At 56.6% G+C, this 57,671-nt stretch carries 49 protein-coding genes (2 of these 49 cut by a window edge); 28 read left to right on the top strand and 21 right to left on the bottom strand.

The window, feature by feature from the left end; all coding sequences use genetic code 11:
* A protein-coding gene (gene clpB, locus C5Y96_RS18245) for an ATP-dependent chaperone ClpB (RefSeq protein WP_105356268.1) crosses the window boundary here: on the top strand, window positions 1–259 show its 3' portion. Its footprint begins 2,414 nt before the window's first position; only the last 259 of its 2,673 coding nucleotides appear in the window; its start codon lies off the left edge, out of view; it ends in the stop codon at window positions 257–259.
* A 142-nt stretch (window positions 260–401) separates the two neighbouring features.
* The gene (locus tag C5Y96_RS18240; protein ID WP_105356266.1) at window positions 402–617 is read left to right on the top strand and encodes a hypothetical protein; all 216 of its coding nucleotides are present in this window, start codon (window positions 402–404) and stop codon (window positions 615–617) included.
* 56 nt (window positions 618–673) lie between these two features.
* Here C5Y96_RS18240 and C5Y96_RS18235 read toward each other — a convergent pair whose 3' ends face one another.
* Entirely contained in the window at window positions 674–1,246 is a 573-nt protein-coding gene (locus C5Y96_RS18235; RefSeq protein ID WP_105356264.1) for a hypothetical protein, read from the bottom strand.
* Between the two features lie 65 nt (window positions 1,247–1,311).
* Window positions 1,312–1,563 (bottom strand): hypothetical protein, encoded by a 252-nt coding sequence (locus tag C5Y96_RS18230; RefSeq protein WP_105356262.1) that lies wholly within the window; start codon window positions 1,561–1,563, stop codon window positions 1,312–1,314.
* 246 nt (window positions 1,564–1,809) lie between these two features.
* Here C5Y96_RS18230 and C5Y96_RS18225 point away from each other — a divergent pair, with 246 nt between their 5' ends.
* Window positions 1,810–2,784: a hypothetical protein gene (locus C5Y96_RS18225; RefSeq protein ID WP_105356261.1), complete on the top strand. Its 975-nt coding sequence runs from the start codon at window positions 1,810–1,812 to the stop codon at window positions 2,782–2,784.
* 292 nt (window positions 2,785–3,076) lie between these two features.
* Here C5Y96_RS18225 and C5Y96_RS18220 read toward each other — a convergent pair whose 3' ends face one another.
* Window positions 3,077–3,985, bottom strand: a complete 909-nt coding sequence (locus C5Y96_RS18220) for a serine/threonine-protein kinase (protein ID WP_158261307.1) — start codon at window positions 3,983–3,985, stop codon at window positions 3,077–3,079.
* A 240-nt stretch (window positions 3,986–4,225) separates the two neighbouring features.
* Between C5Y96_RS18220 and C5Y96_RS28010 the strand changes: the two genes are divergently transcribed.
* Window positions 4,226–4,354, top strand: coding sequence for a hypothetical protein (locus C5Y96_RS28010; protein WP_261341401.1), 129 nt, complete (start codon window positions 4,226–4,228; stop codon window positions 4,352–4,354).
* Between the two features lie 101 nt (window positions 4,355–4,455).
* On the opposite strand, the gene C5Y96_RS18215 is transcribed toward C5Y96_RS28010, so the two are convergent.
* Together C5Y96_RS18215 and C5Y96_RS18210 are read right to left on the bottom strand one after the other, a co-directional pair.
* A complete protein-coding gene (locus C5Y96_RS18215; RefSeq protein WP_199188734.1) occupies window positions 4,456–6,924 on the bottom strand; it encodes an arylsulfatase in 2,469 nt (822 codons plus the stop codon).
* 388 nt (window positions 6,925–7,312) lie between these two features.
* On the bottom strand, window positions 7,313–8,635 hold the full coding sequence (locus C5Y96_RS18210) for a GDSL-type esterase/lipase family protein (RefSeq protein ID WP_105356255.1): 1,323 nt from the start codon (window positions 8,633–8,635) through the stop codon (window positions 7,313–7,315).
* Between the two features lie 394 nt (window positions 8,636–9,029).
* On the opposite strand from C5Y96_RS18210, the gene C5Y96_RS18205 reads away from it, so the two are divergent.
* Together C5Y96_RS18205 and C5Y96_RS18200 are read left to right on the top strand one after the other, a co-directional pair.
* On the top strand, window positions 9,030–10,676 hold the full coding sequence (locus tag C5Y96_RS18205) for an arylsulfatase (RefSeq protein ID WP_105356253.1): 1,647 nt from the start codon (window positions 9,030–9,032) through the stop codon (window positions 10,674–10,676).
* A gap of 120 nt (window positions 10,677–10,796) precedes the next feature.
* Window positions 10,797–11,882 carry a M14 family metallopeptidase gene (locus C5Y96_RS18200; RefSeq protein ID WP_199188733.1) on the top strand — a complete coding sequence of 362 codons (1,086 nt, stop codon included), beginning with the start codon at window positions 10,797–10,799 and terminating at the stop codon, window positions 11,880–11,882.
* Window positions 11,883–11,887: 5 nt separating this feature from the next.
* Here the strand turns inward: C5Y96_RS18200 and C5Y96_RS18195 are convergent, their stop codons facing one another.
* A complete protein-coding gene (locus tag C5Y96_RS18195) occupies window positions 11,888–12,463 on the bottom strand; it encodes a YfbM family protein (protein WP_105356249.1) in 576 nt (191 codons plus the stop codon).
* Between the two features lie 263 nt (window positions 12,464–12,726).
* Here C5Y96_RS18195 and C5Y96_RS18190 point away from each other — a divergent pair, with 263 nt between their 5' ends.
* The 5 genes from C5Y96_RS18190 to C5Y96_RS18170 all read left to right on the top strand — a co-directional run bounded on the left by C5Y96_RS18190 (window position 12,727) and on the right by C5Y96_RS18170 (window position 17,104).
* On the top strand, window positions 12,727–13,920 hold the full coding sequence (locus C5Y96_RS18190) for a substrate-binding domain-containing protein (protein WP_105356248.1): 1,194 nt from the start codon (window positions 12,727–12,729) through the stop codon (window positions 13,918–13,920).
* Window positions 13,921–13,933: 13 nt separating this feature from the next.
* Complete coding sequence (locus C5Y96_RS18185) at window positions 13,934–15,445, top strand: sugar ABC transporter ATP-binding protein (RefSeq protein WP_105356246.1); 1,512 nt, start codon at window positions 13,934–13,936, stop codon at window positions 15,443–15,445.
* Between the two features lie 16 nt (window positions 15,446–15,461).
* A complete protein-coding gene (locus C5Y96_RS18180) occupies window positions 15,462–16,433 on the top strand; it encodes an ABC transporter permease (protein ID WP_105356244.1) in 972 nt (323 codons plus the stop codon).
* Between the two features lie 79 nt (window positions 16,434–16,512).
* Window positions 16,513–16,794, top strand: coding sequence for a hypothetical protein (locus C5Y96_RS18175; protein ID WP_105356242.1), 282 nt, complete (start codon window positions 16,513–16,515; stop codon window positions 16,792–16,794).
* A complete protein-coding gene (locus tag C5Y96_RS18170; protein WP_105356240.1) occupies window positions 16,784–17,104 on the top strand; it encodes a type II toxin-antitoxin system RelE/ParE family toxin in 321 nt (106 codons plus the stop codon). Before C5Y96_RS18175 ends, C5Y96_RS18170 begins: the two co-directional genes overlap by 11 nt.
* A 29-nt stretch (window positions 17,105–17,133) precedes the next feature.
* Here C5Y96_RS18170 and C5Y96_RS18165 read toward each other — a convergent pair whose 3' ends face one another.
* Genes C5Y96_RS18165 through C5Y96_RS18150 form a run of 4 tightly spaced genes read right to left on the bottom strand, consistent with a single transcriptional unit; the run spans window position 17,134 to window position 22,384 of the window.
* The gene (locus tag C5Y96_RS18165; protein ID WP_105356238.1) at window positions 17,134–17,793 is read right to left on the bottom strand and encodes a hypothetical protein; all 660 of its coding nucleotides are present in this window, start codon (window positions 17,791–17,793) and stop codon (window positions 17,134–17,136) included.
* Between the two features lie 26 nt (window positions 17,794–17,819).
* Window positions 17,820–18,599 (bottom strand): phosphoribosylformylglycinamidine synthase I, encoded by a 780-nt coding sequence (purQ, locus tag C5Y96_RS18160; protein ID WP_105356236.1) that lies wholly within the window; start codon window positions 18,597–18,599, stop codon window positions 17,820–17,822.
* Window positions 18,600–18,621: 22 nt separating this feature from the next.
* A complete protein-coding gene (purL, locus tag C5Y96_RS18155; RefSeq protein WP_105356234.1) occupies window positions 18,622–21,546 on the bottom strand; it encodes a phosphoribosylformylglycinamidine synthase subunit PurL in 2,925 nt (974 codons plus the stop codon).
* A complete protein-coding gene (locus C5Y96_RS18150; RefSeq protein WP_158261306.1) occupies window positions 21,527–22,384 on the bottom strand; it encodes a prephenate dehydrogenase in 858 nt (285 codons plus the stop codon). Before C5Y96_RS18150 ends, purL begins: the two co-directional genes overlap by 20 nt.
* A gap of 156 nt (window positions 22,385–22,540) precedes the next feature.
* On the opposite strand from C5Y96_RS18150, the gene C5Y96_RS18145 reads away from it, so the two are divergent.
* A complete protein-coding gene (locus tag C5Y96_RS18145) occupies window positions 22,541–23,602 on the top strand; it encodes a type II secretion system F family protein (protein WP_105356224.1) in 1,062 nt (353 codons plus the stop codon).
* Window positions 23,603–23,667: 65 nt separating this feature from the next.
* Here the strand turns inward: C5Y96_RS18145 and C5Y96_RS18140 are convergent, their stop codons facing one another.
* From C5Y96_RS18140 to C5Y96_RS18120, 4 genes are all read right to left on the bottom strand, one after another.
* The gene (locus C5Y96_RS18140) at window positions 23,668–25,386 is read right to left on the bottom strand and encodes a flotillin family protein (RefSeq protein ID WP_233199012.1); all 1,719 of its coding nucleotides are present in this window, start codon (window positions 25,384–25,386) and stop codon (window positions 23,668–23,670) included.
* A 121-nt stretch (window positions 25,387–25,507) separates the two neighbouring features.
* Window positions 25,508–26,143 carry a hypothetical protein gene (locus tag C5Y96_RS18135; RefSeq protein ID WP_105356221.1) on the bottom strand — a complete coding sequence of 212 codons (636 nt, stop codon included), beginning with the start codon at window positions 26,141–26,143 and terminating at the stop codon, window positions 25,508–25,510.
* A 361-nt stretch (window positions 26,144–26,504) separates the two neighbouring features.
* On the bottom strand, window positions 26,505–27,815 hold the full coding sequence (locus C5Y96_RS18125; RefSeq protein ID WP_105356692.1) for a lactate racemase domain-containing protein: 1,311 nt from the start codon (window positions 27,813–27,815) through the stop codon (window positions 26,505–26,507).
* A 183-nt stretch (window positions 27,816–27,998) separates the two neighbouring features.
* Window positions 27,999–29,459: a leucyl aminopeptidase gene (locus C5Y96_RS18120; RefSeq protein WP_105356217.1), complete on the bottom strand. Its 1,461-nt coding sequence runs from the start codon at window positions 29,457–29,459 to the stop codon at window positions 27,999–28,001.
* A gap of 155 nt (window positions 29,460–29,614) precedes the next feature.
* Between C5Y96_RS18120 and C5Y96_RS18115 the strand changes: the two genes are divergently transcribed.
* The 3 genes from C5Y96_RS18115 to C5Y96_RS18105 all read left to right on the top strand — a co-directional run bounded on the left by C5Y96_RS18115 (window position 29,615) and on the right by C5Y96_RS18105 (window position 31,890).
* Window positions 29,615–30,307: a hypothetical protein gene (locus C5Y96_RS18115; RefSeq protein ID WP_105356215.1), complete on the top strand. Its 693-nt coding sequence runs from the start codon at window positions 29,615–29,617 to the stop codon at window positions 30,305–30,307.
* Between the two features lie 73 nt (window positions 30,308–30,380).
* On the top strand, window positions 30,381–31,187 hold the full coding sequence (locus tag C5Y96_RS18110; RefSeq protein ID WP_105356213.1) for a hypothetical protein: 807 nt from the start codon (window positions 30,381–30,383) through the stop codon (window positions 31,185–31,187).
* Window positions 31,188–31,263: 76 nt separating this feature from the next.
* Entirely contained in the window at window positions 31,264–31,890 is a 627-nt protein-coding gene (locus tag C5Y96_RS18105) for a hypothetical protein (protein ID WP_105356210.1), read from the top strand.
* A 19-nt stretch (window positions 31,891–31,909) separates the two neighbouring features.
* Here the strand turns inward: C5Y96_RS18105 and C5Y96_RS18100 are convergent, their stop codons facing one another.
* Window positions 31,910–32,128, bottom strand: coding sequence for a hypothetical protein (locus C5Y96_RS18100; RefSeq protein WP_105356208.1), 219 nt, complete (start codon window positions 32,126–32,128; stop codon window positions 31,910–31,912).
* Window positions 32,129–32,345: 217 nt separating this feature from the next.
* Between C5Y96_RS18100 and C5Y96_RS18095 the strand changes: the two genes are divergently transcribed.
* Together C5Y96_RS18095 and C5Y96_RS18090 are read left to right on the top strand one after the other, a co-directional pair.
* Window positions 32,346–33,767 carry a c-type cytochrome gene (locus C5Y96_RS18095; RefSeq protein WP_105356206.1) on the top strand — a complete coding sequence of 474 codons (1,422 nt, stop codon included), beginning with the start codon at window positions 32,346–32,348 and terminating at the stop codon, window positions 33,765–33,767.
* Between the two features lies 1 nt (window position 33,768).
* Window positions 33,769–34,863 (top strand): hypothetical protein, encoded by a 1,095-nt coding sequence (locus C5Y96_RS18090; protein WP_105356204.1) that lies wholly within the window; start codon window positions 33,769–33,771, stop codon window positions 34,861–34,863.
* A 10-nt stretch (window positions 34,864–34,873) separates the two neighbouring features.
* On the opposite strand, the gene C5Y96_RS18085 is transcribed toward C5Y96_RS18090, so the two are convergent.
* On the bottom strand, window positions 34,874–35,947 hold the full coding sequence (locus C5Y96_RS18085) for a GNAT family N-acetyltransferase (protein ID WP_105356202.1): 1,074 nt from the start codon (window positions 35,945–35,947) through the stop codon (window positions 34,874–34,876).
* A 138-nt stretch (window positions 35,948–36,085) separates the two neighbouring features.
* Window positions 36,086–36,988, bottom strand: a complete 903-nt coding sequence (locus C5Y96_RS18080) for a DUF1571 domain-containing protein (RefSeq protein ID WP_158261305.1) — start codon at window positions 36,986–36,988, stop codon at window positions 36,086–36,088.
* A gap of 289 nt (window positions 36,989–37,277) precedes the next feature.
* On the opposite strand from C5Y96_RS18080, the gene C5Y96_RS18075 reads away from it, so the two are divergent.
* The gene (locus C5Y96_RS18075) at window positions 37,278–37,943 is read left to right on the top strand and encodes an MBL fold metallo-hydrolase (protein WP_105356198.1); all 666 of its coding nucleotides are present in this window, start codon (window positions 37,278–37,280) and stop codon (window positions 37,941–37,943) included.
* A gap of 11 nt (window positions 37,944–37,954) precedes the next feature.
* On the opposite strand, the gene C5Y96_RS18070 is transcribed toward C5Y96_RS18075, so the two are convergent.
* Window positions 37,955–39,628: an ATP-binding protein gene (locus tag C5Y96_RS18070; RefSeq protein ID WP_158261304.1), complete on the bottom strand. Its 1,674-nt coding sequence runs from the start codon at window positions 39,626–39,628 to the stop codon at window positions 37,955–37,957.
* Between the two features lie 194 nt (window positions 39,629–39,822).
* Here C5Y96_RS18070 and C5Y96_RS18065 point away from each other — a divergent pair, with 194 nt between their 5' ends.
* The 4 genes from C5Y96_RS18065 to C5Y96_RS18050 all read left to right on the top strand — a co-directional run bounded on the left by C5Y96_RS18065 (window position 39,823) and on the right by C5Y96_RS18050 (window position 44,969).
* On the top strand, window positions 39,823–41,844 hold the full coding sequence (locus C5Y96_RS18065; protein WP_105356194.1) for a M28 family peptidase: 2,022 nt from the start codon (window positions 39,823–39,825) through the stop codon (window positions 41,842–41,844).
* A 318-nt stretch (window positions 41,845–42,162) separates the two neighbouring features.
* On the top strand, window positions 42,163–42,819 hold the full coding sequence (locus tag C5Y96_RS18060; protein WP_158261303.1) for an OmpH family outer membrane protein: 657 nt from the start codon (window positions 42,163–42,165) through the stop codon (window positions 42,817–42,819).
* A gap of 109 nt (window positions 42,820–42,928) precedes the next feature.
* Window positions 42,929–43,834: a UDP-3-O-acyl-N-acetylglucosamine deacetylase gene (gene lpxC / locus C5Y96_RS18055; RefSeq protein ID WP_105356190.1), complete on the top strand. Its 906-nt coding sequence runs from the start codon at window positions 42,929–42,931 to the stop codon at window positions 43,832–43,834.
* A 55-nt stretch (window positions 43,835–43,889) separates the two neighbouring features.
* Entirely contained in the window at window positions 43,890–44,969 is a 1,080-nt protein-coding gene (locus C5Y96_RS18050; RefSeq protein ID WP_105356187.1) for a Gfo/Idh/MocA family oxidoreductase, read from the top strand.
* A 78-nt stretch (window positions 44,970–45,047) separates the two neighbouring features.
* Here the strand turns inward: C5Y96_RS18050 and C5Y96_RS18045 are convergent, their stop codons facing one another.
* The gene (locus tag C5Y96_RS18045) at window positions 45,048–46,619 is read right to left on the bottom strand and encodes an ABC transporter permease (RefSeq protein ID WP_105356185.1); all 1,572 of its coding nucleotides are present in this window, start codon (window positions 46,617–46,619) and stop codon (window positions 45,048–45,050) included.
* Between the two features lie 61 nt (window positions 46,620–46,680).
* Window positions 46,681–46,962 (bottom strand): acylphosphatase, encoded by a 282-nt coding sequence (locus C5Y96_RS18040; protein WP_199188732.1) that lies wholly within the window; start codon window positions 46,960–46,962, stop codon window positions 46,681–46,683.
* Between the two features lie 260 nt (window positions 46,963–47,222).
* On the opposite strand from C5Y96_RS18040, the gene C5Y96_RS18035 reads away from it, so the two are divergent.
* A complete protein-coding gene (locus C5Y96_RS18035; RefSeq protein ID WP_105356183.1) occupies window positions 47,223–48,371 on the top strand; it encodes a hypothetical protein in 1,149 nt (382 codons plus the stop codon).
* On the opposite strand, the gene C5Y96_RS18030 is transcribed toward C5Y96_RS18035, so the two are convergent.
* Entirely contained in the window at window positions 48,322–48,786 is a 465-nt protein-coding gene (locus C5Y96_RS18030; RefSeq protein ID WP_105356181.1) for an NUDIX hydrolase, read from the bottom strand. The genes C5Y96_RS18035 and C5Y96_RS18030 overlap by 50 nt on opposite strands.
* A 179-nt stretch (window positions 48,787–48,965) precedes the next feature.
* Between C5Y96_RS18030 and ftsH the strand changes: the two genes are divergently transcribed.
* From ftsH to C5Y96_RS18005, 5 genes are all read left to right on the top strand, one after another.
* Window positions 48,966–51,029: an ATP-dependent zinc metalloprotease FtsH gene (gene ftsH / locus C5Y96_RS18025; RefSeq protein WP_105356179.1), complete on the top strand. Its 2,064-nt coding sequence runs from the start codon at window positions 48,966–48,968 to the stop codon at window positions 51,027–51,029.
* Window positions 51,030–51,070: 41 nt separating this feature from the next.
* Entirely contained in the window at window positions 51,071–52,213 is a 1,143-nt protein-coding gene (rsgA, locus tag C5Y96_RS18020) for a ribosome small subunit-dependent GTPase A (protein WP_105356176.1), read from the top strand.
* A 242-nt stretch (window positions 52,214–52,455) separates the two neighbouring features.
* Window positions 52,456–55,173 carry a serine/threonine-protein kinase gene (locus C5Y96_RS18015; protein ID WP_105356172.1) on the top strand — a complete coding sequence of 906 codons (2,718 nt, stop codon included), beginning with the start codon at window positions 52,456–52,458 and terminating at the stop codon, window positions 55,171–55,173.
* Between the two features lie 97 nt (window positions 55,174–55,270).
* Entirely contained in the window at window positions 55,271–56,857 is a 1,587-nt protein-coding gene (locus C5Y96_RS18010) for an ABC transporter substrate-binding protein (RefSeq protein WP_105356170.1), read from the top strand.
* Window positions 56,858–56,868: 11 nt separating this feature from the next.
* Window positions 56,869–57,671, top strand: partial view of an ABC transporter permease gene (locus C5Y96_RS18005; RefSeq protein WP_233199020.1) — the 5' portion only. Its footprint extends 193 nt past the window's final position; only the first 803 of its 996 coding nucleotides appear in the window; the start codon lies at window positions 56,869–56,871; its stop codon lies off the right edge, out of view.

Below are 57,671 nucleotides of genomic sequence, written 5' to 3'. Positions count from 1 at the left end.
GGCCGAGCAGGGAATGGAGTTGGTGGTCAGCGACGCGGCCAAGGACGCGCTGGCAGAAGAAGGTTTCGACCCGCTGTATGGGGCCCGTCCTCTGAAGCGAGTCATCCAGAACCGTCTGCAAAACCAACTGGCCACGCTGCTGTTGAAGGGAGACTTCAAGGATGGCGACCGAATCACGGTCGGCTACAACGGCACCGAGTACACGTTTACTCGGAGCGTTGCCGGAGTCAGCACCGTCGAATCGGCCACGGTAAGCTAAGCCTTGCCGTTTGACGTAACCTTTGACTGGGAACGCGATATGGAGTATTTTCCGGTCGCGTCCCCAATTTGTTTCTTGATCCAGCGAATACCCCAGCGAGTCGAGACATGCCCGCGATAAACCCATAACGGAAACCGCTGCAATGTTCACCCTCATCTTCGTGCTCTTCGGCATCATCGCTGTGCTGGCCTTCGTTGCCTTTCTGATCGAGTATTTCCCCGGCCGAACCCGCCGCAGAAATCGCGGTTCCGGCACCTTTTGGGAAGCACCCTACCTCATCGACAACGATCCCCCTGATTTCAGCCACGACGACAACGACGGAGGCTGGTTCGATGGTGGGGATGTGGATGTGGATTGAGCTAAAACATGATCTTCGTAGGCCAGGTCGAGTCCCCGCCTGCGCTGGTACCGTCGTTACGATGGATGGATAGACCGGCTTTCCAGATAAGCTCTACAGATCGCGTAAACAATCAGACCGTACCCGGCCAGAACGAAGTTGAGCAGGCACCCTTGGATGAGCGTCGTGACGAGCGTGGATGTGAAGTGCAGCGTCGGCGTATCGACCGAGATGTTCTCGAAGACCAGTCCGGTTGCCGCGACTGCGAAGATGCCGCAGATGATATCAACAAAAAATCCAATGGGAAAAAGAAGCGAAATCGCAATCCTGGTTCCGTAGGTGATTGCCAAAGTCCACTTGACGTCCGGCCGCTGTCGAAGCGGATGCTTGCGCGTTCGCACGTCTAAAAAGGTGTAGCCTATGATGAAGATGAAAACGCCTGTTGCCATTCCCATGTAGACAGCCGTCGTCTCGTCGGCAGCGATCAACCAGCTGGGCGCGGCACTGACGCCGCAAATTAAAAACCAGCGGATTGCTGCCTTGATGGTGGCGACGGGAAGATCGTCTACCTGGGGCTGCGTCTCGACATCCACGGCATACGAACTGGTCGCCGGCGATTGAAACGGGTTGTCTGGCTCTTGCGTCAACATGGCGGCTTCAAACAATACTCACAACGGATTAGGACGCGTCGAGGACGCATTCACGACGCGGCTTGCTACGCTCCCAAGTCTTCCACAAACCGCTGCTCGGGATAAACCCGCTCGTAGTCCACCCCTAATTGCTCGGCAACAATCCGCCGGACCTTGAGTGCCAGTTCACGATCGACCCCTGGCGAGCAGCGACGGATGAATTCGTCGTCCGAGATGGGGGGCCACTTCTCAAGCGTGGGGCTTTTCGGCGAAAAGCAGACGCACGCGACGATCAGGCCGACAGCGACCAACGGAATGGCGATCCAAAGCAGGAACATGGTTAGGTTTCGCACAAAAGGAAGGATGGTCTGACTCGTTACTCATCATACGCGGATAAGAGCACACAAAAACTTTCTTCCAAAAAATCTCCCCCAAACATTTGACATGTATACACATGTTCACATATCTTAGGGGAACCCCTGCGATTCCCCCTCGAATCCAGGACCGGGAAACAGATCCCCCGGGTGCCACGCCCAAGCCTGCTTGGGCGTGCGAACACCATTTCCACTCAACCCACAAGAAAAATGTCCCATCCCGACCCCCAACCTGAACAACACGGAGCCGGCCACCATAGCCAGACTCCGCAGGTTGCCGTGCGCGATGGGAACCGCCTGATCTGCCCCTGCTGTGGCGAAGTCCTGATGGTCATCCCCGATCGACCGATCGAAGAGATGACCATCTTCCAACAGGCCAACCAGGTCCGCGTCTCCCCCAAAGGGGACCCGCGGCGAACGTGCGCGGCCCTGGAAGAAATGATTGCCCGGCAAGAGGCCGAAGAACGGGGCGATCACAAACCACCGCAAGAGGAAGAACCGCCGCCAGAGCCGTTCGTCTACGTGCCAGACCCCAACCGGCTAACGTACCGGGCCGACCCGCTCGTCGAACCGATCGACCCCGAGGTCGCCGCCCATCAGTTCCCCGACATGCGACCTCCCTGGGTAGTTCCCCAGGCCAAGAAACCGCGGAACCCCCCTGCGTACCGAGCACCGCGTGAACGCGACGACAACACGCGCGAACGGGAATGGCAACTGCGGCGCATGAAACGCCCGCCCGAAGAGGCGTGGACGTACGAGCTGGCAAGGCTCTACGCGTGGACCTATTACCGCCTGCAGAAACTCGACCGGCAACTGCAGGGAGAGATCTGCGCGAAGCAGGCCGAATTGGATCGGCTGGAACAAGAGTTGTTCGAGTTGAACCCAGAACTCCAGCCCTTCAAATCGCAACCACGACAACCAGCGCTAACGGCAACACGTTTGCTAAGAGAAGCGAATGTGAGCGCCCCGACATGTAATGCGAGCGAACTGCCAACCGGCGCTCCGCACGCCCAAGCAGACTTGAGGGTGGCACCCGGGGAATCGTCTGGTGTGTCGTTCGAAACGTTGAGCAACGTTTCATCTGGCGAGTTGGTTCACGCGTCATCTGCCAAGCCGATCGACGAGCCGACCGTCGAGTTTAAACACGAAACGCCTCATGCCAACGAACGCGGCCCGCCAAGCTAATGTCAGCTCCAACGGAGCGACCGTTCATAGCCAGGGGCGGCAGCCCCTGGAAAGCGATCTCATTAAAACATCTTAAGCCCTGAAAGGGCGGCCGAACCGGTGCGCGCACACTCGGCCGCCCCCTTGGGGCTTGGGACTCGTTGTTGGTGGCACGGGTACCAGGGGTTTCCACCCCTGGCTATGAACGGTCGCCCCTTTGGGGCTGGCGAGAAGATCGAACCGATCGCGTGAACCTGGGGGATGGTGCGATGCGTGGTCGTACCCCGCAACTCGCGGTGCTTGTGCCTGCGCCCTACGCGGCGAAGTTCATCTTTGGATCAGGCGAGAGCAACTCGATCTCGACGGCCGTTAGCGCTTTGACCAACTCGGCATCCGGCGAAGGGCGGCGGAGGGGGTCTTTGGCCAGCATTTGACTGACCAACTTATCGAGCGAGCCCGGAACGTGCGGAACCAGGGACCGTACGTTAGGGGCTCGCTGCGACAGTTGAGCTTGGACGATCGCTTCGGTCGACGTCTGGTCGTACAACTGACGTCCCGTGATCAGTTCAAACAGAATTACCCCCAGGCTATACGTATCGGCCTGGGGCAACACCGGCACGCTGGTCGTCAGCATCTCTGGTGGAAGATACCGTAGCGTCCCTTGGCGATCGCACTTGCGGCTGGTGCATGGCAGGCTCAAATCAACCCGCTGCGCGAAGCCCAGATCGATCAATGTCGCATGCCCGGTGCTGGAAAGGACCACGTTGTCCGGCTTAACGTCCCCATGGATCCAGCGGGCCTCGTGTACCTGCGTTAATCCCTGGGCCAGTTGCCGCGCTGTCCATACGGCACTACCCAATGGAAATGCTGTGCCTTGGCTGAGGATCTGCGAAAGGGTTTGCCCCCAGACGCGCGGCATGACAACGAACGAACCGGGACGCGTATCAATGACCGGTACGATGTGGGCCGAGGTGATCTCGCTGCCGGCGTCCGCCTCGCGGCACAGGCGATGGATCAGTTGGCGGTCCCCTTTGTATTCCGGGCGAATCGTTTTCAGGGCGAAGTCCCAGCCACTGAAAGCTCCTTCACTGGGGCGAGCGCGGAAGACGCGAAAGTACGTACCTTCCCCCAGTTGCGGTCCCACTTGCCACGAGCCATACAGGCAGCGGGGAGACCGGCGACGCGCCGCAGAAAACGTTGGTGATGTGCCGATGGTCGTCAAAGCGATGACTTTCCAAGCCGATCCTGGCCAAAAGACTCCTGAATAACTTCAATATTCGACCACCGAGAACGAAAACTCCGATAGTCGCCTGAGTTGTCCCGTTATCGGGGCCAGTCGGGTTTTACGGCCTAGGTAGCTTGGGCAACTCATAGCACCCCCTTTGGAAAATTGCCCAGTTTCAAGTAAGATAGTTAAGTATCTAGGTAAATTTTTGGACACTTCACAAAGGTAGAAATTCGAATGAAGAAGCTCGGATCCTTGTTGGTTCTCGTAGCCCTGACTGCTTTCATCGTCGGTTGCGCCCCAAAGGGTAGCCCATCGACCGGTAATCCCAACAGCAACAACACCGCCACGAACACCACGCACTAAGCGTAGTGCCGTCAGGCGTTTACCCCATAAGCACGTCGAAAACGAAAAAGACCGCCAGACAAACGTCGGCGGTCTTTTTTATGCTTTCGTTCCAGCAGCCGTTACTCGCTGGAACTGTTCTCGCGCTGGGCCATTTCTAGTTTCTTGATGTCCTCGGCCGAAAGCTGAGGGCGATCGACTTTGATGGTTAGCTTGTCGAGCTTTGCCGTCAAAGGGAACGGGGGATGATAGTCTTCGTCATTCACCCCGGTGAGCGTATCCGAACCGATATCGAACGATTCGTCCCACTGCAAGATCATGGGAATGGTCTTCTTCATTTCGATTGTCTGGGCCACCTTGCCGTCGACCAGCAGCGTGCCGGTGCCAGGCCGGCCAAGCCCGCTCATGTTGTTGAAAGCCAAAGTGCCAGTCCCCAGGCCGTCGTATTTGAAATCGAACGCGATCGTGTGTTTGCCAGGCGAAAGAGGTTCGCTGGCCTGCCACTTGATCCGTTGCAGGTCGACCAGGTTCCAGAGGAACGTCGGTTTCCCTTCCAGCAGATAGAAGCCGTATCCGCAGAATCGGCCGCCAGAGGTCAGGATCATTCCTTCAGCACCAGCCTCGGGAACGTCGATCTCGGCCGTGATGGTATACGACGAATTCAAGAGCATCGGCGAGTCCCCTTGCGGCAGCCCGGTCATCGCTCTGGTATAGACGAACTCGGTACGCCCCGCGGTAATATTCGGACGTGGGGCCACAATTCGGGCAGCGACCGACGCGTCCAGCGGAAACACCTGGTACTTCTTCGCCTCGTCGATAAACATCTGCTTCATCAGTTTCACCTTGTCAGGTTGCTGATCGGCGATGTTATTCGATTGGCTGAAGTCGGTTGTCAGGTCATATAGTTCCAGGACTTGATTGTTGAGTGGATCGGAATTGGCGACCCCGAATGCTTCCCACGGTGCACGATTGACCTTCGTGCTCAGCAGCCATCCTTCGTGATAGAGGGCCCATTGTCCCATCATCTCGAAGTACTGCGTTTTGTGCTGCGAGGGAGCATTGGCATTGGCTGCATCGAATGTGTACGCCAGGCTCGTTCCTTCGATGGGGGCCTGCGGGATACCATCGACGACATCCGGTGCTGGAATGCCAGAAACTTCGAGAATCGTCGGTACAATATCGATCACATGGCAGAACTGATGCCGCATGCCGCCGTGATCTTTGATAACGGCCGGCCACGAGATGGCCATGTTTTGGCGAATACCGCCGAGCTTCGATGCGTTTTGCTTGAACCAGGTAAACGGCGTATCGAATGCCCAAGACCAACCGGCCGACATGTGGTTGTAGGTCTCTTCGGTACCCCACACGTCGTACCACTTCATTTGAACGTCCACCGGCAGCATGTTCAGGCCATTGAAGAAGGCGACTTCGTTGGGTGTTCCCAGCGGGCCTCCTTCGGCGCTGGTTCCGTTGTCGCCGTTGATGTAGATGATCAGCGTGTTATCGAGCTTGCCGATGTCTTCGACTGCTTGCACAACGCGGCCGATCTCGTAGTCGTTGTAGGCACCGTAGGCGGCGAAGATTTCCACCTGGCGGATGAAGAGCTTCTTCTCTTCCGCGGTGCAGTCATCCCAGTTTTTGATAACATCGGTCGGCCATGGTTCGAGCTTGGTATCCGCGGGAATGACGCCCAGGCGTTTTTGATTTTCAAAGATCCGTTCGCGTAGCTTGTTCCAGCCATCGTCAAACAGGTGCATCTCGTGAATCTTGTCGACCCACTCCTGCGTCGGATGATGCGGAGCATGCGTCGCACCTGGGGCATACTTGATGAAGAACGGCTTGCTTGGGTCGATCTGGTTCATGCGGTGGATGTAGTCGATTGCATCGTCCGACATGGCCGTGATGAGGTTCCAGTTCTCTTGTCCCTTGAAAGGATAGATCTGAGTCGTGTTCCGAAAGAGATTGGGCTCCCATTGGTTCGCGTCGCCGCCGACGAAGCCATAGAAGTATTCAAAGCCCATGCCGGTTGGCCATTGATCGAACGGGCCAACCTGGCTGGCGGCGAACGCTGGCGTGTTATGGTCTTTACCGAACCAGGCTGTCGAGTAGCCGTTGTCCTTCAAGATGCGACCGACGGTGCATTTGTCTTCGGCAATGATGCTGTTGTAACCCGGGAACCCGGTCGACTGTTCGGAGATCACACCGAAACCGACCGAGTGATGATTACGGCCGGTGATCAGCGCGGCCCGCGTCGGAGAGCACAATGCGGTGGAATGGATGTTGTTGTAACGCAAGCCATTCTTAGCGATCCGGTCCATTGTGGGTGTCGGGATCACGCCGCCAAACGTGCTGGGAACGCCAAAGCCGGCATCATCGGTGATGATCAACAGAACATTCGGGGCCTGCTTTGGGGGAACGATTTGTGGTGCCCACCATGGTTTCGATTGCAACGCATCAGGCTGAATCACGCCGCCGAACGGTGGTTCAGGGGCCGGTAGTTGCTCGCCGCTGATGGTCGTCTTGGCCGCTGGCGAACCACTCGCCGGAGCGAAAGTTTCCTGAGCGTGGGCAACGCTCAAAGCCGTAACCATACATAGGCTTGCTACCAGACAGTGAACTGAAAAAACGCGTGAAGAAGTTATACGCATGATGATTCCCCCGATTTCGAACTTCTTTAGACGGTCGTATCTCGCTGCAAGATCGCCGCATTGGTACTAGTAATTGTCCGCTGAATACGGGGGAAATGCTAGTGAATTAATCGTGAACCAAGCCAACGCTTCCTAAACGGCTCATCGGCTGGCCATGGCCCCAGACCTGGGGGGCCGTACGATGGGAGCAGGGTTTCTCACCAGTATTTCCGGAGGTATCAGGGATGAAAATCAAACGACGCGGTTCGGCCACGTGTCGCGCATGGCAAAAGAAAACCGCAGGCATTTCTGCCTGCGGTTTACAATTTGAGCCGCTGTAGTGCGAGGACGATTACTTCGTTTCCTTCACTTGAATATGGCGATACTCCATCTGCCCGCGATCTCCTTCCAGGCCAATTGGTCCGGTCTCTGGCAGCTTGAACGCTTCTTCCAGAACTTCGCCGTTGCAGGTACAACGGGCCGTGTTGCCGGTGACTTCGACGACCAGTTCGTTCCAGTCTTGCGGCTTGTAGTTCTTCAGTTCCTTGTAAGGACCGGCCAGTGGATAGTCGCGGCATTGCAGCTGCGGGGCTCGAATGAAGACACCACTATCGGCGTTAGGGGTCGCGCGGAATTCGAGTTTCAGAACGAAGTCCTTGGGAAACTCGCGCTCGGTCCACATCTGCTGAATGCGGCGACCTTCGGCAGGCGTGGTTACCACAATGCGATCGCCGACCGCCTTATAGCGGCCATCAATGCTTTCGGTCTTGCCATCGAAGGTGATGTCCTCTTCGAAGATCGGCCAGGCAAGAGCGATCTTCTTGCCTTTGCGTTCGGGGTTGGCTTTGAACATCCAGCCGGTCAGATCTTTGCCGTTATACAGGCTCTCGAAGCCAGGCTCCGGTTCCCAGTTGTCGGCTTCGGTTTCAACGTAACCCAGCGTGGCAAAGATAGGCATCAGCGCGGCGGCCCACTTGGCATAACCTTGCTTGTTGGGATGCAGCAGGTCAGGGAACTCTTCGGCCTTGGCATCGCCATTTTCATCAGCGAAAGGAAGCCACGTTTCCAGGACGATCACTTGCGGATCGCCATGGGCGACTTGTTCGTAAAGCTCGTTGATCTTTTTGATCTTCTCGGCCGAACGGCTTTTCTTTTCCGAACTGGGGAAGACCTTGCACAAGATGATCGGCATCTTGGGATCGTGCTGCTTGAGTTCGGCGATGATCAGCTTGACATTGGCCGCGATCGTTTCCGGCTCGGCTTTTTCTTCGAGGTCGTTGGTCCCCATCAGCATGACGACTGCCTGGGGATTAAGCGAAAGGACATCCTCGTCCAGGCGAATCAGCATGCCGCGAGTCGTGTCGCCGCTGATGCCGCGGTTAGCGACCTTCAACTTACCGAAGCTGCCCCCCATGTTGTCGCCCCAACCTTGGGTGATCGAGTCGCCCAGAAAGACAACCGCCCCTTGATCCTTTTCAACTTGCTTCGACCAGTTCGCCCGACGATTCTGCCACAGATTGCGGAACCAATCGTAACGACGAATGGGGCCATCGCCAGCCAGTCCCTGATTGGTTTCTGGAATGGCGAAACCTTTGTCCTGGGCGTCGAGCTGCGGAGTGCTTAACAGGAAGAACGCAAACGTCAGCGTAAGAAGAATTCGTAGGTGATGTGGCATGGAGGCTACTTTCACGATAAGGAGGTTAGATCTCGGTGAGGTGAGTCGCGAAATATTATAGTCAAGGGAAAATCGGGACGCATCGGTGGATTTCTCGCCGGTATTAACCGTTTATTCGTTGTGGATTGGGCTTTTCGGCATTCTTCATTTGCACTGGCGAGTTTAGAGGCATAGATTTCAGATAGCGAATAATCGCAGGGCAGTTTCTTTCAAGGCGGCAATCGGGGGTTCTTTTGGCTGAGCCGCGGCCTGGGAAGTCGGAACGCTTCGCTCGTGAATGGCAGAGTAAATCGCGCTTGCCTTTCGCATCGTGAGCCATCTTTTTTTCTGTTGACGTTGCGCGAGGGCCTATCCCCTCGGCATTGCATGTGAAGGTTATGAGGAAACCGAGAGAATGACACACTTGAGTATCTACCGCTGTTTGTCTTTGGCTTTCGTAGCCATTTTAGGGTTCGCTGTAACGGCGAATGCCCAGACCAAGAAGCCGAACATTTTGTTTATCGTGTCGGACGATACCGGCTATGGAGACCTGGGCCCGTACGGTGGTGGCGTCGGACGCGGCATGCCCACGCCGAACATCGACCGAATGGCCGCCGAAGGGATGACCTTCTTCTCGTTCTATGCCCAGCCAAGCTGCACCCCAGGCCGCGCTGCTATGCAAACCGGACGTATCCCCAATCGCAGCGGGATGACGACCGTGGCGTTTCAAGGCCAAGGGGGCGGTTTGCCTGCGGCTGAGTGGACGTTGGGTTCGGTCTTAAAGAAGGGTGGCTATCAAACCTATTTCACCGGCAAGTGGCACTTGGGGGAAGCGGACTACGCACTGCCTAACGCCCACGGCTACGACGAAATGGAGCACTGCTTCCTGTATCACTGCAACGCCTACACCTACGGCGATCCGACCTGGTTCCCCGATATGGATCCGAAGTTGCGCGAGATGTTTGACAAGGTCACCAAGGGATCGCTTTCCGGCAAAGCAGGCGAGCCAGCCAAAGAAGATTGGAAGGTCAACGGCCAGTACGTTGACACGCCAGAGAAGGGTGTCGTCGGCATTCCTTTCATGGACAAGTACGTCGAACAATCCGGCCTCAAGTTCCTGGAACAGGCCGCGAAGTCGCCTGACACGCCGTTCTTCATCAACATCAACTTCATGAAGGTGCATCAGCCGAATATGCCAGCACCGGAGTTCAAGCATAAGTCGCTGTCGAAGTCGAACTACGCTGACTCGGTGGTCGAACTCGATACCCGCATCGGCAACATCATGGACAAGCTTCGTGAACTGAAGCTCGATGAAAACACCCTCGTCTTCTACACCACCGACAACGGTGCCTGGCAAGACGTCTACCCCGACGCCGGTTACACGCCGTTCCGTGGCACCAAGGGTACCGTCCGCGAAGGTGGTAACCGCGTGCCAGCGATCGCTATTTGGCCTGGTAAAATCAAGCCCGGCGTTCGCAACCACGACATCGTCGGTGGGCTGGACCTGTTGGCGACGTTTGCCAGTGTCGCTGGCGTCGAACTGCCCAAGAACGACAAGGAAGACAAGCCGATCTATTTCGATAGTTTCGACATAACCCCGGTTTTGACCGGCAGTGGAAAGTGCCCGCGTACTGAGTGGTTCTACTTCACCGAAGATGAACTCACCCCCGGTGCTGCTCGAGTGAACAACTACAAGGCGGTGTTCAATCTGCGTGGTGACGATGGTCAAGAAACAGGCGGTTTGGCGGTCGATTCCAATCTTGGTTGGAAAGGTGCCAAAGCGTACGTGGCAACCGTGCCGCAGATCTTTGACCTGTACCAAGATCCACAGGAACGTTACGACATATTCATGAATAACTACACCGAGCGAACCTGGACAATGGTGACGTTCAACGACGCAATCGTGAAGTTGATGAAGACCTACGTCCAATACCCGCCACGGAAGTTGCAAAGCGAATCGTATTCAGGGCCGATCACCCTCTCGGGCTATCAGCGTTTCCAGTACATTCGTGAGGAACTGGAGAAAGATGGTGTTAAAATTGGCTTGCCGACCGGCAACTAACTTTACACCACCGATAGGCAAGTCGATCGCTTGATCGCATGCACAACCTTGCAAATGGAAAACCGCAGGTGGAGATGTCTGCCTGCGGTTTTTTTATTGGTTATGGAGCTCGCCTTGAACGTGTTGGATTCTTTCTCGCAGGATTATCCTGAAGCGCAATCGCGCTTTCGCGAAGCCGCCACGAAGCTCGGCTTTTCGCTTGAGTCGCATTCGATTGGCGAGAACGGTCCCGATGGCAGCGAACTGTCTTTTGACGTGGCCTGTTCGACTGGTGGCGATCCAAGCCGGGTGCTGGTTATCTCCTCAGGCATTCACGGCGTCGAAGGTTTCTTCGGATCGGCCGTGCAGTTGGGGATGCTTGATGAGTGGTCGCAAGGCGAAATGCCTCAGCCAAAGGTCGTGCTGCTGCATGGGCTCAATGCGTATGGCTTTGCCTACAGTCGGCGGTTCAACGAAGACAACGTCGACCCCAACCGCAACTTCCTGCTCGCCGGCCAGCCGTTCGCAGGCTCGCCCCCTGGGTATGCCGAACTCGATTCTTTCCTCAATCCGAAGCGGCCCCCATCCTCGTGGGAACCCTTCTCCGCCAAAGCCGTTTGGTTGATTGCACAACACGGCATGAGCAAGCTCCGCAGTGCGATTGCTTCGGGGCAGTACGACTATCCGCAAGGATTGTTCTTCGGTGGCAAAGGTCCCACTCGTATGCAAACCATCTTGCAGCAGAACATGCCCCGCTGGCTGGCAGGAAGCGAGCAGGTCGTGCATCTCGACTTTCACACCGGACTGGGTGCCTGGGGCACTTGGAAGCTGTTGATCGATTACCCGTTGAGTGAATTGCAACGGAAACAGCTTGCGGGTTGGTTCGGTGCCGATTCGTTCGAGGCCAACACCGAGAGTGATATCGCTTACGATGCCCGCGGTGGGTTCGGGCAGTGGTGCGTCGCGCAGAAGTTCTCACCAGAATACCTCTTCGCATGTGCCGAATTCGGCACCTATCCGGCGGTAAAAGTCCTGGCAGGCCTGCGTGCCGAGAACCAAGCCCATCACTGGGGCAAAGCAGAGGCCGCGTCAACTCGCAAAGCGAAGCAAACGCTGAAAGAACTATTCTGTCCGTCCGCTGCCAGTTGGCGCGAAGAGGTACTGCGGCAAAGCAAGCAACTTGTCCGCCAGGCAGAGCAGGGGATGTGCGGCGAAGGGAAGTCGTAGATGCGTTACGCGAGATAGACGATCATCGCCCGATTGGATGTCGCGATGTCCGAGACGAACTTCTGCAACTCTTTCAAGTAGTCGGTGACATACCCGATGCAGTCTTCTTTCGGCTCGTCTTTCCAAACTTCAGGATAGATACCATGACGCGCGAAGTCAGCCGGATTGGCCTGTTCGTAAAGTTGGTCGACATCGATCACGGACAATGCCGCGGCGATCTCTTTCACTTCCTGCGAAGTAAATCCGCGGGGATAGCCATAGCCGATTTCTTCCTTGATGTCCTCGCCGCCGTGAATCATGAATGCCAGCGGTCCTTCGCCACCCCCTTCGGTTCCGGTCAGCAGAAAGTGAATGCCATGCCAGGCCTTGTCGACGTCGGCATCGACGACTGGCTGCGAGAGTTGCCAAGGATCTTCTTCCGGTTCTGGGCGTAGCTTCGCACCGAACAGCCTGGCCAGCCACGAAGGTTGACGACGCTTCGGGATGGAATCGCTCCAGAGGAGATGAATTCGCCGGGGCACGCTGATGATTGCCTGAAGGTCTTCGTCCTCCAACGCACAGAAACAACCGACCATGCCCATCGCGCGTTTCCTCTTTCAACGAAACCAATGCCGTAACAACTCACGTGCTCGGAAACAATGTAGCGAGATTCGCCGCCAGGGAACACCTTTGTCCCTGCGTCAAAGTCTGCGGGCTGTAACTATCACGATGGCAGGAAGCTGCCCGGCGATGTGCTTTAACGCGGTGGATAGTTGCCTTGAGCTTGTTTGCGGCTTAAGATAGCGTTTTTCTTCTCAAATTCTCGGGTTTTCCCCTCGCACTGACTCCTCGAAGGATCTTCCCCTTGAATCGACTTCCCAGATTGTTGTTGGTTTTGTTGGTCGCTTTGACCTTTGCCAGTTGCCGCGCCAAGACCGAAAACCAGGCAGCCGGTAGCGGCGGTTATGAATTTCCCATTGAAGCAGGCAAGTATCGGATCCTTGGTATTCGTACCGACAACACCGACCATGCCCGGGCAAAGCAGAACGCCGAGTCGGCGATTGCCAACAACCCGAACCTGAAAGCGATGGTCGGGCTGTGGGCTTATAACCCGCCCATGATCCTTAGCGCGGTCGAAGGGGCCGGCAAGGTGGGCGAGATCCAGGTCATTGGTTTCGACGAAGACCCGGTCACGCTCAAAGGGATTGAAGACGGCAAAGTTCACGGCACGGTCGTGCAGCAGCCGTTCGTCTTCGGGTACAAGTCGGTCGAGTTCCTTTCGGCCCTGGCCCGCGGTCAGTCGCTTGACATTCCGGAAAACAATTTGATCTTCGTTCCTTTCAAGGCCATCAATAAAGACAACGTCGTCGAGTTTCAGGCAGAACTTAACCGCATCAAGGCAGGCAACGGAACACCACCTCCGCACAATCAGCCGAACTACGACACCAGCAAGAAGGTGAAGATCGCGTTCCTGACCAACACGGTCGATCCGTTCTGGAACTATGCCGAAGAAGGGGTCCGCGTCGCCGAGCCAATCTTCAACGCCGAGTGCGAAGTCTACCATCCGCCCAATGGTACTCAGGAAGAGCAGAAGCGATTCATCGAACGCAAGATCGGCGACGGCTGCGAGGCATTGGCCATGAGCCCCAGCTCGCCGGAAAGCCAGACCGGCTTGATCAACAAGGCGGTCGAAGCGTTTCATGGCAACGTGATCTGCCACGACTCGGACGCCCCCAATAGCCAGCGTAAGTTCTACATCGGTACGCACAACTACCTGGCCGGCCGCGAAGTGGGTCGCCTGGTGAAGGAAGCGATTCCCGACGGCGGCGACGTGATGATCTTTGTCGGCATGATGGAGCAGCTCAACGCCCAGGAACGCAGTGCCGGCGTGATCGACGAACTGCTGGACAAGCCGATTCCGGCTGAGATCGCCAAGTACATGCCCAAGGAAGAGACGCCTAAGGAAGAGGCTCCGAAAGAGGAAGCTCCCGCGGAAGAGAAGCCTGCTCCCGAGGCGGCTCCGATGAAGGAAGAATCTTCCAACGAAGTGGAGAGCTAATCGCGACTTGCCCATGAGCTCTTCGGCCCCTCCGTTTTTAGAAGTCGAGCGAATCTCGAAACGCTTTCCCGGCGTCAAGGCTTTGTCGGAAGTCTCGCTACGCGTGGGCGCTGGCGAGTCGATTGCCGTCATTGGCGAAAACGGTGCCGGCAAAAGCACGCTGATGAAGATCCTGGCCGGCATCCAGTCGCCCGACTCGGGTACGATCCGCGTGGAAGGGAAACCGGTCGAGATTCGCAGCGTGAACGACGCGCTCGACATGGGTATCGCCTTGATCCACCAGGAATTGAATCTATGCGATAACCTCACGGTCGGCGGCAACATCTACCTCGGCCGCGAACCGAAGCGATTGGGCTGGATCAATCAGGCCGAAGTGAATGCCCAGTCGCGCAAGTACCTCGATCAGGTCGGGCTGAAGGTCGACCCGCGAACTCTGCTGGCTGATTTGTCGATTGGTCAACAGCAACTGGTCGAAATCGCCAAGGCACTCTCGTGCAACGCGAAGCTGTTGATCATGGACGAGCCCACCTCGAGCCTGTCTGCCCGCGAGGTGGAGCGGCTGTTCGAGGTGATTCAGTCGCTGCGCGCTTCGGGCGTGAGTATCGTTTACATCTCGCACCGCTTGAGTGAAGTGCATCGTGTGTGCGATCGCGTGGTCGCTTTGCGGGACGGTCAAAACAGCGGTGAGCTCGCCCGCGAAGAGATCTCGCACGATAACATGGTGCGGCTGATGGTTGGCCGCGATCTCGATCAGTTCTATGCCCACCAGCCAATTCCACCAGGGGATGAAGTGCTACGCGTGAATGCCGTTCGCACGCATGCCCATCCGGCCCATGAGATCAGCTTCCATCTGCGTGCTGGCGAAATCGTGGGCCTGGCTGGTTTGGTCGGAGCAGGGAGGACCGAACTGCTGGAAACGTTGTTCGGGATTCACCCGCCGGAAAGTGGCACGATCGAAGTTGCTGGGAAAGCGGCTGCAATTCGTTCGCCGCAAGATGCGATCGGCCACGAGATCTTCCTGGTGCCTGAAGATCGCAAGCAGCAGGGGCTGGTCTTGCCGATGGATGTCGGACAGAACACCACGCTGCCAGGGCTGCACCGGTTGTCGTACTTTTCATGGGTCGATCCGCGGCAAGAGCAACAGCTGGCCGACGACATGGTCAAACGCATGCGGGTGAAAACGCCCAGCACGCGGCAGATTATTCAGTACCTCAGCGGCGGCAACCAGCAGAAAGTGGTGATCGCCAAGTGGCTGGCCATGAATCCCAAGATTCTACTTTTGGACGAACCTACCCGCGGCATCGACGTGGGAGCGAAGCACGAAATTTACGAGCTGATGGAAGAGCTGGCCCGGAAAGGGGTGGCAATCTTGTTCGTTTCGAGTGAAATGGAAGAGATCCTGGGAATGGCCGACCGCGTGCTAGTGATGCACGAAGGGACCATGTCTGGCGAACTTACACGAGACCAACTCAGTGAAGAGGCGGTCATGCACCTTGCCACCGGTCAACAGTTGACCGCCGTTTGAGTAAGAGAAGCACTGAATGCTTAAGAATATTGTTCTCCTGCTGTTGATCTTCGCCATCTTCGGCGTGACCTCGCTGATCGCACCAACCTTTGCCAGCGGTTACAATCTCGACATCATGGCGCGCTGGACCGGGCTTTACGGCATCATGGCGATCGGGGCCGCGTTTGTGATCATTGCCGGAGGGATCGATCTTTCGATGGGATCGATGGTCGCACTGATCGGCGTGCAGTTCGGCATTCTCATCAACGATCAGCAGATGAACCCCTACGCGGCGATGGTGATCGTACTGGTTGGGGCGATGCTGATTGGCCTGGGTTATGGACTGTTGATCACCAAGCTGAAGTTGCAGCCGTTCGTCGTCACGCTATGCGGACTGCTGGTGCTGCGAAGCGTTGCCCGGTACTTGGCGCACGATGATAAGATTTCGAACTTCGTCACCCCGGACGGCGGGACCGATATCAGCTATTTGACTTCGGCTGACTTTCTTTGGCTGCCCCTTCCGCTGTGGATGCTGCTGATCATCGGTGTCATTTCGGCACTGGTGCTGAACAAGACGACCTTCGGGCGTTATTTGAAAGCCCTGGGCAACAACGAACAGGCTGCCAGGTACAGTGGGATCAATACCGATTGGATTACGATCGCCGCGTACATGGTGTGCTCGCTGATGGCAGGTATCTCGGCCATTTTGTTCGCCATCGACCTGAACAGCGTCGGCCCGAACGAAGCCGGCACGTTCTACGAACTGTACGCGATCGCCGCGGCGGTACTGGGCGGCTGTAGTCTTCGCGGCGGTACCGGTTCGATTGTGGGTGTTATCTTAGGTACGGCCATTCTGCGAGAGCTGTACCAGGCAATCGAAACGCTGCAGGTTTCCGAACTGGAAGGAACCGTCATCGGCATCGTCATCCTGGCCGGCGTCATCGCCGACGAAATCATCCGCCGCGTCGTCGATGCCCGACGACGGAAGCAAGAAGCGACCAGCGGATAGGGCCTGAAATCTTGATGGATCAACTGCGTTTTTGTCGTATAATTCATCTGAGGCAGTTTCAACCTTCGGAAGATACGCGATGAACATTCATATATCCGGCGTTGCGGAAGAAGTAATCCAAAGCATCATCGACGCAGGCGACGCCGCCACTCCTGAAGAAGCCGTTGCTCTGCTTGCCCAGCGCGCGATGAGCGAACGAGAGATGCTGCCAGCCACCAACGACCCGCAAGTCATCGCCGCCATCTCGGTCGGCATCGAAAGTGGTGAGGCCGGGCCGCTTACCAAGGAAGATTGGAATAGTCTTCACACTAAGCTCGACCAGTACCTGGCAGAAAAGCAGGGGCAACGCAGTGCCGGGTAGTCGTGCGGAACTGATTAAGTCACCGCAGTCGATGATCGACCTGTTCGAGATTGCGAAGTATCTCGTTGATCAAGACCCTGAGCTAGGGTATCGGTTTCTTGCCCGTGCTGAAGAAACAATGGAACTACTTGCATCTAGTCCATTGATCGGTGAGCCGTTTGCCATTCCAGGCCAGCCAAATCTCAGAGCAAAGCTGGTTCGCGAATTTAAGAGATACGTGATCTATTATCGAAGTTCCACTCAGCGCGTCGTGATCATTCGCGTGTTGCATGGAAGTCGAGATTCGATAAACGAACTTAAGGTTGAGTAATTTCGTTGAGCGGGTGACCGTTTAATCGCCTAGCTGTCGATTTCGGCGTCATCTGATTCGCGGGAAACCTCGGGCAGAAACTGGTCTATGTCAACGATGGCGACAAACCAAATCATCCAGAGCGGCAAGGTCCAGTAATGGAGTAAGATCAGAACGTTATCGGTCGCCGTTCGGCCCCCATAGGTGATGGCGAAATAGACGCCAGCGAATGACACGATTAACAAGATAAAGCTACTTGCCCGCGTTTCTTTGCCGAGCCGTATTGAAATGAGGTAAGCGAGGGTAATTGCAATGATGGGACCGTAGCGTTGCAGAAAGACGTAGACGATGCCAATTTGGTGTTGAAGCCCCAGGAGAATGCCGACCAGCGAGACGCATAGCAATAGCGTCGCGAGAGGAAAGGTTGGCGAGAAGTAGGCATTCGGGCGAAGACGGCATTCTATCGCCGGAACGCAAATCGCAGTCACGGCGAACGCGACAAGCAAATCGATCGTCAGGGCATCGAGACGGAACTGGTTGCGATAGACGTATCCGCCGATCTCGTAGACCGTCAGCGGAAACCCAACATCGGCAATTCCATCGGTTCGGTAGTTGAACGGATTGGCTGTAACCGCGTTAATGGCGATACAGCCACCGAGAACCAAAAGGATGGCGATAACTCGATCTTTGATGGGGATGGCCGTCTTCATGATCTAGGGCAATCCCCAAGGGTTTCTTACCCGAAGAACGCCACGGCGTTCTGGAATAGCTTCAAGCCTTCACCTGGGTCGGTGCCTTCGCCGCGGGTCCAACGGGGGTGATGCGTGCGGTCGATGTAGCGTTCGGGGTGAGGCATCAGGCCGAAGATGCGGCCGGTTGCGTCGCATACGCCAGCGACGTGACGCTGGGCACCGTTGGGGTTGTCGGGGAAGGAGATGCAGTCTTCCCCTTCGCGGTTGGCAGCATAGGTCAAGCAGAGCTGACCGGCGGCTTCCAGGGCATCGAGGGTTGCTTCATCGCGGGCAACGAAACGCCCTTCGGCATGGGCGACCGGCAGGTACATCTGGTTGATGTCTTGCAGGAAGACGCACTTGTTGCTGGAGGTCTTCAGGTTCACCCAGCGATCCTGGAACATGTGGCAGTCGTTCCAGGCCAATGTGCTGGAAGGCAGACCTTGTTCGTCGTCGGCCAGCAAAAGGCCGGTTTTGATCAGGATCTGAAAACCGTTGCAGATGCCCAGGATCAGCTTGCCGTCTTCGTGGAACTTCTTCACGGCATCCATCAAGTGATGACGGAATAAGCTGCCCACGATACGGCCGGCCGAGATGTCGTCGCCGTAGCTGAAGCCACCGGAGAGGGCGAGGATTTGATAGTCGTGCAAAAGCTCGGGCTTTTCCAGCAAGCGGTTCAAGTGCACGCGATCGGCGGCGGCACCTGATTGCTCGAAGGCATAGGCGGTTTCCTGGTCGCAGTTGGTACCAGGCGAGCGAATCAACAAGGCTTTAGGCTGAGCCATCGTTCGAGATCTTTCCGTGTCACTACCAATTCAGGGGAGCTTGCCAAGCCTGTTTCAACAATTCGATCGGTTCGTCGAGCAGGGTGGTTTCGCCTTGCTTGACGACCAGCTCTTTGTGCTCGGCTACGTGACCAATGTGGGCAAAGGGAGCATCGCCGAGTGCGGCTTCAAACTCGGCGGCGGAACCTTCCGGCACTTCGCAGACGAAACGCGTGTTCGATTCGCTGTACAGCAGTTGGACCGCCGAGGCGTTTTCCAACTGGTGAGGAATGTTGTCGAGCGATATCTCGGCCCCGATTCCACCGGCGAAGGCCATTTCGGCGACTGCCACGGCGAGGCCGCCTTCGGACAAGTCGTGACATGCCCGGATGGTTTTAGCTTGAATGGCCGCGTGAATCCCGCCGAAGACCTGTTTGGCCAGGTCGGTATCGACTTGCGGAACCTGACCACCCAGCTTGTCGTTGACCAGGCTCCAGTGCGAACCACCCAGTTCATCCTTGGTGATACCCACCACGTACAAACGGTTGCCAGCTTGTTTCAGGTCCATGGTGACGCAGGTCGAAACGTCTTCGACCTGTCCCATGGCACTGATAAGCAAGGTCGACGGAATGGCGATCGTCTTCTTGTCGCCATGTTGGTCGAAGAAGCTGAATTCGTTGTTCAGGCTGTCTTTACCGCTGATGAACGGCGTACCCAGGGCAACAGCCAGATCGCGGCAAGCCAATGCTGCCCGGACCAGCGTGCCGAGCGTTTCCGGTCGGTCGGTGTAGCCCCAGCAGAAATTATCGAGGATGGCGATCTTCGAGGGATCGGCACCGACGGCCACGCAGTTTCGCAGGGCTTCATCGATGGCACTGGCGGCCATGTCGTAGGGATCGAAGTCGCCGAAGTGCGGGTTCATGCCACAGGACAGGACAATCCCTTTGCGGCTGCCCAGCACTGGGCGAACGACGGCGGCATCGCTGGGGCCATCGTTCTGCACGCCGACCAGTGGCTTGATCACGCTGCCCCCTTGGACTTCGTGATCGTACTGGCGAATGATCCATTCTTTGCTGGCCACGTTGAGCGAGCTGAGGATCTTACGCAGGTCGTCGCCGAGCGAATTGGCATCGTCGCTGCTAACGGTCAGCGGCTGTGTTGTTGGCGGGGTGAACACGGCATCGCGAACGATCGGCGGGCGACCATCGTGCAGGAACCGCATGTCGATCTCGCCGACCGTATTGCCGTTGTAGGTCAGCGTCAGGTTGCCGGTCGGGACGAACTTGCCGAGCACAACCGCTTCGCTTCCTTCGGAGGCGAACAACGCTTGCAGCTCTGGCCACTTCTCTTCCGGCACAGCCAGGACCATACGTTCCTGGGCTTCGCTGATCCAGATTTCAGTGTAGGTGAGACCTTCGTATTTGAGGGGAGCCTTTTCGAGCCACACTTCCGCCCCGAGTTCTTCCCCCATTTCGCCCACGGCGCTGGAGAAACCACCGGCACCGCAGTCGGTCACGGCGTTGTACAAGTTGAGGTCGCGGGCCTTAAGCAGGACGTCGAGCACCATCTTTTCGGTGATCGCGTTCCCGATTTGCACGGCACCGCCGGAAAGGGATTCGCTTTCGCTGGTGAGTTCGGCCGAACTGAAGGTGGCACCGTGGATACCATCGCGACCGGTACGGCCACCCACGGCGACGATCAGGTCGTTCGGTTGAACTTCCTTGAACGACTTGTCGACCGGAATCAGACCAACGTTGCCGCAGTAAACCAGCGGATTGCCCAGGTAACGTTCGTCGAAGTAAACGGCACCGTTGACCGTGGGAATGCCCATGCGGTTGCCGTAGTCTCGCACGCCGCTGACAACGCCCTTCATGACGCGACGCGGATGAAGCACGCCCTGCGGGAGGCTGCCGGGGTCGGTCTCTGGCGGAGCGAAGCAGAAGACGTCGGTGTTACAGATCGGCTTGGCACCCATGCCGGTGCCCATCGGGTCGCGAATCACGCCGCCGATGCCGGTGTTGGCACCACCGTAAGGTTCCAGGGCACTGGGGTGATTGTGCGTTTCGACCTTGAAACAGACGTTGTATTCGTCGTTGAAGGTGACGATGCCGGCGTTGTCTTTGAAGACGCTCACGCACCAGTCGTCGTCGCCGAGGCTCTTACGAATCTGCTGAGTGGCGGCAAAGATCGTTTCCTTCAACATGTTGTCGAAGTGCAGCTCTTGCTTGTCGTCTTTGTAAGCGATCTTGCCGGCCAGCGTTTTGTGGCTGCAGTGCTCGCTCCACGTCTGGGCGACCGTTTCCAGTTCGATGTCGGTCGGATCGCGCCCCAGTTCCTGGAAGTACTTCTGGATTGTCTGCATTTCGACCAGCGTCAGGTAGAGCTGGCCTTCCTTGGAAAGGAGTTGCAGGTGATCGTCGTCGAGGGAGCGGATGTTGACCGTCTTCAGCTCGAACGGCTGCGACTTGCCGAACGACAGGCGTTCCAGGTCCATCGGGCCGTAGATGACCTGTTCGACCGAGTCATTGGCCAGCAGCTTGGTGACCAGGCGTTCGAGCTGGGCGTTGTCGAGCCCACCGATCCAGTACTTGCGGAACGTGCGAACGGCTTCGGCTGGTTTACCAAAGTCGGCGATGGCGGCCTGGGTGCTTTGGGCCACCGGATCCATCACACCGGGCTTAGGCATGACGTAAATCAGGCGGTCGTACAGGGTCGAAGGGGTTTCGGCCAGGATGGCTTCCCCTGCCTGGGCGACGACAGCCCGTTCCACCACGTTGTCGACCAGCAGTTGGTCGGCGAGCAGTTTGATATGATCCGCGTCGAAATCGGCTTGGACGAGAAATCCGTGCGCCGTGGCAATTTCGAGATGGGTGGCGATTTGCAGGTCTTCGGCGTCGGCAACGATGGATTGGGCCAATCGATCGACGTGTCCCGAAGCGGGATAGATGTCAACTTCCCACAATGTCACGGTGGTGCTTTCCCTGTTTTAGGAGCTTGATCCAGTGCTCTTCTTGACCTGCTTCCAGCGAGGTTCGAAAGGCAGCCAGCAATTTCTCAAAGTTCGCTAGCGTCTGCAAGACGTGGCCCCGATTGGTGGAGAGGATCTGACGCCACAAATCGATGTCTCCGGCGGCAATACGCGTGGTATCGGCCCAACCGGTACTGGTGAACTTGAGCATCGCTTCGGGGGTGGAAGCTGCCACCAAAGCGGCAATAACGTGGGGCATATGGCTCGTAGCGGCGACGATGGCGTCATGCTCGCTGGGGCTCATCTCGTGGACTTCACTGCCCAACGATTCCCAAAATTTGCGGACAGTCGCTTTTGCGGTTCTTTCCGTTTCGGCGACTGGAGTGACGATTGTCACGCGATTTTGAAACAAGTCGGCAGTGGCATAATCGCTGCCACTTTTGTCGCTGCCCGCCATGGGGTGGCTGCCGACGAAATAGACATCCTTGCGGCCGCGAATCGACTCACTCGAATGGAGGGTGTCTACAATTTTCTGCTTGGTACTGCCGGCATCGGTAATGATGGTGCCGGGCTGGCAGAAGGGGACCAACTGTTCGACCAGCGGCACGATCGACTCGACCGGCGAGCAAACGACAATCAGATCGGCTCCGCGGATGCCGGCCTGCCACTGGGTGGTTGCTTCGGTAAGGCACCCTTGTCGCTGGGCCCTGGCCAGCTTTTCTTCGCTGCGACCGATACCTACCACTTTGTCGGCAATCTTTCGCGCAAGCGCTGCTCGTCCGATAGAGCCACCAATGAGCCCCACGCCGAGAATCGCGATTTGTTTGAAGTCAGCCACGGTGTTTGCCTGGTAAATAAGGTAAGCCGCAGATTATAGCAGGAGTTCGAGGAGTTTTCAGTGTTCCGTTTTCAGTTTTCAGTAAGATGAGAGAACCCGTCGAAGCGTGCTTAGCTTCTTACTGAAAACTGAACACTGAAAACTTCCCACTAGCGCATGCTCTTCTCACCACGCATTCGTACCGGACAACTTGTTCAACTGTGTCGCCGAGTCGGCAATCAGCTTCAAGCTGGGGTCGACGTACGTCGTGTCTGGAAGCGCGAAGCGGAGCGGGCCTTTGGGTCGCAGAAGCAGATGATGCTCGAGATCACCGAGAGCATCGACCGCGGGGGATCGATGCACGACGCGATCAACCGGACCGGCGAGTACTTTCCGAAGCTCTTTCGCCAGATGGTGGAATTGGGCGATTCGACCGGGCACCTGGATCGCATCTTTCTGGAACTGGCCGATCAATACGAGCACCAAATCCAACTTCGCCGTTCGTTTATGGCAGGCATCCTCTGGCCGATGATTCAGTTGGTACTGGGAATTCTGATCGTGGGCTTTCTGATTGCGGCGATGGGGTGGGTCGGGGAGATGACCGGGAAGCCGATCGATCCGCTGGGTGTCGGCCTGGTCGGTACCAAGGGGGCCATCGAGTACTTCGCGATTATCGGGACGATCATTTTCCTCTCGTACTGCGTCTACTTCCTGTGGTCACGCGGCCAGTTTGCGTTTCTGCAACTCGATCGGTTGATTATGAACATTCCGGGAATTGGCACGCCCATCCGTACGCTCTGTCTTTCGCGCATGGCCTGGGCCATGTCGCTTACGATTGGGGGCGGGATGGAAATCCGCAAGGCGATGCGTTTGTCGCTGGAAGCAAGCCGTAGTCAGTACTACCAGCAATTTGCCAATCAAGTCGATCGCGAACTCCTGGCCGGCGAAGAAATCCACGATATCTTGCGCAGGACGCGGAGTTTTCCGCCTGACTTTTTAGATGTCGTCGAGACAGGCGAAATCTCGGGAACCCTCTCCGAATCGATGGAGAAGCTTTCAGTCTTGTATCAAGAGAAAGCACGGGCCGCCCTCAATACGCTGGCGATCATCGGTGGCGTAATCATTTGGATGATGATCGCGGCTTTGTTTGTCGTGGTGATCTTCAAACTGTTCTTCACGTTCTATCTCAACCCGCTGAACGAAATCCTGGAAAACCCAATGGGCAATCCGCGGCGGTAGACTTCAAGAAAAAGCAACGGCCACCAGATGGTGGCCGTTGGGATTTCGATAAACCTAAGCCAGCGTTAGTTGGCCGAAGGTTCTTGTTTCCCTTTGCCGTTGGCCAGGGACTCGGGGTCTTCGGTGTAGCGGACCAGGGCTTCAGGCAGTTCGATGCCGCCGATGTCTTTCATGACCTGCATCATCGGGGGCAAGGTCTTGGCCATGCCACTGAGCCAGTCGGCGGTGTTCGAGCGGCCGTTTTGACCGCCACCTTCCCAGACGACCACCTTGTCGAACTTGATGTTCGAGATTGCCTTGGCACTGGTTTCGGCCAGCGTGTCGAGGTGTTCCAGCAGCATCAGTTGGAACGCTTCCTTGCTGCTACCGCACGCTTCGACGATCGCTTTCAAACCTTCACCCTTCTTGGCCAGTTTTTCGTATTCACCGCGGGCTTCGGCTTCGAGCTTGGCGTAGATCGCGTCGGCTTCGGCCTGGGCCAGGATACGACGTCGGGCAGCTTCGGCAGCCGAATCAACTTCGATCTTGGCCTTCTCGGCTTTAGCCGGAGCTTCCAACAACGCACGCTTTTCGGCTTCCACACGCTCGGCTTCGGCGATGGCCGCTTTGGCGAGAGCACGGTTCTCGGCTTCTTTCACCGCACCTTCCGCTTCGCGTTTGCGGATTTCACCGCGTTCGTAGGCATCGGCTCGTTTGACGGCCAGTTCGGCCTTCGAGGCTGCGACCTTGGCTTCCGAAAGGTTTTCCCCTTCGATGGCGGACGCGTCGGCTTCGGCGATTTTGACACGCTTTTCGCGTTCGGCGTCTTTCACGCGGGCTTCCCGCTCGAACTCGGCGTTGCGTTCCCCGATGGTTGCTTCGGCGTCGGCGTTGGCCATGCGAATACGCTTTTCACGTTCGGCATCTTTCACCGCGACTTCGCGTTGGAATTCGGCTTCGCGTTCACCGACCGTTTGTTCTTTTTCGAGTTCGGCGATACGGATGGCTTGTTCACGTTCGGCTTCGCGGGTACCGATCATACGGGCCTTGGTCGCGTTGGCGACTTCGACTTCCCGGTCGCGCTGAGCAGCGGTCACGCGGATTTCACCCATCTTCTCGTTGTCGGCCACGTCGCCACGTGCTTGTTGAATGGCCAGCGAGGCCGCCTTCTGGCCGATGGCGTCGATGTAGCCAGACTCGTCGGTAATGTCGGTGATGTTGACGTTGATCAGCACCAGGCCGATCTTGTTGAGTTCTGGTTCAAGCGAGCGCTGGATGTGTTCGAGGAACGTATCGCGGTCGCGGTTGATTTCTTCGATCCGCATGGAGGCGATCACCTGACGCAGCTGACCGAAAATGAGTTCTTCAGCCTGTTTGCGGATTTCGTTGGTGGTTAAACCCAACAGACGAACGGCTGCGTTGTCCATGACGCCGGGCATGGTGCCGATGGCGACGGTGAAGCAGCTAGGAACGTTCACGCGGATGTTTTCCGAAGAAAGAGCACCACGCAGCGGGATTTCAATTTGGATCGGTTCCAGGCTCAAGTAGGCGTAGTCCTGGACCAGCGGCCAGACGAACTTGGCACCACCGTGAACGGTTTGGGCCGACTTGCCCCCGCCAGTCTTACCGTAGACGACCAGCACGCGGTTACTGGGGCAGCGTTTGTATTGGCTTTTGAGCAAGATCAGCAAGCCGAACACGAGCATGACGAACCCGAGCGCGATCAGCGAGAAAATCCCGGGCCAAGTACCGAGCCAGTCTAGAATGCCACCGGAGCCTTGGGCGATGAGTAGTACGTTGTCCATGAATTGGGTGTCCTCGTTGTTCAAACTTGTTGCCGGCACAATCCGCGCGCAGCGGCATCTATGAGTATGTAGGTCGCGATCTCCCTATCCTGGGGTGATCGGGTGCAAAGAAGTCGTTTTTCTAGTGGGTATGTGCCGTTTGTTCCGGTTCTACGGAATCGGGTTGGGCACGCATGGGTGTCGATAGGGGAACGACCAGAACGATGGTGGGGCTCACAACATCGACGACTTGAATAGGTGTTCCGGTCGCCAGCTTTTCGTCGGCAGTCGTCTGGGCGGCGAACTCGACCAGTTGGTCTTGCACGCGTACCTGGATCTTGCCGACGCCGCTCTTGCTGGCGGGGATGGGGATGTAAACCGTCCCGTTCTCGCCGATCGCGTTGTGAATATGAACCGTTCCGTCATGAGCCAGCTTCATCAGCAACTGCATGATCCAGTGAACAAAGTACATCGCGGCCATACCAGCGATGATGGCAATAGTGAACGAAACGGGCTGGTTCAGGTCGGCAGCTCGACAGGCGAGCCCCGTCAAACCGAAAAAGGTGAACGCGGAAACCAGCGTCTTGAAGGAGAGAACCCCAAACATCGCGGTGGAACCGTGCGAATCGCCGGTGAAGTCATCAGGGACGTCATCGGGGATGTCTCCGGTGATATCGGCCCCTTCCATCCCGACGCCCACGACCGCCAGTAGAAACTGGAGGACGAATACCGATCCAGCCACAATAGCACAGCCGAGAAACACCAAGTCCAGGGACATCAGACGCACCTTTCACAAAGACAAGCAAAACGGAAGTAGCGTTTTCATCCCGGTATTCGGCCATTTTACGGGAATCTTGGCCGGAAAATGCGGAAATCCGAGAGGAAGCTCTTCTGCCCGTATCTTGGGGTATAGGGGGCAGGGCGTCAAATGAAATCCCCTGACCATGGGAGGGAAGGGTGGGGGTTTTGCCACAGAGGTCATAAAGAGCACCGAGGGAATAGGAGAGAAGCAGGAAGCTAACCGCGGATTACGCGGATGGGGAGCCCACAGTAGCTTGACCATTGACGCGCATAAAAAACGCCTGGGATATCGGTCCCAGGCGTTTTGCTTTCTCGGTGCTGTGTGTGGCTAATTCTGCCTACACCTCAGCGAAGCCCGTCTTGCGGTTGTAGAGCTTGTCTTTGGTGCTCCAGAGACCGGCCGATGGGGTGGCGATGAAGAAGATTTCTTCGCCGTCTGGCATGGTGTTGAAGCCTTCCTTCAGTTGGTCGATTGGATAACGCTTGATCGTTTCTTCGTAGTCGGCGTACGCGAAGTTAACCTGTTCGACTTCTGCCTGGTTGAGGTGACCTGGGGCGTAGCGAATCGTGAAGCGGTCTTCCGAGGTGCCGTGCATCAGGTGAGCCGTGCCGTGGGCCAGGTCCTGCATGTCTTCGTTCACCTTGTACAGTTCCAGGATCTTCTCGGTCGGCTGGTAACCATACTTACGAATGAGTGCATCGACGTCCGGTTGTTCGCCGAAACGCTTCAAGCCTGGGGCGATCACCAGCAGTTCGCCGCCGTCAGCAATCGCCATGCGGGTTCGGTAGACGCTTTTATTGGCCACCCAGGTGCTGAAGAACTCGTCCCCTTGCATGACGCAGACGATCTTCTTGATCGGCTCGTCGAAGACGGTGATGTTCTCGGCACGCGACTGCTTGGCGGCGTTCAGGTAGGTATCGAGATCGTCGCCGATGTGGATACCGGTATGAACAAGCTGGCCAGCTTCGTTACGGGCGAGCACAACCTGGACGTAGAAGTCCGGCAGGTGGCCAAGCATTTCTTCTTCGGCCTTGTTGAACACGGCGCGAACCGGCGTGATCAGGTTGCCGAGGTTGTTCTCGATCCCGCAACTGGCGGCCATCATGTGCGAGGTGCAGATCAGGTCCTTACCGGCCAGGCCGATGAAGTAATTCTTGTTGTGGTTGGCGAAGCCAAGCACTTCGTGCGGCACGACGTGACCGATGTTGATGATCAGGTCCCACTGCTGTTCCATCAGCATCTTGTTCAGCCAGATGGGAATGGCCCAGTCGGCGGCACCATCGCTGATCTCTTTGACGAAGTCAGCCGAGATCTCGCCAATCTTCACGCACCCATCGCGCCAGTCGTGCGGGTGGATGATCTCGTTGGGGATGTTGCCGAACATCTGCTTGTTCTGCTCAGGCGTGTGAGGCTCGTGCTGACCAAGCGTCGGGATAACGTGGATCTCGGCTTCGTCTTTGAGCTTCTCCCAGAAGTACTCGGTGATCCAGCCAGCCCCGGAGTGCATGCGGGTAATGTCGGGAGGAAGCAAGAGAACTCGCTTCGGCGTGCCACAGATCCGCTGGCGAGCTTCTTCGATCGCGCGATCGAGGATGGTAAGCAACTCTGGTTTTTTGATTTCTTTTGCGGTTTCGGAAATCCAAGGCATGGCTAGGGTCAATCCAGACTGAGGGTGTAAACGAGAGAAGCCGATGGCGGGCTGCTCCATCTTCATGGGATGTAGCAGCTTGGGAAGTTGGTGCCGGAGTTGCCCCCTCACCCTAGCCCTCTCCCCGGAGGGGCGAGGGGACAAGATGTGTGAGCCGGGCGCGGCACTACAATTTACGTAGTTTTAACGGGTCGCTTGGCGTCGCGCCAATTCCACCAAGGTGCGAACCGCAAAACCGGTCGCTCCGCCACCGCAATAGGGCTTGGGTTTTTCGGCGAACGATGGACCGGCGATATCGATATGGGTCCAAGGGGTATCGTCGACGAATTCTTCGAGGAACTTGGCAGCCGTGATGGCACCACCCCAGCGGCCGTCCCCCACGTTCTTGACGTCGGCGATCTGGCTTTTGACCTGCTCGCCGAACTCGGCGTACATCGGCAGTTGCCACATCTTTTCACCGGTGGTCAGGGCGGCCTGTTCCACTTCGTGGCACCAGTCAGGCTCGTTGGTCATCAGGCCGGCGGTGTCCATGCCCAAAGCCACAACGCAGGCACCGGTCAGCGTGGCCAGGTCGACAATGGCCAGCGGCTTTTCGTCCAGGGCCACGTTCAAGACGTCGGCCAGCACCAGGCGACCTTCGGCGTCGGTATTGAGGACTTCAATCGTTTTGCCGCTACGCGAGTGGAGGATATCCCCCAGTTTGTAGCTATCGCCGGAAACCATGTTCTCGACCAGGCCACATAGCCCAACGACATTGACCGGGATCTTCAAGGCGGAGATCGCTTTGATAGCCCCCAGCACCGTGGCGGCACCAGCCATGTCGGCTTTCATGGTGATCATGCTGTCCGATGGCTTCAGCGAAAGCCCGCCGCTGTCGAAGGTGACCCCTTTGCCGACCAAGGCCAAGGGGGGGGCTCCCTTTTTGCCGCCGTTATAGCGGATGATGACCAGGCGAGGATCTTTGACGCTGCCACGAGCGACGGCGAGCAAGCTGCCGCAGTTTTCTTCGGTCAACCTGGCCTTGTCCCAAACCTCGATGTTCAGGTCGTGGTTTTCGGCGACGACGGCGGCTTCTTCGGCGAAGGTGGCCGGGTAGATATCGTTGGCACAACGATTGACCAGCGAGCGAGTCAGGCTGATTGCGTTGCCCAGGGCGATACCACGTTCCAGAACTTCCGTGGTGGCGGCGTTCCAGAGGATCTCGCCTGGGGGGTTTTGTTTTTTCTCTTTGCGATAGATGTCTTGGCCGTTTACTGCGGACACGGCCCCGGCGATCGCTTGTTCCATCAGTTCGCTGGGCCAGAAGTCGTCCAGGTAGAATGCGGCCTTTTCAACCTTCTTGGCCGACAATGCCACTGCTGCCGTGGCGGCGGCTTCATAGGCACGCTGCTGGTTCAGGTCTTCTTTCTTGCCCAGGCCGATCACGAAGATACGGGTGACGGCAAATCCGCCGGGGGCCAAGATAGTGGTCACTTCGTTGGCCTTGCCCGTGATATCGTTCGATTCGAGCAAACGCGTAATACTTCCGCCGATTAAGTTGTCTAACTGGTTCGCCGGCGGCGAGAGGCCGTCTTCGTAAGTTCCCACGACCAGGACATCTCCGGAGAAGTCGGAGATCTTATGTTCGGTACCAGTAACCTTCATCGATTTCGTCTCAGCTCGGCGGTTTGGGATATCAGCGGGATGCCCGCAGGAAACGTTGCTATTGTATCGCTGAGAGTCGTTTTCATACAGTGTGGAGAGCCCTGAGGGGGCGGTTTGGCCCAAAACGGTGGGTGATTCTCTCGCAGAGGTAAAAGATGGATCGCATACGCTGCCTGGTACTGGTCACTCTTTTTTCGGCCATTTTGCCAGCAATTGCCGCGGCGCAGTCGCCGCGGGTGATGGTCGAGCTGGCATTCGTCACACGGGTTCGCCTATCAACCGAACAGCCGCCGCTCAGCGAAGAGTTCGAGAAACAGCTCGAAGATTCAAAGCTCGCCCAGGAAGGTTTGGTTCCCTTTCTCGACCAGTGGCTGCGAGACAAAGACCGTGATCTGCACGAAGTCGATCTGATGCAGTTAAAGATACCGCTGGGAGAAGAAGTGGAGTTCACAACCCGGCATTCGCTGGCTGCCGAGTTTGCAGACCCGAAGGGGATGTTCGAAGGGGCCAACATCCCGATGATGCCGGGCATGGGACTTCTGGACGAAACGTTAAACGCGACGGTCCGTACAGATAATACGCCAGACGAACAGCTTCTTACACGCTTCCGATTCGAAAAACACATGCCTACGACGACCCTAGAAAACGTCAACGATCCCGGCGCACCTCCCGTACCTGTTTTGCATCGGCAGGCGGTCAGCACCCGAATCAAATCTGAATCGGGGAAGACCACGGTGCTGGGGGGCATGCTGAAAATCAAGAACATTGAGGGAAAGGAATTCAAGCAGGATCTAGCGGTTCTGGTTCGCGTTGGTCTGGCCGATCCGGCACCCTTTCCGGCGAATTAGTTTGCACGGCGTCTTTACCGGGGGATAGAATCGAACTCGCGCGAGTCATTCTGCCTGAATATGGAGCCCCCTCATGCCTCTCCGCAATCTCATCTGGCTGGTTGCCGTCGCTGTTGTTGCCGCCCCGACCGTCCTGTTTTCGCAGGAGCAGGCCGAAAGGAAGACGCCTGCGAGAGAAGCTGCGAAGCCTGTATTGGCTGCTGCAAAAAGCTTCCAGGTGGAAGTCGTGATGCTGCGGCGCACAAACGATGCGTTGCCCAAAACCACGCTTGCCAGTGAGGTGAAGTCGGGAATTGAAGGGGCCGGCCCGTCCCTTTCAGCCCGGCTGCTGCCGTGGCTGGCCAAGCCTGGTAGTAAGGGGATCCATCTGGTCGATTACATCCAGGCTCAATCAATTGATGGTCAGTCGATCATTATGCAGCGTGGTGGTCGCGAACCGTTCGTCTCGGGGACGACCACAATGGGAAGCCGAGGAGGAGCCCGAGCCGTCTCCTATAGCATGCACGAAGTGGGAACGATGGTCCGTGTTGAGCCAGTTGCCAGCAAGGAAGAAGGCAAGCTTGGTCTCAGTGTGGCATTCGAGAAGTCGTACATCGATCAGCCCGCTCCGAAGGTGGAAGATGCGGCCGAACAGCCAAAGGAATCAGGCGAAGAGGAGGAAAAAGCAGTGGAGGCTGGTGCTGGCGGCTTCGGACCAAGAACCACAGTGGCTCAGCCGTATGCCTTCAACTCGCCTCAGTCCCAGCCACCAGCGATCGCCACCATCACCGCCCAAGGCAGCCTGGTGCTGCCGGCCGGCGAAGTGGGCGTGTTGTCTGAAATGGCTAAGCAAAGTGGTGACGTTTTCGAGGAAGTCGTGATTTTGGTTCAGTGGAACTGAATTGCTGAAAACCGCCATGGCATGACATTCGTCCTACTTGATGAACGCTTCTCTCTTGCTCATCGAAAGGATTGTCATGTTTAGCCGATTGGCTGCCATTCTGCTGGCAATTTCATTCACCAGTGCTGCTTGGGCTCAAACGGCTAAGCCGGCCAATCCCACGAAGATTGATTTCGAGTTGATGGTGGTGACCGTCGCCGTCGATGCGCGGCAAGGGGGTATCGATGAAGACCTGGTCCGCGATATTGCCGCGGCGGTGAAGTCGCATGACTCGAAATTGTGGAGCACGCTGCATCACTCGATCAGCCGACTGCTTCCCCGTGAACGAGGCTCGCTGGCCGCTGCCGTCGATGCGTTTACGCTGCACACGTTTCCCGACTTGGAACAACGCGTTAATTTTGCCACGGCGTATGCCGCTGGGCACGATCACCAACGCGGCGGGGCGACCACCGCGTCTGCCCAGACCAAGGTGACCGCCGTGCCGTGGATCTTGGATGAACAACGCTATGGGCTCGGGGTGACGGTACTCAGCGAAGTGCCGGTGATCATTGCCGGAGGGCACGCTCCACGCGAGCGCGAACAAACCGAGATGACCTCGAACACGCTGGTCAACGACAACGAGGCGAGCATTGTCATGTCGCGCAGCCATGCGGATGCGCACGTTCATACGCTGCTGATGGTGATTGCCCGGGTCTCGCGCTAGGCTAGGCTCGGCTCGATTGCTAGAAGTCGCGGTTCAGACACTTCCACTCAAAGAATTTAATGATCTCGCGACGTTGCGTCTCTCCGACGATAAAGGTGAGATCCTCCTTGCCTGCTCGGTTAATCATCTTGATGTAAACCTTCTTGGTGTTGGGATTCTCGTGGACATGATGAACATGATCAAGATTGACCATATAGACTTCACCATCTTCTGTCTTTAGATGAATAAACTCAGCCATACGCGAACTCCAGGGAGTGCTCGTGATTCTTGCGCCTCAGCTATAGCCTATCGGACAAATGACTTTTGCCTAAGTACATTTGAATCAGCGATCTGATATTTCGTCCTGAATCTGATACTGCGACAATATGCCGCACGGGCTTCTACTTTCTTGGCTTGTAAGGTAGAAGAAGGTAATCCCGCTCGATGGACAGCATGAATGAGGAATCTGCGCGACGATGGAAGTCTTTCCCGTCAATCAATACGATCCGCTGATGCCAGGGATTTTGATGGCAATCGTGGCGGTGGTGCATGTGTTTCTCGCCCAGTTTGCGGTAGGCGGGGGGATGCTGTTGTGTTACTTCCAGTGGCTGGCAATGACCGGCCGGTGTGCCAATGCCCGGCTGTTTGTGCATGGCTACTTCAAGTGGCTGGTGCTGATCAGCTTTGTGGCCGGGGCGGTCACCGGCGTGGGGATCTGGTTCACGGCGATTCAGGTTAGTGCCCCAACCATTGGCGAGATGATTCGCAACTTCCACTGGATCTGGGCGACTGAGTATCTCTTTTTTCTGCTGGAAATCTTCGCTGGGTACCTCTTTTACCGGTATCACCGCAACATCAGCGATGCGGCCTGTTTGAAGCTGCTGGGTATGTACGCGTTTGCGGCGTGGATGAGTCTGTTTTTGATCAACGGCATTATCAGCTGGCAGCTTACGCCGGGGGGATGGATCGACGATCACTCGATTGTGGCCGGGTTCTTCAATCCGACCTTCTGGCCGAGCCTGTTCTTTCGCACGATTGTCGCGCTGACACTTTCCGGCCTGGTGGCCTGCATCGTGGTGAACACGATGACGAAGCTCGACCAGGAAGAGAAACGAAAACTGATCAACTACGCGGCCCATTTGTTGGTGCCGATGGTGCTGATGCCGATTCTCGGTGGTTGGTTCATGCTGGCGATGCCGGAAGATAGCCGCAGCTGGGTGACCGGCGGCAGCCCGGCGATGACGTTGTTCATGAATATCTCGGTTGGGGCGTCGGTCGCGATCGGTGGGTACGCGTTCATTGGAATGTTCCTGCAAAAGCTGTATATCAACGGAGCGACGGCCACCCTGCTGCTGATGCTGGCCTTCGGGGCGACAGCCGGCGGCGAGTTCGTTCGTGAAGGCTCGCGGAAGCCTTACTCGATTCGTTATTGGATGTACTCCAACGGGATCTTTCCGGACGAGGTCGCCCAGATGCGCAAGGATGGCTGCCTGGCGAATGATCCCTATCCACTGACTGACGGAACAAAGGTTGCCGGCGAAGTTACAACCCGCGGCGCGAAGGTGTTTCGGCGTCAGTGTGCGGTGTGCCATACGGTGGTCGGCATCAACGGCGTAACTGATTTGACGAAGACCTGGGATGCCGATCAGATGCGGATGAACTTTGCCAAGCTGCAGCACACCAAGCCATTTATGCCCCCGTTTGCGGGCACGCCTGAGGAACTGGAATCGCTGGTGCGTTACCTGAAATGGGTCGAGCACGGCGATGACGAAGCGGCGGAGGCACCTTTGGAGGAAGAAGCGTTGGCCAATATTCAGAAGTGGTTGGATGCCGCCGGGACGGAGCCGGCGTCGGGGCCACGGCATCGATCCGATGTCGCTATGAAGGGAGACCGCTAAGATGCCTTTTCCCTTTGATTTGCCGATGACCTCGCTCACATACATGCTGCTATACCTGGCGACATTCGTCACGCATCACCTGTCGATGCACTTTGTGGTAGCTGGCTGTCTGACGATTGTCGGGGCCAGCATCTGGTACCGCACCGACAAGGAAGCTTTGCTGGCGAACCCGGTGATTCGGGTGCTGCGCGACTGGATGCCGTTTGGCTTGAGTGCGGCGATTACGTTTGGTGTGGCCCCGCTGCTATTCGTGCAGATCCTTGTGCCGCACAACTTCTACACGGCCAACCTCTTGCTGGGGTGGCGCTGGATGGTGGTCATTCCGGCGCTGATCGCGGCGTTTTATTTGCTGTATGTTCTCAAGAGTAAGTGGTTTGAACGGCTGGCCTGGTGGCAGCGGGCCCTGGTGGCTGGCGTGAATGCCGGGCTGTTCGTGTTTATCGGCTTCTGCTGGACCGCGAACCATCTGGTGTCGAGCCAGCCTGAGGCCTGGCCGGAAACTTTCGCCAGTGGTGTGTTGCCGCTGGCCGCCGTACAGGTTGTGTCGCGCTCGATGGTCTGGCTGAGTGTGGCCTTCGTCAGCATGGCCTCGGTCGTGACGGCGCAGCTGGCGTATTTGCGAGAAGGGACCGCAACGGACCAAGACCTGCCGACGGTCGGTTGGTTACGCTGGTTCGCCCTGGCGGGCCTGGGGCTTTTCGCGGTCGCTTCGCTCGCGGCGATTGGGGTTTCGATCCCTGGGTTTGCCGCGGTGAATAACATTTCCGGTTATCTATGGCTGGGGCTGGGGACGCTGTTGTGGGCAGGGCAGATCGCTCTGTGGCATTCAAGTGCCATGGCCACCAGTCGTGGTTGGATTGGGCTGCGTCTGGGGATGTTAGCCGGGATGTTGTTTTGCGGCTCGGTCGTGCGGGAGCTAATCCGATCGGCATCGATCGATTTCGCGGCCCTTATTCCCAAGCATGAAGAAGCGGGCGAAGTACAGGGGTTCAGCTTGTTTCTGATCACGGCAGTGATCGTGATTGGCCTAATGACACTGAGCGTGTGGTGGGTGCGGCAATCGTACCAGGCCGAAGAAATCGATATCGAGTCGTAATCGATCGCGCTTAACGGAATGCCAGCCATTGCCGGAAGCGGCGGGTAGCCAGGATTGGGGCTTCCAGTTGCTTGCGCCAAGGGGAACGCCGGATGGCCTGATTCAGTTTGTTCCAACTGGCCAGGATGGTGGGCATGGCGAAGCGGAAGTCGATGCCCCCTTCAAGCAGCGGCAAGATGTCGGTCGAGAACTCGTATTTGTAGCGTTCTTCTCCTTTGCCGAAGTCGATCCGCTGAATGCCATGTGCAGCCGCGGCGGAAGCTAGTTCTAGCAGAATCACCAGCCCTGGTGAGTAGTGCTGCAGATCTCGATTGTAGGCCGGGAACCAGATCTGCATGGCCGTGCTGCTGGCCAATCCCAGGTGAACGGCCGCCAACTCGTCGCCGGCCCACAGGGCGGATAGCGGGGCCGAGAACTCCAGGCTTTTCTCTGACCGGATCGACTTGAGCAGGTCGTGGACCCAATCGTAGCGGAAGATATCGAGCGTGTTGGTACGAACGTATTGTTCCGACTTCCATTTCACCAACGCGTCCCAGGCCTCGGGGGCATCGGTGTCGAATTCAAAGCGAAGCGGTCCGACTTCGCGGGCCAGTTTGCGTTGTTTCCGCTGGGTCTGCTTGATGGCTGAGGAGCCGCGCTGGCGAAGCTTTTCGGTGTAGTCGTCGTACCCGTCCGAGAGGTCCATGTAGGGGGACTCGGATCGAGCCCAGGCAAATGGTTCGAGTTCGCTGCGCCAGATTGGGGCGTGATCGAATCGCCACGAGCGGATCCCACACGCTTTGACGATCTCGCGAAGGTCGAGCGTACTGTTTTGCGGAACGATCATGCCGTGGAATTCGGATAGCCGCCCCGTGACGGCGGTGGCGCAGTGGTTATCGTCGCGCTGAAAGGGGAAGAAGGCTTTGGCCTGGCCGTTTTCGGAAACGATGGCAACTTCCACGTCGCTACGCACACGAGCCGCGGCCAGGGTGAGTTCGGGGCGGTAGTAGCCACTGTCGAGCGTAGGGTTGCTGGCCAGAATCGATTTCCAGGCAGCGATGTCGTCTGGAGTAAGGTCACTTCCAGCACGGAGTTGAACGTTCATGGGGGCGATCGTCGGGGCATAGAATGGATAACCACCGTCGAGGGTGGTAGTCCTATCCTAATTGGTAATGCCCGCGCATAAAAAATCCCGGCCGCTTTCGACCGGGATTCCCTGGATTGCTGAAGTCGGATAATCGTTTTAAACGTTAAAACCGTACTTTTCGTTGTGCGGATCGAAGTCGGCATCCGTGAAGCCGTTGTTCAGCTTCAGGTTCATGTAGGTGTACTCTTCGAGCATTTCTGGCTCGGCACCTTGTTGCTTGGGCCAGTCCCACGAAGCGAAACGAATCGGCACTTGCAATTCGTCGTCGATGAAGACATGGGCTTTGTGGAAGCGGAAGTTCTTCCGGGGAACCGGGTGAACCACTTCGATCACGGTGCAGACGCGGCCGTTGATCTTGGCTCCGTTGTAGAACTTCACGTCACATTCGCCGAACTGCATATCTTGCTGGGCGACTTCGATCAGGCGAACGATCAGGTTTTTGATACCGATGTCGGTGATCGGGTAACGCTGACCACGCATGGCCAGGGTGCCGTTAGGATCAAGCGAAACGGTGACGTGCTTCAGCAACGCGCCCCCTTCATGAGCCATCAGGTTGCCGTTGTTGTGACCCTTGACGTACAGCACTTCACGTCCCTTCACGCTGGAAGGTTTCAGAAAGTACATGTAAACGCTGAACGGGGTCATCACGCGACCACCCTGGTCGACCTGTTCGTTGCGAATCTTGGTGTACATGAACTCTTGATCACCGAGCTTGCCGTTGATCTGTTCACGCTTCACCAGGGTGCATTCGTAGTCGGCGATGTGAGCGTTGATGTTCTGCAGTCCGCGCTGAGCGAGTTCCAATGCTGGCGTCAGCGGATGCTGGGCAGCGACCTGCTGGACTTGCTGAACCGGGGTGTTGGTTCGGTTGGAAACTCGATAAACAGGCTCACGCAGGCCCTGACGTTGATCCTCACCGTAAGTCGCCCGGGTCAGCCCGCAGGCTAAAGCCGTACTGCCAGCGAGCAGCGTACGACGCGATATGAGGGACTTGGTCATGATCAATCTCCGTAAATGTTCCGGTCTATATATGATTCTCGCGCTTCCGTGCGACGAAAAGTCCTTTACGCCCATTGTTGATGAGGAGGCGTTTGCTAGCAACTTCGGTTTGCCAGCATGAGCGAAAGAATGCCCTATAGCGACTTATCGCGATATTCATGCCGGCAAGATAAATACCTTCCAGACGAGCGTCAAAGTTTTACAGATTACCAAGATCTCGCCAGATGGTTTATCATGCGCAATCACTGTATCTAATTTTGTCCGCAAAGTGGAGTGCGATCTGCCAACAATGGCTGAGATCAATGTTTTACGCATCGTCAGCATGCCGTTCGACGAAAACACGTATGTCCTTTATCGAGAGGGGCTTGCGTCATGCGTGGTCGTCGATCCGGGCTTAGAACCCGAAAAAATTGTGGAAGTGCTTCAAGAGCGGAAACTTGAAGTTGTCGCAATTCTCAACACGCACGGGCACAGCGACCACATTGCCGGTAACGGCACGATCAAGCGGTTGTACCCGGATGCCCCGCTGGTGATTGGGTACAAAGACGCCGAAAAGCTGACTGATCCCGATAAAAATTTGAGCGGCCCTTTTGGTCTTCCGCTGGTCAGTCCGGAAGAAGATGAAACCGTCAAAGGTGGGGACACTTATTCCGCCGCCGAGATCGATTTCGAGGTGCGCGAGACGCCAGGGCACAGTATTGGTCACGTGATCTTCGTCGTGAAGGATGGTTCGCGGACGATCGTTCTCGGGGGAGACGTTCTGTTCAAAGGAAGCATCGGACGCACTGATTTCCCTGACGGAAGTTTCGCCGATTTGAAGCGCGCGATCGAAGAAGAGATCTTCACGCTGCCGAAAGACGCCATCGTACTACCAGGACACGGCCCCGCGACGACGGTCGGTGATGAGATTGCCGGAAACCCTTTCGTGGGGAAGCCGGCTGGTTACAAAGGATAGCAGGCCGATTGTTAGTATCGCGTTTCTTCGGTGGGAACAGCGATCCATGGGAAGTACATCACGAACTTGGTGCCTGATCCTGGTTCGCTTTCGACCAGCACGTCGCCACCGTGTTCTTGCAGAATCTTCTTGGTGACCGGCAAGCCGAGGCCTGTGCCGCGGTTGCCTTTGGTCGATTCAAATGCCGAGAAGATTCGTTCCTGCATGTCGGCCGGAATTCCCTGGCCGTTGTCTTCTACCGTGCATACAAGTTCTCGGGACGCTTCGCGGAATTCGGTCGAGACGATCACGCGTGGGTTTTCTGCTTCACTGACCGCGTCGATGGCGTTGGTCACCACGTTGAGCGCTGCCCGGTGGATCCCTTCTTCGTCGAACAGTCCCATCGGCAGATCGATATCGGGGCGGAACTCGAGCAGGACGCTGTTCTCCTTCGCCCGTGCTCGCATCAGGTTGACGACGTCTTCGACGACGTCGTTGAGCGAGGCATTGCTGCGGTCTGGTTCGCGTTCCTTGCTGAAAGAAAGCATGTCCATCACCAGGTGGGCAATGCGGTCCTGGTTGCGGGAAACGATGCCCCAGCCGTGCTGAACGACATCCATTTTGCCCGACTTGATCCCTTCTTCGATGATATAGCTGCCGCCGTGAATCCCTTGCAGGATGTTCTTCACGTGGTGCGAAATAGCGGCGACCGCTTGCCCCATGGCCGCCAGGCGTTCGCTACGCACCACCGCCGAGTAATAGTGGGTGTCTTCCACGGCCAAGGCTGCCTGATGAGCGATCGCAATCATTAACTTCAAGTGTTCTTCGGTGAAACGCGACTTCGCGACCGACTGCGACGTCATGTCAGGCGGGATGAACGTATCGATATAGATAGCACCAACGATGCCGTAGCGGCCTTGCATGGGAACGCAGATCGCTTCGTTCACACCGCTATTGATAATGCTTCCTTCCGGGGACCAGCGCTGATCGTCCTGGGCGTCGGAGGTCAGCACTCCTTCGCGATTGGTCAGTACGTAATCGAGGATCGTGCGGCTGATGGTGATCGATTCGTCGACCCCGGCGCGTCCTTCGCGTACCCGCTGTGCTTTGGCTTCTGGGTTTTTGGTTTGCGAATCAATCAGCACGATGCACGCGCGGTCTGCTTCGACCCAGTTAAAGATCAGACCCAGCAAGTAGTCGAGCAGTTGTTCGATGTCCAGCGTGCGGCTGACAGCTAAAGCGGTATCGTAGATCAGTTGCAGGTTGTCTTGCAGGTGCTGCGATTCGCCTGGCTCGCGAAGTTCGGAAGGGAGAAAGATCTGGCTCCCTTCTTCGTGGCGAATCGAGTGAATGATTCGCGAGCCTTCGCGGTGGCGTTCCTGCAGGCTCACGCTGATTGGGCGTGTCGCCGGAGCAGTTGCCGTATGCGTGAAAATCATCAGAGTATGGCCCAACTGCAAGCGATCGCCATGGGTCAGTTGGCATTCGGAAACACGCTTCTGATTGACATAGCAGCCGTTCGAGCTTTGCAGGTCGACCAGCATGAAGCCGTCCTTTGTCGTGCGAATCTCGGCATGCCGACGGGAAATCTCCGTGTCGTGCAGAACGATTTCGTTCCCGCGATCTCGACCGATCGAGATCATATCGCGGGACAACTCGAACCGGCGTCCCTGGTCGTCGCCTTGGATGACAAATAGTGAAGCCAAACTGGAATTCTCGGGGAAACGACTCGACGGACAGAACGTGTTGAAACTCAACTCGGATATGATTTTACGACGATTGGCTATCCGCTGGCAATGCGCTATCGCAATGGTTGACGCCGCGTGCCCTACGGAAAAGAATCGAAGGTTGCCCAACTTCCCCTAAATCGGTGAATCTCTCCTTTGCGGAATACGCATCCATGCTCAATATGACCCGGTTCTCGCCAGCGTTCTTCCTTTTGCTACTTCTGTCGACGCCCTGTGGCCTGCTGGCCGAGGATGCGGCGGCTGCCGCTTCTGAATCGACGAAGGTCGGTGCCTTGAAAGAAACGCTAGGCTACCTGGCTTCCGACAAGCTAGAAGGACGCGGAATCGGCAGTGATGGGCTGGAAGAAGCTGCCCAGTTTATCGCCAGGCAGTTTGAAGCCATCGGTTTGAAAACGGACCTGGTTAACGGCACGCCGTTTCAAGAGTTTGAAGTCAATGTGTCGTCCGAAATGGGCTCGCCGCAAAAAAATGTGCTGAAGCTGGTCTCCGGCGAGGAAACCCAAGAGCTAAAGTTGGGTGCAGACTTTACTCCTCTCGCGGTGGGGGGAAGCAGCAAATTCGACGCACCACTCGTTTTCGTGGGGTACGGCATTTCGGCTCCGAAACTGGAATACGACGAATACGCCGACCTCGACGTGAAAGGAAAGTTTGTCGTCATCCTGCGGAAAGAGCCGCAACAGTCCAACCCGCATAGCGTGTTTGACGGCGCGCGGGCATCGCAGCATGCGTTGTTCAGCCGCAAGATCTCGAATGCCTATCAACAAGGGGCGGCTGGCGTAATCTTCATTAACGATGCCCAAGGCCTCGACGAGATTCGTGCTCATGTTCAATCGGCCTTTGACGGAGCCGTTGCCGAACTGGTTAAACGCCAGCAGGAATATGCCGCTCAGGAAAAGCATTCGCCTGAAGAGATCGAAGCTTACTTGGGTGCCGTCACGACGCTAAGCAAGAAGATTGCCGAGTATGGCGAACAACTCGAGCAAGGGCTGGATGAAGTAATTCCGCTGACCGGAGCAGGGGCCGAATCGAGCCGGCCTAACTTTCCCGTTCTATTCGCCAAACGAAGTGTCTTCGAACCGCTGATTGAAAAGCAATTCGGGAAACCGCTTAGCACAATCGAAGTGGGGATCGATCACACGTTGAAGCCCGTTGTGGGGCCGCTGGGAAGTTGGAAAGCGGTCGGCGAAGCTGATATCGTTCGCGAGAAAGCGACCATTCGCAACGTGATTGGCCTGATCGAGGCCCCCAACGCAACCTCGGATGAAGTGATTGTCATCGGTGCCCACTACGATCACCTCGGCATGGGGGGCTCTGGCAGCCTGGCACCGCTAACGCACGAGATACATAACGGTGCCGACGATAACGCCTCCGGCACGACCGCACTGCTGGAGGTGACTCGGCGTTTGATGGCCAAGAAGGATCAGCTTCGTCATCGCATCCTGGTAATTGCTTTCACCGGCGAAGAAGAGGGGCTGCTGGGCAGTGCCCACTATGTGAAAGAGCCAGTCATTCCGCTCGAAAAGACGCTCATGATGTTCAACATGGATATGGTGGGGCGACTGGACGAGAACAAGTTGATTGCCATGGGAAGTGGCACGGCCGAAATGTTCGAGCCTCTGTTGGATCGGTTGAATGAGAAGCACAAGTTCGAATTGACCAAAGATCCAGGCGGGTTCGGTCCGAGTGATCACTCGTCGTTTTATGCCAAGCAAATGCCGGTGCTGGCCCTGTTTACGGGGACTCACAACGACTATCACCGCCCCAGTGACGATGCCGATAAGATCAACTACGAAGGGATGGCCCGGATTATCGACTACGGGATCGACTTTCTGTTGGCGATCGACAAAGCGGACGATCGACCGAAGTACGTTGCCGTCGAAAGCAAGCAGCCTGAGATGCGAGGCGGATCTCGTCCCTATTTCGGCAGCATTCCTGACTTTACCGTGGTGGGCAAAGGATACGGTATTCAAGGCTCCAGCCCAGGCAGTCCCGCGGCAGAAGCCGGCATCAAGGGTGGTGATATCCTGATCGATCTCGGGGGAAATCGAATCGGAGGGCTCGAAGACTTTGATGCGGCCCTGCGGAAATTTAAGGGGGGAGATAAGGTCGAGGTGATCGTTCTGCGTGACGGCAAAGAAGTGAAGCTGACCGTGACGCTGGCACCCCCACGATAGCAGTCGTTTGAATCTGGAGAGACCGGTGAGCATGGGTATCTATGAGAGCCCCTGCTAGCCGCCGGATCGGCTGGGATTCGCCGGGCAAATCGTGTTTTCTACACGCGCGGCGAACCACGTTTGCCGATAGGGCGTAGTAATCTCGCGTAGGTCTAAACTGGGGCCGAAAAGTGCGAGGCAAGAAAATACTCAGATTGCACTTTACGAGATCGCGGCACTTCGGCAAAATGTCGCGACTTTCCCGTTCAGACGGCGATAACGCAATCGTTTTATTGTTCCGTGGCAGCCACCCGCCATGGGCTGATCCACGAGATGGTCATGAGGACCAGTTTTGTCCAGCAAGGAGTGCTGAAAGTGAAGCGAATTCTCTCTTGTTTCTGTGTCGCGGTCGCGTTGACCGCTTTCTGTCAAGTCAGCACTGCCTCGGCCCAGCAGGCCAGTGCCGGTAACATTGCCGTGATCGACATCCCGGTCATCTTCAAGAACCATGCTTTGTTCAAGAAGCAAATGGACGAATTGAAGGAATCGGTCGATGCCGCAGAGCAGGCTCTGACGCAAGATCGCGACCAGATGAAGAAGATGGTCGAAGAACTGCAGGGTTACAAAGCCGGTACTCCGGAATACAAAGCCCTGGAAGAACGCATGGCCAAGGTTCAGGCCGACCTGCAAGTCAAAGTTGGTTTGCAGAAGAAGGAATTCATGGAACGCGAAGCTCGCGTTTACTTCAACACCTACAACCAGGTGACCCAGACGGTTTCGACCTTCGCTCAGCGTCACAACATCACCTTGGTGCTGCGTTACAACAGCAACGAAATTGATCCCACCAACCGTCAATCGGTTCTGGAAGGTGTCAATCGTCCGGTGATCTACCAAAACCAGATCGACATCACCTACGACATTCTGAACATCCTGAACAACGGTGTTCAGCGCAACGCAGCCGCTCCTGGCAGCCAGGTTCCACAACCTCGCTTCTAAGTCGGACTCGCATTTGATGGGTACAACGAACAAAGGCGAGGCCGCAAGGTTGGTCTCGCCTTTTTCGCTTTAAAATCTTCTTCGCCGCTATTGGCTAGATTTTGCTTCTATGAACTCCGCATCCCTCGCCAATAATGGCGAACCGATCGCACGACTTCAACAAACTCTTAAGGCCTCCGCATCCGTCTCGGGACGCGGCTACTGGAGCGGCAAGGAAGTGACTGTTCGCTTCGAGCCGGCCCCGGAAGACACCGGCGTTGTCTTCATTCGTGAAGACCTGGAAGGCTCGCCGCAAATTCCGGCCCTGGTTGATTACCGGGTGGAAGTTCCTCGCCGTACAAACCTGGTTTGCCAGGGAGCAACGGTTGAGATGGTTGAACATGTTTTGGCCTCGCTCGCCGGCCTGCAGGTCGACAATTGCTACGTTCATGTCACTTCGGCCGAGATGCCTGGCATGGATGGTTCTGCTAAAGACTACGTCGAGCAGATCCTGGCTGCCGGCATTGAAACACAGACCGCTCCGCGAGCCATTCTGACAATTTCGGAAGTGGTTCGCGTGGGTGATGACGAGTGCTGGGTTGAAGCCCGCCCGAATGGGTCGAAGCGGATGAAGTTTAAGTATCGCTTAGATTTCGGCAACGAAGGGCTTATCGGTCGCGAGACACTCGAAGGCAAAGTCAGCCCCGAATATTTCCAAAATGAACTAGCTCCGGCACGCACTTTTTTGCTACTTCAAGAGGCAGAATGGCTGCGTCAGCAAGGGCTGGGGACGCACGTCGATTTTAGTGAGTTGTTAGTTTTCGGTCCGGAAGGCCCGATCGACAACGAACTCCGCTTCGAGGACGAATGTGTACGACACAAAGTTCTTGACCTTGTCGGAGACATGGCCCTGGCCGGTTGTGATATCCAGGGAACGATCATCGCCAATCGTAGTGGCCATCGTTTCAACGCAGAGCTGGTCAAACAGCTGCTGAAGGAAAATCAGGTTGCCTATTTGTCGCGGCGGACCGCCTGATTTTCGCAAATGAACGCTTCGTAACGCCGTGCGACCTAAGCAGAGGAAGTTGGCAATGCGTCAGGTACGACTCGCGGTCATTGGGACCGGCCATCTGGGCAAAATCCACGCCAAGTTGGCGAAAGGGATCTCGGCATTCAAGCTGGTCGGCGTTGTCGATCCGGCCAAGGAAGCTCGAGATGCTTTCTGCAAAGAGCACAAGATCAAGGGCTATGACGACGTCAGCGAAATCGCATCCAAGATCGACGCCGCCGTCATCGCCACTCCGACGCTCTATCATAAAGATGTTGCCGTGCCGCTGCTCAACGCCGGCAAGCACGTTTTGATCGAGAAGCCGATCACGCTTACCACGGAAGACGCCGACGAGTTGATTGACTTGGCCGAGCATCACCGGAGTGTGCTGCAGGTTGGCCATGTCGAACGCTTCAATCCCGCGTTTCGCGAAGCTTCCAAGAAAGTGGAATCGCCTCGTTTTATTCGCGGTGAACGCACCAGCGGTTACACGTTCCGTTCGGTAGACGTCGGTGTAACGCTCGACTTGATGATTCACGACATCGACCTGGTGTTGTCTCTGGTCCGCAGCCCGGTGGTCGACGTTCAGGCAACCGGTCTGACCGTATTTGGCCCGCACGAAGACATCGTCGAAACGCGACTGACGTTTGCCAGCGGCTGTGTGGCGAACTTGACCGCATCGCGAGCGAGCTTCACCCCTTCGAGGAGCATGGAAGTCTTCAGCGATGCCGGCTTCGTGGGAGTCGACTTTACGACTCGCAAGGTGAAGTCGATTGTCGCCGATGAGATTGTCAAGCAAGGTGCCTCACAGGTCCATCGTCTTTCCGCAGAAGGTAAGAACTGGGTACGGGATAATCTGTTCTCGACCGTGCTGCCATGCCAAGAGATTGAAGTTGCACCCGGCAACGCGATCGAAGCGGAACTGCGAGAGTTCGCCGATTGCATTCAGCGTGGTTTGACGCCGACGGTTACTGGTCAGGCTGCCCGTGAAGCACTTTCGGTGGCCTTGAAGGTGAGCGACGCCGTGCAACAGCATCGCTGGGATGGCGGCAAGTTCAATCTGGTGGGGCCGACTATGCGTCCCGAGCCCAAGCGTGCCGTGGCCACGAAGAAGGCCGCATAGCGTTCGCTTTGCCGATTCAAAAGAAAAAGCCACCGCATAGTGCGGTGGCTTTTTTGTTATCTGCTGCGTGACTGGGCGTTATGCCAGGTCGCGATCTTCAAACAAGATCAGAGCCAAAAGCATCGTGAGTGCCCCGTACAAGATCGTGTACATGGCTGCCCCGGCAATGTACATCATGGGGATTTCGCGGCCGGCGGAGATGGCACCGTAAATCTCGAAGTTCTTGAGCACCGGTAATATGGTCGCGACGAAACTCGCCACGAACTGCACCGGTTCAAACCCTTCGACGGACGCCTCCATGATGGACGGTGTTAAGTGCCCTAGGGCCCAAATACCGAAGGTGAGCATGAAGTTGGCGACCATGGGAAGCCGCGTTGAAATAGCGACCGAGACGCCAGCGAGAACCAGGGTTTCCATGTAAACCAGCAGCACGCCAGGGGTAACCGACATGGCTTCGTGGTGAAGGAGCTGCCAGGTGACCCCCTTTTCCCCTTCGTACTCGATGACCGCTCCTTCGCGCTTGTCGAAGATCGGCTTTTGGGCCACCGCGACGACGAAGACAGAGCTGATCATGATGAACAGCACGCTTACCAGCCAGGCGATACCAGCGAACTTGCCAAGCACGAACTGCCGACGGCTAACCGGCTTGGAAAGCAGCGTGAGAGCGGTTCGCCCTTCGATTTCTTCCGAAACGCTACGGCTGGCTGCCCAAATCGCGACAATGATTCCCAGCACCATCATGGCCTGCAGGCAGGTATGCTTGAGGACCTTGATGTCTTCGCCGAAGGTCTGATAGGGAATGTAGATCGAAGCGACCATGAACAAGCAGCCCACGACCGCACAGATCAAAAACAGAAGCTGGTAGATTTCGCTACGGACGGTTGCCTCGGCAATGGCCGACATCTTGGGCAACGCACAGACCATCAGAAAGTAGCTGCCGTAAATCAGGAAGACGAGGGCTGCGATGAAGAAGATCGATTCGGCTTCGATGTGCTCTGGCTCGGTCACGATGGTGATATCCATCTGAATATCCGAGTTCGTGATGTTACGAGCGTAAAGGTCGATCGTTTCGCCGGCGGGGATTTTTCGTAACAGCGTACCACGGTCACCGCGACGCCATTCGAAGCGTTCACCACCACTGACGTCAAAAGCGACGACGTCTTCATCGGTCCCTTCCAAGCGGGCAACCAATTCGATCTTACCGGTGCTGTCGACGGTGATCTTACGAAGTTGATCGGTCAACACGGTGATTTTAAGTGACTCGGCCGGAACGTTACCGAACTGGTCGACTTCGCCGGAGGCCACCGGAACGACGATCTCGGTCGAGGATTCGCCGGTCGTCGGGATTTGTTTCAGAGAGTTGAGGATCTCCATCGAATTGGGCACCATCGGCAGCAGCGCGAAGGCCAGGAGGACCCATATGCCCATCACGACCGAAATCGGCATCAATACGGGACCTTGCAACGCTTGCGTGCAGCGGCCACCGAGTTTCGGCGAAACAGCCAGCAGCAAAGCCCACAGCAGGGCCACAGCCAACAGGCCGAGAACGACGCCAACGGCAAACAACCAGACGGCTGTAGCCAGGTGTTGGCGATTGAGTTCTGCGATGTAGAAGAAAAAGCCAAATACGGAAGAGTTAATCGGGATCATATCGGAATAGCAAAGTTGTCAGATACGAAGCAGACGAAAACGCTGTTTCGCGAGGGATGGATTAGTACTGGATCTCGAAAGTCTCAAATTCGTTGGTGGGTTCCGTCCACTGGCATTCCACATCGCTGATGTATTCAAACATGCGGTCGCGAATGGAGGCCAGGAAGTCACTGCACGCTGATTTGGTTCCCTCGGCAACGATCTCCACGTTTCCGCTGGGGAGATTTTTCACCCAGCCAGCCACAGGAAATGACTTTGCAATTTGAGTGGCGGATTGTCGGAATCCGACACCTTGCACTTGCCCGGAAATGACCACATGCATGCGGGTTGACTCGTCCGTCATGTCACCACCCTCTTAAGAACCGTGCGATAGCAATAGCAAGCCATCATCTTAGTTCACGCGAGGGAAAACAGCTAGGTGCTGAAACCCTATACGTGACAAGATGTTGGATGGATCGCGCTATTAAGTTTTCTTCATCGCTATTGTGCGGGATTCACCGAATAGTGGGGCCTGATTTCCCAGAAAACCAGTCATATTGGGTGGCGTGGGGCGGAATTCTGCGATTGACGCTGAAGCGGACTCCTTGGTAGCGTCTCGCCACTATGAAAAATACCATCCTAGCCATCGCCGTTGTTTTCTGCCTGGTGACCACCCTGTGGGGTCAGGCACCCATTACGGCACCCTACGAAGGGGTGCTTGTTCTGACCAATGGCAACGCCATGCGGGGGTGGATAACGAGGGAAGGGGAATTCTACTCGTTGGCGATCAACGAAGACTCGGTCATTCGGATGCCGGCCGAGCGGGTGGCGTTTGCCTGCCAATCGCTGGAAGAAGCCTATTTGCGACAAAAGGCCCGCGTTGGTACCACCACCCTGAACCACCATATCGAACTAGCCAATTGGTGCCTGGGACTACAACTGTGGGAAGAAGCCGCCTATCACCATGCGATCGCCATGCGTTCAGGCCCTGACCATCCTGATGTGATTCGCTTGGATCGTCTTTACCAGGTCAAGTTGAGCGAACGAAACAGCGGTGGCAAGGTCGAGACGGTTCAGTATTCGATGCCGGTGACCCGGCCTGAACCAGCTATGGAAGAGGTTGAAAGCGATCAGCCTGATCCGTCTCTGTCGCCTCAAGTGGTGCGGTATTACACTAGCACGGTTCAGCCGATCATGCTCAACAGCTGCGCCGCAAGCCGTTGTCACGCGGAAAACTCAGAGAATGCGTTCCGGCTGGTCGAGTTCGAGAATGTTCGCTCGATTCCTCAGCGTATGACGGTGCGGAACATGAACGCCGCCCTTAACTTTATCGATTACAGCCAACCGCATAAGAGTCAGTTGCTGGTGAAGGGTGCTACCCGTCATGGCGACGGTAATACTCCGAATCTCTCGCCTCAGCAGCTTCGAGCGATTCAGACCTGGGTTTTCGCTGCGTCCCAAGGCCCTAAGCCGGCGCGTGGGCAGTTCGATTCTGGAATCGTTCCGGCATCGTTTGATGCTCCGGCCAGCATCCCCAAGGCCCTCGCGGATCCTGGCCCAGTGATGACGCCACCCCAATCGGCGACTCCCCCGAACCCAATTTTCGGCGGCAATGCCAATGCATCGATGGGGGGCCGCGATCGTCCTTATCGTTCGATCCCACAGAAGGGCGTACCGTCGAAAGAGAAGCCTGAGGTTCGCGACGAATTCGATCCCGAGCTTTTCAATCGGAAATTTCATCCCAATCGGGAGGAACCGCTATTCCCGGAATAGCGAACGTTGACCGCCCCCAGGCCACCAAAAAGTCTCGATTGCTGGTAAGAAGATCGGGATGCCGCAAAAGGACCTGAGGAGCAAGCCAATGCGTTTCGGCGACTTCTGCCGTCTGAAGGGCAAACTGGGCGTTCTCTTCCACGTGCGCATGCCACCAAGCCACCGAGGTTCCCCAGGGGGTTACTGTTTCGTAAAGCCGCTGGCCAGCGGTTGCGGTGACACCTAGTTCTTCGCGGATTTCACGCACAAGGGCCTGTTGTTCGGACTCGCCATGCTCGATGCCGCCCCCAGGAAAACAGACTTTGCCCGGTGCGACTACTTGTTGGCTGCGACGAATCGTGAGAAACGTATTGTGGCGGAGAATGACCCCCACGACCGCGCGCTTACGAATGGGGATTTGGCTCTTTCGAGGCATGATAGTCGGGTGGCCCCTTTTTACTTAAGTTGTTTATTCGCAATAATTATTGACGGTTCATCCTAGGCCGGGCGATTATTCGACCCCGTCACGCCATGGGAACCTATTAACTGCTACAATGTAGCGGCGTATAAAACGTTAAAGAACCGTGAACTTGTCCGACTGCAAAGGATAATTGCATGGCGGAAAATCCGCGTAACGAAGATCAGTCGAATGAACGTCCCAACGGAGGAGGCGGCATGCGGCCTAATTTTACCGTCGTCGCACTGGGCATCCTGCTCGCTGCCGTCGTTCTGATGCTGATCTCGACCGCTGACTCTCCTTATACCACGCTGAAAACTTCCGAGTTCGAAGAGCAACTCAAAAAGGGGAACGTCGAAAAAGTCGTCCTGGGGGATATGGAAGCCCGCGGCGAACTGAAGGTCCCGTTGATTGCCAAGGAAACGAAGGACGGTAAGGAAGTCGACAAGGTCGATTCCGATGGCAATCCCGTGAAGCGGCCCAAAGCGTTCCGTACGCGAATCGCCGCCCAAGATTCGCCCGCCTTCCAGGCACTCACCACGTTGCTGGTCGAACAGAAGAAAGAACAGCCCGACCTCAGCTGGGACTACGATAACTCCTCGCGAGCCATGCAGTCGATCATCTGGATCGTCATCATGCTGCTGCCACTGGTATTTCTGTTCATCATCTGGAACAGCTTCCGCCGCAGCCGCGATCAAATCATGGGCGGGGGCTTCCTTTCCGGTTTCAGCAAGAGCCCTGCCAAACGCTACGAAGCAACCCGCAAGGCCGTGACGTTTAAAGACGTTGCCGGTCTGGAAGGGGTGAAGAGCGATCTGTTGGAGATCGTCGACTTCCTGCGCACGCCAGAGAAGTTTGAACGACTCGGCGGGCAGATCCCCAAGGGGGTGCTGCTGGTGGGCCCTCCAGGTACCGGTAAAACCCTGTTGGCCCGAGCGATTGCCGGCGAGGCAGGCGTGCCGTTCTATGCGATTAATGGTTCGGAATTCATTCAGATGTTTGTCGGCGTAGGTGCCAGCCGCGTTCGCGACCTGTTCAAGACCGCCAAGGACAACAGCCCTGCGATCATCTTCATCGACGAAATCGATGCGGTCGGTCGTCAACGTGGTGCAGGCTTGGGGGGTGGTCACGACGAACGTGAGCAGACCCTCAACCAGATCCTCAGCGAGATGGACGGCTTCGTGCAAGGCGAGACGGTCATCGTTATCGCCGCGACGAACCGCCCTGACGTTCTGGACCCGGCACTTCTTCGTCCCGGTCGTTTCGATCGCCATATCACCGTCGATCGCCCGACCTTTAAGGGACGTGTCGAGATTTTCAAAGTCCACGTGCGAGACGTACCGCTGGCTGAAGACGTGAACATCGATCGCCTGGCTGCTGGTGCTGTGGGGCTGACCGGTGCCGACATTCGCAACTTGATCAACGAAGCCGCGTTATGGGCAACGCGTCAGGACCGCGACGCGGTGACGATGGACGACTTCGAGTATGCCCGCGACAAGATCTTGATGGGTGCCCGGCGCGAAGAATCGCTGGTGGCCCGCGAAAAGGAAAAGACCGCCTATCACGAAGCAGGTCACGCGTTGCTCTCGTGGCTGCTGCCGGGGGTGGATCGCCTGCACAAGGTGACCGTGATCCCGCGTGGACGGGCACTGGGCGTGACGCAGACGCTGCCGGAAGAAGACCGGATGAACATCAGCGAAAGCGAACTGTACGATCAGTTAGCCTTCATCCTGGGTGGTCGGGCTGCCGAAAAGATTGCCTACAACGAGTTAAGTGCCGGGGCTGAAAACGACCTGGAACGTGCCACTAAGATGGCTCGCCGCATGGTGACCCAGTGGGGCATGAGCGAACGTCTGGGGCCGGTGAATTACAAAATTACTGACGAAGATCCGTTCCTGGGTCGCGAGATTCATGAGAATCGCCACTTCAGCGAACACACGATGCAGATCATCGACGACGAGGTCGCTCGTATCTTGCATGAAGCCCACGACAAGGCGATTGACGTTCTGACCACCAACAAAGACAAGCTGATCAAGCTCACCAACTCGCTGTGCGAACATGAAGAGCTTTCCGATCACGAAGTCGAACAGTTGATCGGTCCCTCGGTGCATCGCTCGAAAGCGAGCAAGCTGAATTCCGAAATGGAAATCGCATCGAACGGGCACGCTACACCTGCTACCGAGATCAACACGGACGACCTCAAGGCCGAAGAGTCCAACTAAGTTTCCTCTCACGCAAACCAAGAGAGAGGACAAGAGCTTTCATGGCGAAAAAGAGCAAGGGCCAGCAAAAACGCCGGGTGGAGTTCCGCAAGAACCGTACGCAAAAGGTACGGCAGGGGGATATCACCAAGCGTTTCAATCGAGACGAATTCGACGTCGATAAGTCGGTCCAACGCGAACGGATTTCCGGCAAAGGGGAACTGACTCGCAAGCGAACCATCGTCAGCCAGGAAGGCGAAGATGGTGAAACGGGCGATAATCTCTCGATCCATGTCGACAAAGAAACTTGCCTACCGGGTCGCGTCCTGCGCGTGCAAGGACTGATCAGCGAAGTCGAGTCCTCGGATAAGTCGGTCTACAAGTGCGCGACGCGTCGCCTATTGAAGACGATGGCCACCGACGTGCGGCACGTGGTTGCGGCTGGCGATCGCGTTTGGTTTCGCCCCAGTGGCGAGAGTGAAGGAATCATCGAGAGCGTCGAGCCTCGCTATGGGGTGCTCAGTCGAACGAGTCGTGGTCGACAGCATATAATTGTGGCCAATGTCGATCAGCTTATCATCGTAGGAAGCGCGGCCGAGCCTGGGCTGAAGCCCAACTTGATCGATCGCTATCTGATGACGGCCGAATACGCCGGTATTCGCCCGATCATCTGCATAAACAAGGTCGATCTTCTCGATCCGGCGCAGCTGCAAACGATTGTTGGCGTATACGGCAGCCTGGGCTACGAGGTCCACCTGGTTTCGGCCAAGGAAGAGATAGGCATCGAACGTCTGCGGCGGGCCCTGCATGGGAAGGACACAGTCTTGTCCGGGCAGAGCGGGGTAGGGAAGTCATCGCTGCTGAACGCCATCGAGCCGGGGCTCAATCTTCGCGTGAATGCGGTGAGCCGCGAAAATGAAAAGGGTAAGCACACCACCACCACGGCCACGCTGATTCCCATGGCAACCGCAGGGCACGTGATCGATACGCCTGGGATTCGCCAGTTCCAACTGTGGGACATCATTCCCGAAGAAGTGGCAGGGCTGTTTCGCGATATTCGACCATTTATCAACCATTGCCGGTTTCCCAACTGTACCCACACGCACGAGGCCGATTGTGCCGTGAAGGACGCAGTGGCCGATGGAATTCTCGATACCCGGCGTTACGAGAGTTACTGCCAGATATTCGCAGGCGATGCCGCCTAAGTGGTCACAGCAGGGTTTGCCGTGGCCAGGGGGTGGGTGACGTTAGGACGATTAGGCCGATATTTTGGTTCAAATCGCCATCGCCCCGGTATCGATTGGGCGATCTGGTAAACTTTTAATGGAGAGAATTCTCCGCTTGGATACAATAGTCAGAGGATGATGTACGGCTCCTTTTCACCCTGGCCGTGAGCGCTGATGTCCACTTTTCGCCGGCGCATTTAAGTTTTCAGGCAGCGAGATTGATGCCCAATTCCCCCAGAGATCCCGAAGATTCCCAAACTCGCGGCAGCGGTCCCTTCGCGCCGTCGACAGGGGATACTCCGGATCATCGCGGAAGCGATTCGGCTACGGCCGATCATCTGCCGGATGGGCGAAACTTTCTGGAAGAACCGCCGACCGTTATTTCCAATAAGAAGGGGCACGTTGGTGATTCGCCAGGGCGTAGCTATACGCTCGCGGAACTGACCCTGGGCAAAGAACTGGTCGGCCAGACGCTGGGGCACTTCCAGCTTGATGCATTCGTTGGTGCCGGCGGCATGGGGGCCGTCTTTCGCGGACACGATACCCAGCTCGATCGCCGCGTAGCGGTGAAAGTTCTTTCCGGCGAACACAACACCAAAGAAGACACCGTCCGCCGCTTCCGCAACGAAGCCCAGAGCGCTGCCCGTTTGGATCATCCGAATATCGCTCGGGTGTACTACGTGGGGGAAGACAAGGGCTGGAACTACATCGTCTTCGAGTTCATCGACGGCACGAACATCCGCGATGAAGTAGAGCGGAACGGACCACTCGAAATTGAGCTGGCCGTCAGTTACCTCGTGCAAGTTGCCGAGGCCCTCGATCACGCTTCGACGCGTGACGTGGTGCACCGCGACATTAAGCCATCGAACATTCTGGTCGATGCCCAGCACCGAGCCAAGCTGGTCGACATGGGGCTGGCACGTCTGCATCAGGTTAACTCGCAAGACAGCGACCTGACTGCTTCGGGTATGACGCTCGGTACGTTCGATTACATTTCGCCAGAGCAAGCCCGCGATCCTCGCAGCGCCGACGTGCGTAGCGACTTGTACTCGCTGGGGTGTACGTTTTTCTTTATGCTCACGGGGCGGCCCCCTTTCCCGGAAGGGACGGTACTTCAAAAACTGCTGAGCCATAGTGGCGAAGAGCCGCCAGATCCGCGCGAGTTCCGGGCAGACGTGCCGGACGAAGTCGTGCATATCTTAAGCCGCTTAATGGCAAAGAATCCGAACGATCGCTATCAGAAGCCAGGGGAGTTGATTGCCGCGGCCCTGGTGTTGATCGACGAGTTGAACCTGGCCGCACCGCATGTGACCTCGGCCGTTTACGTGCCGACCACCGAACAACGCAGCACCGTCATCGAGCGTCATCTTCCGTGGGTGATGCCGGCGATCATGTTACTGGTCGTGGTGTTCGTTCTGGAAGCGATTTGGTCGGCGCAAGACGATAGTTTCATTTCCGGTGTGGAGTTTGGTCCTACGAATGCTTCGGAAATGAAACCGATTGTGCCACCCGAGCAGGATGGCGTTTCTGAATCGGGAAGCAAGCCAGGCGTCGGCACAAGTTCCAACGCGGTAAAACCGATCGAAGACACTAAGCCAGTTCCTGTGGACTCGTCCAAGGTTGTTGGTGATCTGTCGGATTCCGGCAGTAAGTCGCTGGTAGTGGTGCCGGAGACGGTATCGAAAGAGCCAATGGGTACGACGGCTGAAGTTACGCCGGTTGCCGATATGAGTACGACGACACCATCGGTCGTGGCCAAGAATGTATTGACCGTGCCGACCGACGCCGCGACCCTGTACGAAGCGATTGCCAAGGCGCAGGCCGACCCCAGCCTGGATACGATCGAGCTGAGGTATTCCGGCGAAATGGGGGTCGAACGTCCGTTGATCTTGGATAACGCCAGTCTCACGATTCGCGCCGCGGCTGGCTATTCGCCGGAAATCGTTTTTCGTCCGCTCGAATTTGAACCTCTCGATCGGATGATTCTGGTTAGCTCGAATAAGCTCCTGCTTTCCCAAGTTCAAGTAAAAATCGTGTTGCCACCGGTTTCGATGCGAACCTGGTCCCTATTTCGGCTTGAGAATGCCGAGTTGGAATTGGACGGTTGCCAGGTAACGGTTCAACGCGACGACGAGATGATGATTCCGGAGACGCTTCGCAGGGCAACCGCCGTCGTATCGGCATTGCCGGCAGCGGCCGAGTCGACGAGTGCTTCCTCAATAAGCATGGCCCGTTACAGTATCGTCCGGGTGAAGAACTCGATGGTTCGCGGGGAAACGAGCCTGATCCGCACCAACGGTCAGCAGCCGCTACGGGTAAGCTGCGAGAATAGCGTGCTCGCGATGTCAGGCAATTTGCTGAGTTCGAATTCCACGGCCATGAAGAAGGAAGCCAGCGGCATCGTCCAGTTCAAGCTGGCCAATTGTACGATCGACACAGGCGGCAGCGTTTTTCAGCGTGAGGGGACATGGGCGATTCCTTTGAAAGTCCCGATGAACGACTGCATTGTGACATGGGGCAAGACGAAGCCCTTCCTTTCGCAGCGTAGTTCGACGCAGACGATTGAAGAACTGACCAAGTCACTCGATATCGAGTGTGAGGATAATGTCTACTTCATGGGGACGGCTGCCCGCGAGATGATGCTGCTTGAATCGACCGCTGGAACGAGCAGCAAGACGTCGGTCGACTACACACGCTGGAAAACAATGTGGGACGATCTTTTTTCGGAGCCAAGCGAATCGGTCTGGGCAACTCCCCTGCCGACGGCCACAACTTACTCGAAACGGCTGCCGATCGACTATCTACTATTGGACGATTTCAGCGAAAACCCGGCGGTTCGCCCCGATGAACGTAACGCCGGCGTCGATTTTGCGGAGCTGCCCATCGGCAAATCGCCCCTCGCCGGTGCGAGTGGAAGTGGGTCGGCGACCACAAATTGATCGTCCAACAAGGGCGCGTTCAGGTTGCCGTCAGGCACGCTCGAATTGTAGAATCGGGCTTTCTCACTCATCCGATGCCAACAACGTGAATGGCCGCATGGAATTTTCGAGAGCTTTTCAGTCTAGCTGTATTCTTTTCTGTTTTACTTTTTTGACGGCATGTGGCGGCGGTTCGCCGACGGTGTCCGATACGCTCATTTACGGGCGAGGGGGGGATGCGAATGCCCTCGACCCGATTCACACCGATATTGGTGAATCGGTCAAAGTCATCGTGAATATCTTCGAGCCGCTGGTCGCCTACGATGAAGAGACGCTCGACCTGGTTCCCGGCGTTGCCGAATCTTGGGAAACGAGCGAAGACGGGCGCGAGTGGACATTCAAGTTGCGGCCGAACGTCAAGTTCCACGATGAAACGCCGCTGAATGCCGAAGCGGTTGTCTTCACTTTCGAGCGGATCCTGGACCCCGATCACCCTCACGTTCACAACAACATCATTCCTTACTACTCGAGCTATACGCAGATCGAGAAGGTGGAAGCAGTCGATGACTTGACGGTGAAGTTCACGCTGAAACAGCCTCAGGCAACGTTCCTGGCCAATATTGCGATGTTTCCGTCGGGGATTGTCAGCCCCACGGCCGTGAAGAAGTACGGAGCCGACTTTACCCGTCACCCGGTTGGGACCGGCCCGTTTCAGTTTGTGCATTGGAAGCCGAAGCAGGAAATCGTGTTGTCTCGCTTCGATGACTATTGGGGAGAGCCGGCCGGTGTTAAGCAGGTTGTCTTTCTACCGAGTGAAGAAAGCTCGATCCGTGTGACACAGCTCAAACGTGGCGAGATTCACATTGCCGACAATCTTCCTCCATCGGAAGTCGATGGGTTAGAGAAAACGCCTGGGGTGGTCGTGCAGTCGACCCCAGGGATCAATATCGGTTACCTCACCATGCAAACGCGGAAGCCGCCGCTGGATAAGCCAGAGGTTCGCCAGGCTATTTGTTATGCGATCGACCGCGATCGTTTGATCGAAGTCGCCTACGCTGGACATGCCCAGAAGGCCAAGACCATGGTCCCGCCGACGCTGTGGGGACATAGCGATGACGTGCCAGGCAGAGAGTTCGATCTAGAAAAGGCCAAGCAGCTTTTAGAGGAAGCGTCGAAGAAGTATGGCTTCGCGTTGCCGCTGAAGCTGGAACTCTTCGTGATGGATCAGCCGCGTCCTTACATGCAGCAGCCCCGGCAGACGGCGATCTTTATCAAGGATGCGTTAGAGAAGGTTGGATTTCAGATTGACATCATCACCAACGATATCGGGCAACATTTTCAGCGGATGACACGGGGTGAGCATCAGTTGGGCCTCAGTGGTTGGAGTGCCGATATCGCCGATCCACATAACTTCCTGAGTACACTGCTGCATTCCGAGAACATCAACGAGATTGGCGGTAATAACCTGAGCCAGTACAAGAACGAAGAGGTCGACAAGCTGCTGGATGCGGCTCAGTTTGAGCTCGATCAGGAAAAACGGACGCAGCTTTACAAGCAGGCTCAGCGGCTGATTTACGAAGATGCTCCGGTGTTGCCGCTGGTTCACGTACCGGTGCGGATTGCCCAACGCGACTTTGTGAAAGGGTACAAGTTGCATCCTTCGTCGCAAGTTCGCTTAAAATCTGCTCGAATTGCGGAGCAGTAATTGTGTGGGCAATGCTTCTGCAGCGGTTGGCTCAGGCCGTCGTTACCATGCTGATTGCGGTTCTGGCCATATTCGTTGCCGTCCGCGTGCTTCCGGCCAATCCGGTCATCGCCCAGTTCGGCCAGCATGCCGTGCCGGAGAAGATCGAAAAGGAAATGGAAGAACGCGGCTGGAATAAGCCGTTGTGGCAGCAAGCGATCGCTTTTGCCGGACAGATTGCCCAAGGCAACTTGGGAGAATCGTTTGCTCGACCAGGCGAAAAAATTAGTACCCGCCTCAGCCAAGCTGTTCCGGCCACGCTAGAACTGACGTTCGCTGCCATGCTGATCGCGATTCCCCTTGGGGTTGTCGTGGGGACGATCGCCGCACTGTGGCGAAACTCCTGGCCAGACTGGATCTCGATGGCAGTTGCCCTGCTCGGTGTGAGTATCCCGGTCTTCTTTCTCGCAATTTGCTTGATCATGGCCTTTCCGATGATGCCCACTGGCTCTCGGCTACCGCCTGCGACGTTTCATGATTTGCACACCGAGTTTTACTTCTTCGAATCACTCCTGACGGGAAACTTTCAACTGGCGACCACCAGTGCTCGGCATTTGATGCTGCCAGCGATTGCGTTATCGACAATTCCCTTGGCGGTTGTTTCTCGCGTGACGCGTAACAGCATGCTGGAAGTGTTTGACGCGGACTACCTGAGAACGGCACGAGCCAAGGGGGCTGGTTTTTTGCGGGTGATTGCTCGGCACGCGTTTCCTAACGCGTCGCTCTCGGTGCTTAATATCGTCGGCTTTCAATTGGGTATGCTGCTTTCCGGGGC

It is taken from the genome of Blastopirellula marina, assembly GCF_002967715.1.
Classification (GTDB): Bacteria; Planctomycetota; Planctomycetia; order Pirellulales; family Pirellulaceae; genus Bremerella; species Bremerella marina_B.
Note: the sequence above shows the minus strand (reverse complement) of the source record. Positions and strands in the feature narration are given on the sequence as shown.

What these genes read in the sequence shown, in the direction of transcription:
- C5Y96_RS18240 (WP_105356266.1), top strand. Translation starts at nt 402, where the DNA reads ATGTTCACCCTCATCTTCGTGCTCTTCGGCATCATCGCTGTGCTGGCC.
- C5Y96_RS18235 (WP_105356264.1), bottom strand. Translation starts at nt 1,246, where the DNA reads ATGTTGACGCAAGAGCCAGACAACCCGTTTCAATCGCCGGCGACCAGT.
- C5Y96_RS18230 (WP_105356262.1), bottom strand. Translation starts at nt 1,563, where the DNA reads ATGTTCCTGCTTTGGATCGCCATTCCGTTGGTCGCTGTCGGCCTGATC.
- C5Y96_RS18225 (WP_105356261.1), top strand. Translation starts at nt 1,810, where the DNA reads ATGTCCCATCCCGACCCCCAACCTGAACAACACGGAGCCGGCCACCAT.
- C5Y96_RS28010 (WP_261341401.1), top strand. Translation starts at nt 4,226, where the DNA reads ATGAAGAAGCTCGGATCCTTGTTGGTTCTCGTAGCCCTGACTGCTTTC.
- C5Y96_RS18215 (WP_199188734.1), bottom strand. Translation starts at nt 6,924, where the DNA reads ATGGTTACGGCTTTGAGCGTTGCCCACGCTCAGGAAACTTTCGCTCCG.
- C5Y96_RS18210 (WP_105356255.1), bottom strand. Translation starts at nt 8,635, where the DNA reads ATGCCACATCACCTACGAATTCTTCTTACGCTGACGTTTGCGTTCTTC.
- C5Y96_RS18205 (WP_105356253.1), top strand. Translation starts at nt 9,030, where the DNA reads ATGACACACTTGAGTATCTACCGCTGTTTGTCTTTGGCTTTCGTAGCC.
- C5Y96_RS18195 (WP_105356249.1), bottom strand. Translation starts at nt 12,463, where the DNA reads ATGGGCATGGTCGGTTGTTTCTGTGCGTTGGAGGACGAAGACCTTCAG.
- C5Y96_RS18185 (WP_105356246.1), top strand. Translation starts at nt 13,934, where the DNA reads ATGAGCTCTTCGGCCCCTCCGTTTTTAGAAGTCGAGCGAATCTCGAAA.
- C5Y96_RS18180 (WP_105356244.1), top strand. Translation starts at nt 15,462, where the DNA reads ATGCTTAAGAATATTGTTCTCCTGCTGTTGATCTTCGCCATCTTCGGC.
- C5Y96_RS18175 (WP_105356242.1), top strand. Translation starts at nt 16,513, where the DNA reads ATGAACATTCATATATCCGGCGTTGCGGAAGAAGTAATCCAAAGCATC.
- C5Y96_RS18165 (WP_105356238.1), bottom strand. Translation starts at nt 17,793, where the DNA reads ATGAAGACGGCCATCCCCATCAAAGATCGAGTTATCGCCATCCTTTTG.
- purQ (WP_105356236.1), bottom strand. Translation starts at nt 18,599, where the DNA reads ATGGCTCAGCCTAAAGCCTTGTTGATTCGCTCGCCTGGTACCAACTGC.
- C5Y96_RS18145 (WP_105356224.1), top strand. Translation starts at nt 22,541, where the DNA reads ATGCTCTTCTCACCACGCATTCGTACCGGACAACTTGTTCAACTGTGT.
- C5Y96_RS18140 (WP_233199012.1), bottom strand. Translation starts at nt 25,386, where the DNA reads ATGGACAACGTACTACTCATCGCCCAAGGCTCCGGTGGCATTCTAGAC.
- C5Y96_RS18135 (WP_105356221.1), bottom strand. Translation starts at nt 26,143, where the DNA reads ATGTCCCTGGACTTGGTGTTTCTCGGCTGTGCTATTGTGGCTGGATCG.
- C5Y96_RS18125 (WP_105356692.1), bottom strand. Translation starts at nt 27,815, where the DNA reads ATGCCTTGGATTTCCGAAACCGCAAAAGAAATCAAAAAACCAGAGTTG.
- C5Y96_RS18120 (WP_105356217.1), bottom strand. Translation starts at nt 29,459, where the DNA reads ATGAAGGTTACTGGTACCGAACATAAGATCTCCGACTTCTCCGGAGAT.
- C5Y96_RS18115 (WP_105356215.1), top strand. Translation starts at nt 29,615, where the DNA reads ATGGATCGCATACGCTGCCTGGTACTGGTCACTCTTTTTTCGGCCATT.
- C5Y96_RS18110 (WP_105356213.1), top strand. Translation starts at nt 30,381, where the DNA reads ATGCCTCTCCGCAATCTCATCTGGCTGGTTGCCGTCGCTGTTGTTGCC.
- C5Y96_RS18105 (WP_105356210.1), top strand. Translation starts at nt 31,264, where the DNA reads ATGTTTAGCCGATTGGCTGCCATTCTGCTGGCAATTTCATTCACCAGT.
- C5Y96_RS18100 (WP_105356208.1), bottom strand. Translation starts at nt 32,128, where the DNA reads ATGGCTGAGTTTATTCATCTAAAGACAGAAGATGGTGAAGTCTATATG.
- C5Y96_RS18095 (WP_105356206.1), top strand. Translation starts at nt 32,346, where the DNA reads ATGGAAGTCTTTCCCGTCAATCAATACGATCCGCTGATGCCAGGGATT.
- C5Y96_RS18090 (WP_105356204.1), top strand. Translation starts at nt 33,769, where the DNA reads ATGCCTTTTCCCTTTGATTTGCCGATGACCTCGCTCACATACATGCTG.
- C5Y96_RS18085 (WP_105356202.1), bottom strand. Translation starts at nt 35,947, where the DNA reads ATGAACGTTCAACTCCGTGCTGGAAGTGACCTTACTCCAGACGACATC.
- C5Y96_RS18080 (WP_158261305.1), bottom strand. Translation starts at nt 36,988, where the DNA reads ATGACCAAGTCCCTCATATCGCGTCGTACGCTGCTCGCTGGCAGTACG.
- C5Y96_RS18075 (WP_105356198.1), top strand. Translation starts at nt 37,278, where the DNA reads ATGGCTGAGATCAATGTTTTACGCATCGTCAGCATGCCGTTCGACGAA.
- C5Y96_RS18065 (WP_105356194.1), top strand. Translation starts at nt 39,823, where the DNA reads ATGCTCAATATGACCCGGTTCTCGCCAGCGTTCTTCCTTTTGCTACTT.
- C5Y96_RS18060 (WP_158261303.1), top strand. Translation starts at nt 42,163, where the DNA reads ATGAGGACCAGTTTTGTCCAGCAAGGAGTGCTGAAAGTGAAGCGAATT.
- lpxC (WP_105356190.1), top strand. Translation starts at nt 42,929, where the DNA reads ATGAACTCCGCATCCCTCGCCAATAATGGCGAACCGATCGCACGACTT.
- C5Y96_RS18050 (WP_105356187.1), top strand. Translation starts at nt 43,890, where the DNA reads ATGCGTCAGGTACGACTCGCGGTCATTGGGACCGGCCATCTGGGCAAA.
- C5Y96_RS18045 (WP_105356185.1), bottom strand. Translation starts at nt 46,619, where the DNA reads ATGATCCCGATTAACTCTTCCGTATTTGGCTTTTTCTTCTACATCGCA.
- C5Y96_RS18040 (WP_199188732.1), bottom strand. Translation starts at nt 46,962, where the DNA reads ATGACGGACGAGTCAACCCGCATGCATGTGGTCATTTCCGGGCAAGTG.
- C5Y96_RS18035 (WP_105356183.1), top strand. Translation starts at nt 47,223, where the DNA reads ATGAAAAATACCATCCTAGCCATCGCCGTTGTTTTCTGCCTGGTGACC.
- C5Y96_RS18030 (WP_105356181.1), bottom strand. Translation starts at nt 48,786, where the DNA reads ATGCCTCGAAAGAGCCAAATCCCCATTCGTAAGCGCGCGGTCGTGGGG.
- ftsH (WP_105356179.1), top strand. Translation starts at nt 48,966, where the DNA reads ATGGCGGAAAATCCGCGTAACGAAGATCAGTCGAATGAACGTCCCAAC.
- rsgA (WP_105356176.1), top strand. Translation starts at nt 51,071, where the DNA reads ATGGCGAAAAAGAGCAAGGGCCAGCAAAAACGCCGGGTGGAGTTCCGC.
- C5Y96_RS18015 (WP_105356172.1), top strand. Translation starts at nt 52,456, where the DNA reads ATGCCCAATTCCCCCAGAGATCCCGAAGATTCCCAAACTCGCGGCAGC.
- C5Y96_RS18010 (WP_105356170.1), top strand. Translation starts at nt 55,271, where the DNA reads ATGGAATTTTCGAGAGCTTTTCAGTCTAGCTGTATTCTTTTCTGTTTT.